Annotated in this window: 52 protein-coding genes, 1 pseudogene and 1 other annotated feature (1 of these 54 running past the window's edge); of the genes and pseudogenes, 41 read left to right on the top strand and 12 right to left on the bottom strand. The window is 55.4% G+C overall.

What is annotated here, in order from left to right; translation table 11 throughout:
* Positions 1-202: 202 nt before the first annotated feature.
* The 3 genes from NI000_RS17250 to NI000_RS17260 all read right to left on the bottom strand — a co-directional run bounded on the left by NI000_RS17250 (position 203) and on the right by NI000_RS17260 (position 5,225).
* Complete coding sequence (locus NI000_RS17250) at positions 203-1,306, bottom strand: hypothetical protein (RefSeq protein WP_253412633.1); 1,104 nt, start codon at positions 1,304-1,306, stop codon at positions 203-205.
* Between the two features lie 30 nt (positions 1,307-1,336).
* Entirely contained in the window at positions 1,337-3,403 is a 2,067-nt protein-coding gene (locus NI000_RS17255; RefSeq protein ID WP_253412635.1) for an ABC transporter ATP-binding protein, read from the bottom strand.
* 76 nt (positions 3,404-3,479) lie between these two features.
* Positions 3,480-5,225 carry an ABC transporter ATP-binding protein gene (locus NI000_RS17260; RefSeq protein ID WP_253412637.1) on the bottom strand — a complete coding sequence of 582 codons (1,746 nt, stop codon included), beginning with the start codon at positions 5,223-5,225 and terminating at the stop codon, positions 3,480-3,482.
* Positions 5,226-5,867: 642 nt separating this feature from the next.
* Here NI000_RS17260 and tnpA point away from each other — a divergent pair.
* The 3 genes and pseudogenes from tnpA to NI000_RS17275 all read left to right on the top strand — a co-directional run bounded on the left by tnpA (position 5,868) and on the right by NI000_RS17275 (position 8,467).
* Positions 5,868-6,266 (top strand): IS200/IS605 family transposase, encoded by a 399-nt coding sequence (gene tnpA / locus NI000_RS17265; RefSeq protein WP_253412639.1) that lies wholly within the window; start codon positions 5,868-5,870, stop codon positions 6,264-6,266.
* A gap of 4 nt (positions 6,267-6,270) precedes the next feature.
* Positions 6,271-7,325 (top strand): annotated as a pseudogene (locus tag NI000_RS17270) (RNA-guided endonuclease InsQ/TnpB family protein).
* Positions 7,326-7,507: 182 nt separating this feature from the next.
* On the top strand, positions 7,508-8,467 hold the full coding sequence (locus tag NI000_RS17275; protein WP_253412641.1) for an acetylxylan esterase: 960 nt from the start codon (positions 7,508-7,510) through the stop codon (positions 8,465-8,467).
* 53 nt (positions 8,468-8,520) lie between these two features.
* Here NI000_RS17275 and NI000_RS17280 read toward each other — a convergent pair whose 3' ends face one another.
* The gene (locus NI000_RS17280) at positions 8,521-9,699 is read right to left on the bottom strand and encodes an MFS transporter (protein WP_253412642.1); all 1,179 of its coding nucleotides are present in this window, start codon (positions 9,697-9,699) and stop codon (positions 8,521-8,523) included.
* A gap of 162 nt (positions 9,700-9,861) precedes the next feature.
* Between NI000_RS17280 and NI000_RS17285 the strand changes: the two genes are divergently transcribed.
* The 3 genes from NI000_RS17285 (at position 9,862) to aspA (ending at position 13,208) form a co-directional block, all read left to right on the top strand.
* A complete protein-coding gene (locus NI000_RS17285; protein WP_253412644.1) occupies positions 9,862-10,491 on the top strand; it encodes a TetR/AcrR family transcriptional regulator in 630 nt (209 codons plus the stop codon).
* Between the two features lie 164 nt (positions 10,492-10,655).
* Entirely contained in the window at positions 10,656-11,621 is a 966-nt protein-coding gene (locus NI000_RS17290; protein ID WP_253412645.1) for a carbohydrate kinase family protein, read from the top strand.
* A 144-nt stretch (positions 11,622-11,765) separates the two neighbouring features.
* Positions 11,766-13,208 carry an aspartate ammonia-lyase gene (gene aspA / locus NI000_RS17295; RefSeq protein ID WP_253412647.1) on the top strand — a complete coding sequence of 481 codons (1,443 nt, stop codon included), beginning with the start codon at positions 11,766-11,768 and terminating at the stop codon, positions 13,206-13,208.
* 88 nt (positions 13,209-13,296) lie between these two features.
* On the opposite strand, the gene NI000_RS17300 is transcribed toward aspA, so the two are convergent.
* Positions 13,297-14,229, bottom strand: coding sequence for a DMT family transporter (locus NI000_RS17300; protein WP_253412649.1), 933 nt, complete (start codon positions 14,227-14,229; stop codon positions 13,297-13,299).
* Between the two features lie 112 nt (positions 14,230-14,341).
* Between NI000_RS17300 and NI000_RS17305 the strand changes: the two genes are divergently transcribed.
* The 4 genes from NI000_RS17305 (at position 14,342) to pfkB (ending at position 18,266) form a co-directional block, all read left to right on the top strand.
* Positions 14,342-15,235 carry an AraC family transcriptional regulator gene (locus tag NI000_RS17305; protein ID WP_253412651.1) on the top strand — a complete coding sequence of 298 codons (894 nt, stop codon included), beginning with the start codon at positions 14,342-14,344 and terminating at the stop codon, positions 15,233-15,235.
* Between the two features lie 157 nt (positions 15,236-15,392).
* On the top strand, positions 15,393-16,448 hold the full coding sequence (locus NI000_RS17310) for an SIS domain-containing protein (RefSeq protein ID WP_253412654.1): 1,056 nt from the start codon (positions 15,393-15,395) through the stop codon (positions 16,446-16,448).
* Between the two features lie 22 nt (positions 16,449-16,470).
* On the top strand, positions 16,471-17,337 hold the full coding sequence (fba, locus tag NI000_RS17315) for a class II fructose-1,6-bisphosphate aldolase (RefSeq protein ID WP_253412656.1): 867 nt from the start codon (positions 16,471-16,473) through the stop codon (positions 17,335-17,337).
* On the top strand, positions 17,334-18,266 hold the full coding sequence (pfkB, locus tag NI000_RS17320) for a 1-phosphofructokinase (protein ID WP_253412658.1): 933 nt from the start codon (positions 17,334-17,336) through the stop codon (positions 18,264-18,266). Before fba ends, pfkB begins: the two co-directional genes overlap by 4 nt.
* A gap of 119 nt (positions 18,267-18,385) precedes the next feature.
* Here pfkB and NI000_RS17325 read toward each other — a convergent pair whose 3' ends face one another.
* Complete coding sequence (locus NI000_RS17325) at positions 18,386-19,471, bottom strand: hypothetical protein (RefSeq protein WP_253412660.1); 1,086 nt, start codon at positions 19,469-19,471, stop codon at positions 18,386-18,388.
* Positions 19,472-19,715: 244 nt separating this feature from the next.
* Between NI000_RS17325 and NI000_RS17330 the strand changes: the two genes are divergently transcribed.
* The 5 genes from NI000_RS17330 to NI000_RS17350 all read left to right on the top strand — a co-directional run bounded on the left by NI000_RS17330 (position 19,716) and on the right by NI000_RS17350 (position 24,354).
* Complete coding sequence (locus NI000_RS17330; RefSeq protein WP_253412662.1) at positions 19,716-20,447, top strand: phytanoyl-CoA dioxygenase family protein; 732 nt, start codon at positions 19,716-19,718, stop codon at positions 20,445-20,447.
* Positions 20,448-20,504: 57 nt separating this feature from the next.
* Entirely contained in the window at positions 20,505-21,362 is an 858-nt protein-coding gene (locus tag NI000_RS17335) for an AraC family transcriptional regulator (RefSeq protein ID WP_253412664.1), read from the top strand.
* Positions 21,363-21,485: 123 nt separating this feature from the next.
* Positions 21,486-22,208, top strand: coding sequence for a Crp/Fnr family transcriptional regulator (locus tag NI000_RS17340; RefSeq protein ID WP_253412666.1), 723 nt, complete (start codon positions 21,486-21,488; stop codon positions 22,206-22,208).
* Between the two features lie 85 nt (positions 22,209-22,293).
* Positions 22,294-22,800 carry a L,D-transpeptidase gene (locus NI000_RS17345; RefSeq protein WP_253412667.1) on the top strand — a complete coding sequence of 169 codons (507 nt, stop codon included), beginning with the start codon at positions 22,294-22,296 and terminating at the stop codon, positions 22,798-22,800.
* Positions 22,801-23,616: 816 nt separating this feature from the next.
* Positions 23,617-24,354 carry a CorA family divalent cation transporter gene (locus NI000_RS17350; protein WP_253412669.1) on the top strand — a complete coding sequence of 246 codons (738 nt, stop codon included), beginning with the start codon at positions 23,617-23,619 and terminating at the stop codon, positions 24,352-24,354.
* A gap of 76 nt (positions 24,355-24,430) precedes the next feature.
* Here the strand turns inward: NI000_RS17350 and NI000_RS17355 are convergent, their stop codons facing one another.
* Complete coding sequence (locus tag NI000_RS17355) at positions 24,431-25,693, bottom strand: glucuronate isomerase (protein ID WP_253412671.1); 1,263 nt, start codon at positions 25,691-25,693, stop codon at positions 24,431-24,433.
* A gap of 38 nt (positions 25,694-25,731) precedes the next feature.
* Here NI000_RS17355 and NI000_RS17360 point away from each other — a divergent pair, with 38 nt between their 5' ends.
* The gene (locus NI000_RS17360; protein ID WP_253412673.1) at positions 25,732-26,049 is read left to right on the top strand and encodes a hypothetical protein; all 318 of its coding nucleotides are present in this window, start codon (positions 25,732-25,734) and stop codon (positions 26,047-26,049) included.
* On the opposite strand, the gene NI000_RS17365 is transcribed toward NI000_RS17360, so the two are convergent.
* On the bottom strand, positions 26,046-26,252 hold the full coding sequence (locus NI000_RS17365; RefSeq protein WP_253412675.1) for a DUF1657 domain-containing protein: 207 nt from the start codon (positions 26,250-26,252) through the stop codon (positions 26,046-26,048). The genes NI000_RS17360 and NI000_RS17365 overlap by 4 nt on opposite strands.
* 154 nt (positions 26,253-26,406) lie before the next feature.
* Here NI000_RS17365 and NI000_RS17370 point away from each other — a divergent pair, with 154 nt between their 5' ends.
* The 17 genes from NI000_RS17370 (at position 26,407) to leuS (ending at position 43,634) form a co-directional block, all read left to right on the top strand.
* The gene (locus tag NI000_RS17370) at positions 26,407-27,267 is read left to right on the top strand and encodes a DUF421 domain-containing protein (RefSeq protein ID WP_253412677.1); all 861 of its coding nucleotides are present in this window, start codon (positions 26,407-26,409) and stop codon (positions 27,265-27,267) included.
* A gap of 25 nt (positions 27,268-27,292) precedes the next feature.
* On the top strand, positions 27,293-27,772 hold the full coding sequence (spoVAC, locus tag NI000_RS17375; RefSeq protein WP_253412679.1) for a stage V sporulation protein AC: 480 nt from the start codon (positions 27,293-27,295) through the stop codon (positions 27,770-27,772).
* A gap of 1 nt (position 27,773) precedes the next feature.
* Positions 27,774-28,787: a stage V sporulation protein AD gene (spoVAD, locus tag NI000_RS17380; RefSeq protein ID WP_253412681.1), complete on the top strand. Its 1,014-nt coding sequence runs from the start codon at positions 27,774-27,776 to the stop codon at positions 28,785-28,787.
* Between the two features lie 12 nt (positions 28,788-28,799).
* Positions 28,800-29,165: a stage V sporulation protein AE gene (spoVAE, locus tag NI000_RS17385; RefSeq protein ID WP_253412936.1), complete on the top strand. Its 366-nt coding sequence runs from the start codon at positions 28,800-28,802 to the stop codon at positions 29,163-29,165.
* 273 nt (positions 29,166-29,438) lie between these two features.
* Entirely contained in the window at positions 29,439-30,398 is a 960-nt protein-coding gene (locus NI000_RS17390; protein WP_253412683.1) for an AAA family ATPase, read from the top strand.
* Positions 30,399-30,400: 2 nt separating this feature from the next.
* On the top strand, positions 30,401-31,645 hold the full coding sequence (locus NI000_RS17395; protein ID WP_253412685.1) for a DUF58 domain-containing protein: 1,245 nt from the start codon (positions 30,401-30,403) through the stop codon (positions 31,643-31,645).
* Positions 31,642-33,867, top strand: coding sequence for a transglutaminase TgpA family protein (locus NI000_RS17400; protein WP_253412687.1), 2,226 nt, complete (start codon positions 31,642-31,644; stop codon positions 33,865-33,867). The genes NI000_RS17395 and NI000_RS17400 overlap by 4 nt, the downstream gene beginning before the upstream one ends.
* A 109-nt stretch (positions 33,868-33,976) precedes the next feature.
* Positions 33,977-34,492, top strand: coding sequence for a YqeG family HAD IIIA-type phosphatase (locus NI000_RS17405; protein ID WP_375540982.1), 516 nt, complete (start codon positions 33,977-33,979; stop codon positions 34,490-34,492).
* Between the two features lie 7 nt (positions 34,493-34,499).
* Complete coding sequence (gene yqeH, locus NI000_RS17410) at positions 34,500-35,627, top strand: ribosome biogenesis GTPase YqeH (protein ID WP_253412688.1); 1,128 nt, start codon at positions 34,500-34,502, stop codon at positions 35,625-35,627.
* Between the two features lie 24 nt (positions 35,628-35,651).
* Positions 35,652-36,521: a shikimate dehydrogenase gene (locus tag NI000_RS17415; RefSeq protein WP_253412690.1), complete on the top strand. Its 870-nt coding sequence runs from the start codon at positions 35,652-35,654 to the stop codon at positions 36,519-36,521.
* Between the two features lie 415 nt (positions 36,522-36,936).
* A complete protein-coding gene (yhbY, locus tag NI000_RS17420; RefSeq protein ID WP_054973703.1) occupies positions 36,937-37,230 on the top strand; it encodes a ribosome assembly RNA-binding protein YhbY in 294 nt (97 codons plus the stop codon).
* 48 nt (positions 37,231-37,278) lie between these two features.
* On the top strand, positions 37,279-37,866 hold the full coding sequence (locus NI000_RS17425; RefSeq protein ID WP_253412692.1) for a nicotinate-nucleotide adenylyltransferase: 588 nt from the start codon (positions 37,279-37,281) through the stop codon (positions 37,864-37,866).
* Complete coding sequence (yqeK, locus tag NI000_RS17430; protein WP_253412694.1) at positions 37,856-38,437, top strand: bis(5'-nucleosyl)-tetraphosphatase (symmetrical) YqeK; 582 nt, start codon at positions 37,856-37,858, stop codon at positions 38,435-38,437. The genes NI000_RS17425 and yqeK overlap by 11 nt, the downstream gene beginning before the upstream one ends.
* 22 nt (positions 38,438-38,459) lie before the next feature.
* Positions 38,460-38,807, top strand: a complete 348-nt coding sequence (rsfS, locus tag NI000_RS17435; protein ID WP_054973706.1) for a ribosome silencing factor — start codon at positions 38,460-38,462, stop codon at positions 38,805-38,807.
* Entirely contained in the window at positions 38,804-39,706 is a 903-nt protein-coding gene (locus NI000_RS17440) for a CvfB family protein (RefSeq protein ID WP_253412696.1), read from the top strand. The genes rsfS and NI000_RS17440 overlap by 4 nt, the downstream gene beginning before the upstream one ends.
* A gap of 49 nt (positions 39,707-39,755) precedes the next feature.
* Positions 39,756-40,559 carry a class I SAM-dependent DNA methyltransferase gene (locus NI000_RS17445; RefSeq protein WP_253412698.1) on the top strand — a complete coding sequence of 268 codons (804 nt, stop codon included), beginning with the start codon at positions 39,756-39,758 and terminating at the stop codon, positions 40,557-40,559.
* 326 nt (positions 40,560-40,885) lie between these two features.
* Positions 40,886-41,130: a binding site (T-box leader), on the top strand.
* Between the two features lie 53 nt (positions 41,131-41,183).
* The gene (gene leuS, locus NI000_RS17450) at positions 41,184-43,634 is read left to right on the top strand and encodes a leucine--tRNA ligase (protein ID WP_253412700.1); all 2,451 of its coding nucleotides are present in this window, start codon (positions 41,184-41,186) and stop codon (positions 43,632-43,634) included.
* Positions 43,635-43,728: 94 nt separating this feature from the next.
* Here the strand turns inward: leuS and comER are convergent, their stop codons facing one another.
* Positions 43,729-44,553: a late competence protein ComER gene (comER, locus tag NI000_RS17455; RefSeq protein WP_253412702.1), complete on the bottom strand. Its 825-nt coding sequence runs from the start codon at positions 44,551-44,553 to the stop codon at positions 43,729-43,731.
* A gap of 120 nt (positions 44,554-44,673) precedes the next feature.
* Between comER and NI000_RS17460 the strand changes: the two genes are divergently transcribed.
* The 4 genes from NI000_RS17460 to NI000_RS17475 all read left to right on the top strand — a co-directional run bounded on the left by NI000_RS17460 (position 44,674) and on the right by NI000_RS17475 (position 49,947).
* Positions 44,674-45,261 carry a ComEA family DNA-binding protein gene (locus tag NI000_RS17460; protein ID WP_253412704.1) on the top strand — a complete coding sequence of 196 codons (588 nt, stop codon included), beginning with the start codon at positions 44,674-44,676 and terminating at the stop codon, positions 45,259-45,261.
* 122 nt (positions 45,262-45,383) lie between these two features.
* Positions 45,384-46,676, top strand: coding sequence for a homocysteine synthase (locus NI000_RS17465; protein WP_253412706.1), 1,293 nt, complete (start codon positions 45,384-45,386; stop codon positions 46,674-46,676).
* A 31-nt stretch (positions 46,677-46,707) separates the two neighbouring features.
* Positions 46,708-47,220 (top strand): deoxycytidylate deaminase, encoded by a 513-nt coding sequence (locus NI000_RS17470; protein ID WP_010495580.1) that lies wholly within the window; start codon positions 46,708-46,710, stop codon positions 47,218-47,220.
* 96 nt (positions 47,221-47,316) lie between these two features.
* Positions 47,317-49,947, top strand: coding sequence for a DNA internalization-related competence protein ComEC/Rec2 (locus NI000_RS17475; RefSeq protein WP_253412708.1), 2,631 nt, complete (start codon positions 47,317-47,319; stop codon positions 49,945-49,947).
* Positions 49,948-50,060: 113 nt separating this feature from the next.
* On the opposite strand, the gene NI000_RS17480 is transcribed toward NI000_RS17475, so the two are convergent.
* Together NI000_RS17480 and NI000_RS17485 are read right to left on the bottom strand one after the other, a co-directional pair.
* Positions 50,061-51,422: an MATE family efflux transporter gene (locus NI000_RS17480; RefSeq protein WP_253412710.1), complete on the bottom strand. Its 1,362-nt coding sequence runs from the start codon at positions 51,420-51,422 to the stop codon at positions 50,061-50,063.
* A 6-nt stretch (positions 51,423-51,428) separates the two neighbouring features.
* On the bottom strand, positions 51,429-52,004 hold the full coding sequence (locus tag NI000_RS17485) for a TetR/AcrR family transcriptional regulator (RefSeq protein WP_253412735.1): 576 nt from the start codon (positions 52,002-52,004) through the stop codon (positions 51,429-51,431).
* 239 nt (positions 52,005-52,243) lie between these two features.
* On the opposite strand from NI000_RS17485, the gene NI000_RS17490 reads away from it, so the two are divergent.
* From NI000_RS17490 to NI000_RS17505, 4 genes are all read left to right on the top strand, one after another.
* Entirely contained in the window at positions 52,244-53,179 is a 936-nt protein-coding gene (locus NI000_RS17490) for an EamA family transporter (RefSeq protein WP_253412737.1), read from the top strand.
* A gap of 174 nt (positions 53,180-53,353) precedes the next feature.
* Entirely contained in the window at positions 53,354-54,439 is a 1,086-nt protein-coding gene (locus NI000_RS17495) for an endospore germination permease (protein WP_253412739.1), read from the top strand.
* Positions 54,436-55,911: a spore germination protein gene (locus NI000_RS17500; protein WP_253412741.1), complete on the top strand. Its 1,476-nt coding sequence runs from the start codon at positions 54,436-54,438 to the stop codon at positions 55,909-55,911. Before NI000_RS17495 ends, NI000_RS17500 begins: the two co-directional genes overlap by 4 nt.
* Entirely contained in the window at positions 55,908-57,062 is a 1,155-nt protein-coding gene (locus NI000_RS17505; RefSeq protein ID WP_253412743.1) for a Ger(x)C family spore germination protein, read from the top strand. The genes NI000_RS17500 and NI000_RS17505 overlap by 4 nt, the downstream gene beginning before the upstream one ends.
* A 9-nt stretch (positions 57,063-57,071) precedes the next feature.
* On the opposite strand, the gene NI000_RS17510 is transcribed toward NI000_RS17505, so the two are convergent.
* On the bottom strand, positions 57,072-57,671 hold the 3' portion of the coding sequence (locus NI000_RS17510; protein ID WP_253412745.1) for an NAD(P)H-dependent flavin oxidoreductase. 483 nt of this gene lie beyond the right edge of the window; 600 of the gene's 1,083 nt are visible here — the last part of the coding sequence; its start codon lies off the right edge, out of view; its stop codon occupies positions 57,072-57,074.

Here is a 57,671-nt window from a genome sequence, read left to right on the forward strand (position 1 = left end):
AGTGGCTTTCGCTTGCCCATAACCTGCTGAAGAAAGCAGCAATAGACGCCAAAAAGAAAGAAGCTAGGCCCAAACAAGCTGCCTAGCTCCTTTTCATTCAACTATTCACCCTTTTTACCATCTGAGACTGTCCCGCAGATTCTAAAATAGTTACTTTTGGGACAGCCTCTTGGCTTTTTCCGTTATAAAAATAGTCTATAGATCAGTCGCCTCCGCCGCCGCATCCGGAAGAGCAGCTCGACGAAGAGGAGCAGCTTGAGGAGGACGAGCAGCTAGAGGACGAACAGCTCGAAGACGAGCAGCTTCCGGACGAGCCGCCATCGTTGCCGCTGTCGTCGGACCAGCCGCCGGTGCCGCAGCCGCTGGAGGCGCAGGAGGATGAAGCTCCCGATTGCTGTCCCGCGTCGCGTTTGGCTTCCTCTTCGGTCAGCAGCTCCTGCATCTGTTCGTCGAAGCCGGTAAATTCCGTTACCGAGTAGAACAGCATGGCGCCGGCCAAGTACGGCATCAAGGAAGGGCCGTGCGATTCGGAAGGCCGCTCCGCGTAGGTCGGATTAACCGCAGCCTGCCGCAGCTGATCTTTCGCTTGCTCGATTAACCACAGGACCGTTTGCCCGATTTCAGGGAATTGGGCCGCCGCTTTCCGGTTGAACCAAAGCTGCTCAAGTTCTTCCTCGCTCTCCGAGCTCAGCCGGTCGATCCGCTGCCGATCGAGCGGATAGCGGAAAAAGCTTCCCCAGATTTGCCCCGTAAACGGCGTGGACGTAAACAAGTGGGCGTATACCCAATCGAACCAGGCGCGCCCGCCCGGGTCCGGCGTACCGCTCGTATGCGGTGCATGGTGAATCGTCGCGCCGAGCAGCGTTTCCCCGAAGCGCTGGTACTCCCGGGTAAACATCAGCATCTCGTGCCAAATGTCGTCGACCGCTTCGCTGAACATCGGCACTTCTTTCAGTACGGCGGTCATCAAAAAGTATCGTTTCAGCTCCAGCAGCTTCCATTCGTATTCGGCCTCGCTCATGGAAGGATACTTGCCGAGCACCCGCTTTCGCAGCCGGTCACCGTACTCCGTTTGCAGCGCTTGCTCCAGCCGGTCTGCAGCCGGCTTCAGCGGGACGCCGGGCTGAAGTCCGAGTCCGGCCGGCAGCGGCTCGCTCCGGTAATCCGGCTTCGCCGGGGTTCGCGCAGGAAGCTTCGTCCTGCGGACCGGCCCCGGACGCCGCCGGTTCGTTTTTCCCGATTTGGAAGAAGAGGCAACGATCAGTACAACGATGACAACAAGGATCAAGATAAAGATGACGGACATATCGTACCTCCCTGGCGCGTGATGACCATATTATACCATAGCCGGCCCCTGAACTTCTCCTTCGGAGGTCCTGGTTTCGGAAGCTTCCTCCGCCGACAGCTCCCCCGATTGCAGTCGGTACATTTGGTAATACCTGCCACCCAGCCGCATCAGCTCGTCGTGCGTCCCGCTTTCCTTAATTTCGCCCCGGTCGAGGACAAGGATCTGATCCGCGGCTTTGATGGTCGACAGCCGGTGCGCGATGATGAAGGTGGTCCGGCCTTTTTTCAGCACCTCCAGTGCCGCTTGGATGACGGCTTCCGTTTCCGTATCGATGCTGGCGGTAGCTTCGTCCAGGATAAGAATCGCCGGGTCGAACGCCAGCGCCCGGGCGAACGAAACAAGCTGCCGCTGACCGGCCGAAAGCGTGCTGCCTTTCTCGATGACGGGCTCGTCGATGCCTCCGGGCAGGGCGGCGAACATTTCGTACGCTCCGACATCGCGAAGCGCCCGCTCCACCTGTTCCCGTGTAATGGAAGGATCGTCCAGACTGACGTTCGAGGCGATCGTACCGGTGAACAGGAACGGGTCCTGCAGCACGATCCCCATATGCTGGCGGAGCAGCTGCTGCGGAATATCCCGGATATCCCGGCCGTCGATCAGAATCCGTCCTTCCCGGACCTCGTAGAACCGGAACAGCAGGTTCAGGATCGAGCTTTTGCCGGAGCCGGTATGGCCTACGAGCGCGACAGTCTCGCCCGAGCGGGCGTGGAACGTAATGTGTTTGAGCACGTCCTCGCCGGGCTTGTAGGCGAACGAGACGTTTTCGAAGGCGACGTTTCCTTTGTAGCGCTCCAGCTTGCCTTCGGCCACCTCGGTGCCTTTCTCGTCCAGCAGCTCGAACACGCGCTCCGCCGATACGAGGGCCGTTTCCAGATTGCTGAGCTGGTTCACGATGCCGACGATCGGCTGGAACATCCGGTTCATGTAATCCACGAAGGCGTACAGCACCCCGACCGTGACGAGCGTACCGAGCCAGCCGCCCCCGAACATCCAGATGACGGTAAGAAAAATAACGTTCCGGACGACGCCCACCAGGTTGTGCGAGGTAATCGCATTTAAGCTGAGCAGCTTGTTTTGGTTCGTAAAATGCTGCTCGTTGAGCTGCTCGAACTCTTCCAGCGTCTCCTTCTGCCGGCGGAACGCCCGGATGATCGGCATGCCTTGAATCGATTCGTTGATCATCCCATTGATGTCGCTAAGTCTGGACCGGATCGCATGGTTGTATTTGGAAGCGAAACGGCGGTACACGACGATCCACACGTAGAGGATCGGTACCAGGGGCAGCGCGATCAGAGCAAGTCTCACGTCGAGAAAGAACAGTGCGCCGAGAATGGCCGCCATATAGACGATACCGGAGAAAAAGTTCGCCAGCACGTTGACGTACAACTCGCGGATCGATTCCGTATCGTTCGTAATGCGCGAGACGACTTTGCCTGCGGGCAGGTTATCGAAATATTGGACGGGCAGCCGTCCGACCTGAGCAAACACGTCTTTGCGGATCGTCTGAATGATCCGGTTGGCGGACGTCTGCAGCAGGTATTTCTCCCCGTAAGCGAACAGGGCACTCAGCGCGATCAGGCCGAAATAACAGGCCGCCAGCACGACGAGCCGTCCGAATTCCGGTTCGTAAAAGGCATAGAGCTGCGGCGTCGTCAGCTCCCGCACCGGATAGACGGCCTGCCCGCCATCGCTGACTACCGTCAGTTCGTTCCCTTGCACACTGCGTTGGCCGTCGAAGCGGAGCGGGCCGTCGACGAAATAGTAGCTGCGTCCGACCTGCAGCACGCGGACCTCGCGTCCCTTCGTTTCGCCTTCTTCCCAGCGGTCTTGCCGTTTGTACGTTTTGCCGTCATAGACGACGGTGTCTTTGCCTCCTGCGGCGGCTTCATACCATGGATATTCCACGCCGAGAATATGGCGGTCGATCATTTGTCTGGCGACAAGCGGCCCGGCCAGCTCCGCGCAGACGGCTGCGGTCAGCAGGACGAGCGCAATGAGGATCGGCCGCTTGAACAACGCCGCGTAGCGGTATAACCGGATACCGGTTTGTTTCATGAGAAATCACCTTCGTTTCCGCCGTGCGGACAGTTTGTGATGCCGTCCACCAAGCATATTTTGAACGGGGAAGGGGTTACGCCCCGATGTTCGCTTCGAGCTGCTGCCGGTCGTACTGCTCCTTGTACCAGCCTCCGGCCAGAAGCAGCTGCTCGTGGGTGCCTTCTTCCGCGATCCGGCCTTCGTCCAGCACGACGATCCAATCGGCATGCTGGACGGCGGACAGCCGGTGGGTGACGATCAGCGTCGTCTTGCCGGCGCGTTCCCGGCGAATACCCGCGATGATTTCCGCCTCCGTCTTGGCGTCGACAGCCGACAGCGCATCGTCGAGCATGAGAATTTCGGGATCGACGATCAAGGCGCGGGCGATGGACACGCGCTGCTTCTGACCGCCGGATAAGGCGACGCCCTTCTCGCCGACCAGCGTCTCCAGACCTTCGGGCAGGAAGTGCACGTCCTTGGCGAACGAGGCCAGCTCCAGCGCCTGCTGTACTTCCGATTCGTCCGCATGGCTGCGGCCGAACGTAATATTTTCGCGGATCGACCGCGAGAACAGAATCGGCTGTTGCGGCACATAGCCGATCCAGCCCTGGAGCGTGTCGGGATCGATCTGGTCCGCAGGCACGCCCGACAGCCGGACCGCTCCCTGGCCGGAAGGGTATTCGCGTAGAAGCTGCTTGAGCAGCGTCGTTTTGCCGCTTCCCGTCCGGCCTACGATCCCGAGCGTCTGACCGCGATCCAGCCGGAACGAGATATCGACGAGATTATCGATAGGCGAAGTAGGATAGCGGAACGTCACGCGGTCGAACACGATGCTTTCCGGCACGTCGACCGGCACGGGATTCGCCGGGCCTTCCACATCCGGCTCGTAGGCGAGCGTTTCGTTGACCCGGTCCAGCGAAGCGTTGCCCCGCTGCATGAGGTTGATGAGCTCGCCGATCGCGAACATCGGCCAAATCAGCATGCCGAGGAATACGTTGAACGAAACCAGCTCGCCGAGCGTAATTTCGTTATGGAACACCAGATAAGCGCCGTAGCATAACCCGATCAAATAGCTGATGCCGACCAAAATTTTCACCGTCGGATCGAACAGCGCGTCGACGCGGGCGACGGCGATGTTTTTGCGGAACACGTCGTCCGAAGTGCGGTGGAATCGTTCCTCGCTGGCCTTCTCCTGGACGAACGCGCGGATGACCCGAACGCCGCCGATCGTCTCCAGCACCTGGTCGTTCAACTGGCCGAACGCGTCCTGCGCGCTCGTGAAGCGCTCGTGAATCCGCTTGCCGAACCTGCCCATCAGTAGCGCCATAATCGGCAGGGGCAGCAGGGAAGCGAGCGTCAGCTTCCAGCTGATAAACGCCGCCATCATTGTCAAGATCGTCAGCATGTACAGGCTGGAGTCGATCAGCGTCAAAATCCCGAAGCCTGCGGTCGCCGAGACGGCGTGCAGATCGTTCGTCGCCCGGGCCATCAAATCGCCCGTCCGGTTTCGTTCGTAGAACGTCGGCGTCATTTTGGCGAAGTGGCGCATCAGACGCGAGCGGAGCAGACGCTCCAGCACGAAGGCGCCACCGAACAGCTGATACATCCAGACGTAAGTAATCGCGTAACACAACAGAGCCGCGGCGGCCCAAAAGCCAAGCACCTGATAAAACTGCGCGTCGGTCAGCGTCCCTTGGTGAATGCCGTCGATCGAATAGCCGATCAGTTTCGGGGGAATGACCTCCAGAATTCCGGCGATCAGCAGCAGCAGGATCGCGGAACTGTATCGTTTCCAGTGCATGGCGAAAAACCAGCGCAGCTTTTTCAATACGATAAACATGCGAGCGTACTCCTTTCCGGTTCTCTAAAAAATGGTTATGCGGCAGCGCTTGGAAAACGACGCCAAAAAAGGCATACCGCTCGTAAGCGATATGCCTTAACGCATCCGTATCCAAGGATGCTTATCTGTTCGCAACAAACACCATACGCGGGTTCTAACTGCTGCGGACCGATAAAAAAGGCGCACGATTACGAGGGTGCGTAACCATGCGCCGCGTGTACGGAAGAAATTCGCGAAACGGCGAACGAGCCGTCACGATTCCAGCGCGGAGTGGCTGCACCGAACAATCCGGTTGTACTGAAGATGTGCGCGAAATTTTCGGTCTCTGGCGAGCAACATATGGCAGCCATCCTTTCTTTGGAAATAATCTACAAATGTCACTGTACCATTGGGCGGCTCGTACTGTCAACGGGAGAAAACGATTATAATCGATCATGCCGGGGGATCAAAAAAAGACAGGATAGAGTCCAAGTTGAGACTTGAGATTCCGGCTGTCCTGAATTACAGACCTTAGGTGAGAAAGCCCTTGCCTTTAGGCATGGGATGAATCGGCTTAGGACAAGGGCTATCTTTAGACATCTTAATTGTCCTACATGCTTTCATGTTGTTGCAGTTTCATATTTAGACTGATACAATCGGCGTATGAGAGAAGAATATAGAAGAACGACAACAACCGTATCACTCATCAACTATCATTTTGTGTTTTGCCCGCGATACCGAAGAAAGGTACTTGTGAGTCAAGTAGAAGCGCGATTTAAAGAGCTTGTGCAAGAACTGTGCCAGGAAAACGATTGGCTTATGATTGCGATGGAAGTCATGCCCGATCATGTGCATCTAGTCTTAAACGTGCAACCAACGGATTCTCCAGCGGACATTATGGCAAAATTGAAAGGTGCGACCTCGCGATTTTTGCGTCAAGAATTTAAGCACTTGAAGCATCTGCCAAGCCTTTGGACACGTTCCTATTTTGTCAGCACGGCAGAGAATGTTTCGAGTGAAACCATCAAACGTTATGTGGAAGAACAAAAGACAAGGGGGTGAAGCCATGCAAACCGTAACCGTTCAAATTCGAATATTCCCAAACAATGTTTCCCTGCTGAAGGAGATGGGGGGCGAATACATCAAAACGGTCAATCTCCTAACCGAACAAGCGGAAGCATCGGGCACATTTCCAAAGCTCACCTCCAAGGATGTCGATGCCAAACTTCCATCCGCAGTAAAGAACCAAGCTATTCGAGATGCACGAAGCATTCATAAAAAGACGAAAAAGCAAGGAAAACGTCCGGTTCTAAAGCGCAGAGTCTACTACGTAAATAACCAGAACTATTCACTTGGGGACCATAGCGTTGCATTTCCTGTTATGTTGAACGGAAACGTACAGCGGCTCAAGATTCCGGTTCGTGTAACGGAACGCGAACAACTTTTGTTATCCAGCGGCAAGCTTGGCCTCTTAAAAGTGGTTGAGAAGTCGGGCAAGTGGTATGTACAAATTTCTGTTGAAAGAAAGACAGAACAAGCAACCGGCGATGTCGCGATGGGAATTGACTTGGGTTTAAAAATCCCTGCCGTTGTTGTCACCTCAACAGGTAAGACGAAATTTGTTGGTAACGGCATACAGAACAAGTATATACGCGCAAATACAAAGAGCGCAGAAGAACGATGGGCAAGTTAAAGAAATTGTCTGCGATCCGTAAGCAAGAAAATAAAGAACATCGCTACATCAAAGACCAAAACCACAAAATCAGCCGTAAGATCGTGAACATGGCGATCGAAGAACAAGTATCGGTCATCAAGATGGAAAAGCTGACGAACATTCGCCAAACGACAAGAACAAGTCGTAAAAACGCTAAAAACTTGCATAACTGGACGTTCTACCAATTGCAAATGTTTATCGCATACAAAGCGGCATTGGCCGGGATCAACATCATCGAAGTCAATCCTGCCTACACCTCCCAAACGTGTCCAAACTGCGAGAAACGGAACAAGGCAATGGACCGAACGTATCAATGTTCATGCGGGTATCGCGCACACCGCGACAGAGTTGGAGCCATCAATATCATGCGCCAACCTGTGATAGATGGTAACAGTCTGTCAGCCTAGATAGCTATACGCTCTGATCTAGGATGAGCTAATGAGCTAGCTCTTAACTTCGCAGTCTGCACAAAACAGAAATGGCCTGCGTGCGTTAACTAGCTAAGAATCCCACGGCTTTAGCCGTATTGGAGGCTCAAATTGAGAAGAAGAATAAATTCCACACTTTGCAAAAAAAGGATGATGAGACGATGCCGCTGTTGGATATGCCGCTGGATCAACTGAAAACGTACCACGGACGCAACCCACGTCCTGCCGACCTGGACGAATACTGGGAAGCGGCGCTGCAGGAAATGCGGGCGACCGATCCCCAGGTCGAGCTGGTGCCGTCGGAGTTCACGACGCCGTTCGCGGAATGCTTCGACTTGTACTTTACCGGCGTCCGGGGTGCGCGGATTCACGCCAAGTATGTGCGACCGACCCGAACCGACGGTCCGCATCCGGCCTTGCTCCAATTCCACGGATATACGGGAAATTCCGGCGATTGGCAGGATAAGCTGCAGTATGCGGCGCTGGGCTTTTCCGTGGCAGCCATGGACGTACGCGGTCAAGGCGGCTTGTCGGAGGATACGGGCGGGGTGAAGGGAACGACGCACCACGGCCATTTTATCCGCGGCTTGGACGGGGAGCCGGACAACTTGCTGTTCCGCCATATTTTCCTGGATACGGCGCAGTTGGCTTCCATTGTGATGAGCTTTCCGGAGGTGGATGAGAACCGGGTAGGGGCGGCAGGCTGGTCGCAGGGAGGCGCTTTGACGATGGCCTGCGCGGCGCTGGAGCCGCGGATTCGCAAGGCCGCGCCGGTCTATCCGTTCCTGAGCGACTACAAGCGGGTGTGGGAGATGGATTTGGCCAAAGACGCCTATGCCGAGCTACACACGTATTTCCGCCATTTTGATCCGCAGCATAAACGGGAAGAGGAGATTTTCACCAAGCTCGGCCACATCGATATCCAGCATTTGGCGCACCGCATTCAGGCGGAGCTGCTGATCGGCGTCGGGCTGATGGACCCGATTTGTCCGCCTTCCACCCAATTTGCCGCGATCAACAAGGTCACGTCGCCGGTGCAGCTGGAAATTTACCCGGACTTCGGACACGAAGGGCTTCCGGGAATGCAGGACAAGATCTATCAATTTATGAAAACCTTATAGCGGCAAAAAAAAGAGCGTCCGGCGCATCGTCGGACGCTCTTTGCTTTTGGCGCTCAGGAAGAAGCTACGCCGGTTTTACGGACGGCGAGACGGCCGCCTATGGCGATTCCGCCCAGATACAAGGCGGCGCTTACGCCGAAGAGCAGCGGAATGCTTTCTCCGATAAACAGGAGTGATCCGAGCATCGGGCCTGCCGCCATGCCAAGATAGCGGACAAAATTGTATACGCCGACGGCGGTCGCGCGGTCATCGGGGAACATTTCCGTAAGGAGCGTGGCCGGCATCGACATGGTAAGTCCCATCGTCAGGCCGAACAAGCAGAACACGGCAGCCAGCACGGGCAGCGACAGTCCGGCGGTGAAAGCGAACAGCAGCACCGTCGCGGCGTTGGCCGCGCAACCCCATAAATAGCCGCTCTCTCCGGGGAATCGGCTTTGGACCCATCCGCCTGCCTTGACTCCAATCATGGAGGAGAGCGCCATGAGCAGCATCAGCGTTCCCGTCTGCGACGGCTCATAGCCGTAGCGGTGATGGGCGATGATCGGAATGTAAACGAGAAAGACGAAGTAGACCAAAAACTGCACGAATCCGACGGTCAGCAGGGCAGCCGCCCGGGGATGGCGGGCCAAGCGGACAAACGAGCTCCAATCGAGGCTCTTGCGCACGGCCGTTGTTTTCGGCCGGGTTTCGGGGAGCAGGAAAGCATTGGCCGCAAGCAGGATCAGCGATACGGCGCCCAGCAGCAAAAACGCGCTTCCGTAGCCGTAGCGGCCGCCGATCACTCCACCGACCCACGGGCCGACGGCCGGAGACAGTCCGAGCATCAGCTGGTAAGTTGCCATCCCTTGGGCCCGCTCTTTTCCTTCGAACACATCGCCGATTACAGCCGCCGCAACAACCGGAACGGCCGCCGCACCGATGCCTTGAAGCAGACGGAAGGCGAGCAGCGCATCAACCGAGCCGGCGTAGGCGCAGCCGAGCGAGGCCAACGTGTAGACGGCGACGGCCGGGAGCAGGACGATTTTACGGCCCTTCCGGTCCGACAGCGGACCGAAGACAAGCTGCATGACTGCAAGCGCTACGGTAAATACGGTAACAGTCAGGTTGACCATTGCTTGCGTCGTGTGCAGCTTTTGTTGGACCTCCACCAGCAGCGGAGAGTACAAGTTTTGTGCCAAAGACGCCACAAAGGCGCTGAAGCCGATCAAATACAAGATGATGCGGGATTTCATGAGATCACTCCTTTTTTACATATGACTGACTGCCAGTCAATTAAGTACATTACGCATTATAGTTGATTGACCGATTGTCAGTCAATGGGTAAAATAAAATTATGGAGATTACCCTAAAACGAGAAGCGTGCATTTCTCTCAATTAGCAAAGGAGTGCGACTTATGGCCAGAATAACGAAGGACCCTGAAGTGCGCAGGAACGAACTGCTGGACGCGGCTGTGCAATTGTTCGGCGATAAAGGCGTCGAGCGGACGTCTGTCAGCGACATCGTCAAACAGGTGGGGGTCGCTCAAGGGACGTTTTATTACTATTTCAAAACGAAGGACGACGTTATCTTCGCCCTGATCGAGCGTACGCTGTCAGAGCAAATGGAATATGTGATTTCGGTTGCGGGGCAGCCCGGGGTAGCCGCGGACCGGAAGCTGGTGGCGGCGCTGCTCGAACGTCCGGCCGTCCTGCCGAATTACCGGGATTTTTTGCAGGTGCTGCACCATGAGAGCAACGCCATGATCCATCAACGGTTCGTGTCCCGGAAAATTTCCGAGATGGTGCCGCCGATTGCGCATATCCTTGAGCAGGGCGTAGAGGAAGGCATGTTTCATGTCGAGCATCCGGCGGAAACGGCCGAATTTATGCTGACGGCGATTTTGTTCATGTTCGATCCGGGCTTTTTTGACCGGACCGAGGAGGAGATCCGCGTGAAAGCCGACGCGATCGTCGGCATCATGGGGAAGCTGCTCGGTGCGGAGCTCCCGGCGCCGGATCAGGCAAGAAGCATGTTTGCGCATTAAGGCGCGCGGATTGTTCGTTGACGGCTTGATTTCCCTCCGACTACAATAGGGATTGAACGTTGCCTTGGACATATGCGGTGCCGTAAAGCTTTGATTCAAAGGGCTGCAAAAAGCGCAGGTAACGTGTACCGATCGGAATTTGATAAAATGGACGGAGGATGGACATGAATAGATTAGATGCCGTCGCTATCGGCGAGCTGCTGATCGATTTTACGCCTGCGGGGGTGTCCGAGCAAGGGTTGCCGCGATACGAGCAAAACCCAGGCGGCGCGCCGGCCAATGTGATGGCGGGGCTGACCAAGCTGGGCAAAAGGACGGCATTTATCGGCAAAGTCGGCGAAGATGCGTTCGGCCGTTTTTTGACGGGGGAGCTGGAGAAGCACGGGGTGGATACGGGCAGCATGGTATTTACCGGCGAAGCCGGTACGACGCTGGCCTTTGTCAGCCTTGATGCCAGCGGAGACCGTTCTTTCAGCTTTTACCGCAATCCCGGGGCGGACATGCTGCTGCAGGAGTCGGAGATCGACTGGAAGCGGATCGGGGAAGCCGCCTTGTTTCATTTCGGCTCCGTCTCGATGACCCACGAACCCTCGGCTACGGCGACACTGCGCGCGGCTGCCTATGCCCGCCGGGAAGGTAAGCTCGTCTCCTTCGATCCGAATCTGCGTCCGCTGCTGTGGCCGGATTTGGAACGTGCGAAGTCGCTCATTCTGGAAGGCATGACTTACAGCGACGTATTGAAGCTTTCCGAGGAAGAGCTGCATTTTCTGACCGGCGAACGGGACTTGGAGGCAGGTACCCGGCAGCTGCAGGAGCGGTACGGTACTCCGCTGATGTTCGTAACGCTTGGGCCGGACGGCAGCTTTTACCGTCAGGGCGAGCGGACGGGCCGGGTACCGGGCTTCGCGGTGAAAGCCGTCGATACGACCGGCGCGGGCGACGCGTTCTTCTCCGGCGCGCTGTTCCGCTTGATGGAATACGGCAAGCGCCCTGACGAGCTGACCGAAAAGGAGCTTGGCGAGGTTTGCCGCTCGGGCAATGCGGCCGGCGCGCTTACGACGACCCGCAAGGGAGCCATTCCCGCTCTGCCGTCCCGGGAGGAACTGGACCAACTGATTCGCGGAGTTTGAAGGGACAAGCATGGAAACGTTTTATTTTCCGATGTCAAGCCCTTTCAACCATTGGTAAATTGAGATACAATAACGTATGGAGATGACATTGCTTGTAAGATCATCCCATCGCAAGTTATCGCAGCCATAAAGGGGAGACAGGTCATGACCAGCGCGCAATATCGGGTGGAAAAAGACTTTTTGGGCACGAAGGAAGTACCGGTCCATGCTTATTATGGAGTTCAAACGATGAGGGCCGTAGAAAACTTTCCGATTACCGGATACCGGATTCATAAAGAGCTGATTGTCGCCATGGCGACGGTCAAAAAAGCGGCGGCTATCGCCAATATGGAGATCGGGCAGCTGAATCCGAACCTTGGGAAGGTCATCGTTCAGGCGGCTGAGGAAATCATCGCCGGGCAATGGCACGATCAGTTTATTGTAGACCCGATTCAAGGCGGGGCAGGTACGTCGATCAACATGAACACGAACGAAGTCATTGCCAACCGGGGCATTGAGCTGCTCGGGGGCGAGAAGGGCAATTACTTTACGCTTAGTCCCAATACCCATGTGAACATGGCGCAGTCGACGAACGACGCTTTCCCGACGGCGATTCATATTGCCGTTCTGACGCTGCTCGATCAGCTGCTTGAGGTGATGAACGAGCTGCATGAAGGCTTCGAGGCCAAGGCGAAGGAATTCGACAGCGTTATCAAAATGGGCCGGACGCACCTGCAGGATGGCGTGCCGATCCGCCTCGGCCAGGAGTTTGAAGCTTACCGCCGGGTGCTTGCGAGAGACATCAAGCGGATTACGCAGACGCGGCAGCATTTGTATGAGATCAATATGGGTGCGACGGCTGTCGGCACCGGCTTGAACGCCGATCCGCGCTACATTAAGCGCGTGGCAGAGCTGCTGGCTGAATTCAGTGGCTTCCCACTGGTCAGCGCGGAGCACCTCGTCGATGCGACGCAGAACACTGACGCCTATACCGAAGTGTCTGCGGCATTGAAGGTGTGTATGATCAATATGTCGAAGGTGGCGAACGACCTGCGCTTGATGGCTTCGGGACCGCGTACCGGCTTGTCCGAAATCAGTCTGCCGGCGCGTCAGCCGGGCTCCTCGATCATGCCTGGCAAAGTGAACCCGGTTATGTGCGAGGTCGTCAACCAGGTGGCGTTCCAGGTGATCGGCAACGACCATACCATTTGCTTGGCTTCCGAAGCGGGACAGCTTGAGCTGAACGTCATGGAGCCGGTGCTGGTGTTCAACCTGCTGCAATCGCTCAGTATGATGAGCCAGGTGTTCAAGGTGTTCAAAAAATACTGCCTTGACGGCATCCAAGCGAACATCGACCATTGCAAAGAGTATGTGGAGCGGAGCGTGGGCGTCATTACCGCGCTGAACCCGCATCTGGGCTATGAGCCGGTGGCGAGAATTGCTCGCGAGGCGATTGAAACCGGCCGCTCGGTCCGCGAGCTCTGCCTGTTGTACGATGTGCTGCGCGAAGACGAACTGAACTTGATTTTGGACCCGTACGAAATGACGAATCCGGGGATCGCGGGCGCATCGCTGCTCGAAACGCACCGCGACGAAGAGAAGAAATAACGGCCGGACGCTTCCGTCAGGCCGGTTAGGCGACAAGCGCCGCTGTCTCAAGAGACGGCGGCGTTTGTTTGCAATGGTGAGAGCTGGCTTATGAGCCGATGTTGATGTTGATCTGTTTCGAAGGAGCTTTTTTCAAAGCCACCAATAAAATCATCCCGATGATGCAAGACGTGCCGATCCACTGAAAATACCCAAACGGCTCTTTCAGCCAAAGAACTGTGGTTAACACAGCCGCCAGCGGCTCCAGACTGCCAACAAGGCTTGATTCTTTGGGGGAGAGACTTTGCAAGCTTTCGATATAAAACCAAAAGGCGAGCATAGTGCCGAATACGATCACGAAGACCAGGTATAAATAGGCTTCCAGCGGCATGCCGGCATAATCCGCCTGCCAAGGCGGATGGATAAAGCTTAAGGCGGCGCCTCCGATGATCATCGCCCAGCCGACAATGACAAGCGAATCGTATTGCTTCAACAGAGGAACCGCATATACCGTATAAAACGCTAACGTTACCCCCGACAACACTCCCCATACGATGGCAGGCATCGGCACCGATAATTGAGAGACCGAGCCGTTGGTTAATAACAAAAAGCAGCCAACTAAAGCAAGGGAAACGGTTACTAGATCTTGTCGGGTGAAAACCGTCTGTTTTCGCAGGATGAGATAAATAATAATCATGACCGGCGCCAAATATTGCAGCAGCGTGGCTACGGCGGCGTTGCCGTGCTGGATCGAAGCCATATACGTATATTGAACCGCAAGCGTCCCGAACAGCGCGAAAATAACCAGTTTAAAGGCCGCACTTCGGTTTTTCCAGACACCGAATATTTGCGAGCGGTCTTTTGTAAAAAATTGCACGGCCAACAGTAAATTACCGGCTACGAGCAATCGTGTCGTCACCAGCCAATCGACTTCAATGGCGTAGTATTGGAATAGCTTTTTGGCGACGGTGCCGCTGATTCCCCATAATATCGCTCCGGTTATCACAAGAAATAATCCTCTTCTTCTAGCAGATCTGTCCATAAACGAGTCTCCACCTTAAAATATAATAATAGTGTTATAATAGGGGAAAATGGGCTTTGAAGATACTAGAATCGAATAAATAAATATAAGGATTTTGAGGTTGGATGACTATATGCAAATCAAAAATTTTAAAATTGACCAAACCCTAAAGGAGCTGACCGAGCACCGGACGGTCGTGCTGCCGATGGCTTGCTACGAGACGACGATTCATCAAAATATTCACGGTTATATCCCGCTTCATTGGCATGAAGAAATTCAGCTTGTCCTGATTGTAAAAGGAGAAGCGGTCTTTCAAATCAACGAGGACCGCATCACGGTTCGGGAAGGCGAGGGGCTGTTTATCAATAGCGGCTGCTTGCACATGGCGGAAGAAAAGGATCAATCGGGCTGCGTCTACATTTGTTTGAACGTTTCTCCCCATTTCGTATTATCACAAGAGCTTTATACGACCTTTGTATATCCTTATATTCAAGCGACCAATCTTTCATACTTACATTTGCATCCTGGTGAGCCTTGGCGGAAAAATAGTTTGGATGCCATCCTGAGCATTCATCGATTGCTGGAACAAAAACCGCCGTTTTATGAAATCAGTATCACCGTGCAGTTGACGTTAATTTGGCAAAATCTCATTAGGAATGGCTTTCAGCCGGAATACGACCGGACGGAAATGCAGAAGAGTCAGCGAATCAAGCAAATGCTGCAATGGATTCATATCCATTATGCCGAGAAAGTCAAGCTGGATGACATCGCTAGAGCCGGGCAATTGAGCCGGTCCGAATGCTGCCGCTATTTCAAGCGAATCCTGAAGACGACGCCGTTAAGCTATGTAACGGAATACCGCATCCAAAAAAGTTTAGTGCTCTTGCAGCAAGCGGAATCGAATGTGACGGAAGTCGCCTATCAGGTAGGATTTAATAGTACAAGCTATTTTATCGATCAGTTCCGCAAGTCCATGAGGATTACACCGCTAGCATACAAGAAATCTAAAATGGATAACGGCTCATAAAACGGGGCAGGACACAAAGCTCCCGTACAGTCCGGACGACGGCTCTTGTCTCCGGCTTTTTTTCGTTCCCTGACAAGCTCGTGATGTTGAATAAAATGATTGAAAAAATCAAAATTATGATTTATATTATCATTAATAAGACGAAAGGGGTAATATTGTGAAGCCATTCGGTCAATATACGTATCCTGAAATTTCGGCACAGGCGGAGGCGCTGAATGCGGCGCTTGCACAGCTTCAGCAGCAGGGAGACTGGGTTCAAAAACATCTCCTCGATTCGGAAACGGACGAGACAGTGTTCATCGGCAGCGGCTCATCCTATTATCAAGCATTGGCGATGGCGTCCGTCTACCGGGCGTGGCTGGGCAAAAGCGCAACGGCGTATCCTTCCTCGGAGGTGTTCCTGTTCCACGAGCAGACGCTTCCTCCGAACCGCAATTATTTGGTTATCGGCGTATCGAGATCGGGCGAATCGACGGAGGTGCTGCTGGCGCTGGAAGCCGTGAAGCCGCTCCCTAACGTGAAAGTCGCGGGTATTACCTGCTACGAAGAGAGCAGCATGGCGAAGCTGGCGGATTGCCTGGTATCCCCGCTCGGGAAAGAAACGAGCACCGTAATGACGAAATCGTTCAGCAGCATGACGTTTTTGATGCATGCGGCGATTGCCAAGGCGGCGGGCAAGCAGGATCAGTTCGAGCAGCTTGCTTCGGTCGCGCAAACGGACGATCAAGTCGTCAAAGCCGCCGACGCTTGCATTAAGCCTTTGGTCGACAAGAACGATTTTCACAAGGTCATTTACCTTGGCATGGGCACGTACTACGGCATCGCGCTGGAAGCGAGCTTGAAAATCAAAGAAATGTCCTACATCTGGACGGAAGCATACGGTACGCTGGAGTTCCGCCACGGTCCCAAGTCGATTGTGGAGCCGGGCACGCTTGTCTGCCTGCTGCTGTCCGAGAAAGCGCGCGATTACGAGCTGAAGGTCGCTAAGGAAATGCAGGAGTACGGCGCATTCGTGCTGCTCATCACGGCGCAGGCCGGGGAAGACACCGCGTTTGCGGATGCGGTATTCGAAGTCGGCGGCGCGGAGATGAGCGACGATGCCCGCACGGTGCTTTATTTGCCGGCGCTGCAATATTTGGGCTTCTATACGGCCATGAAACGCAACGTGGACCCGGATATGCCCCGCAACCTGACGCAAGTGGTCAAAATTTAGCCGGAAGCGAGATGACATCGATATGCCATTAGTATCATCTACCTCATTGCTTGAAGCGGCCCGCGCGGGCGGCTACGGAATCGGCGCATTCAATGTGCATACGCTGGAGATGCTGCAAGCGGTCGTCGACGCCGCGGAAGAAACCGGATCGCCTTTAATTCTTCAATCGACGGTAGGGACGGTCAAGCATCTCGGTCCCGATTATATCGCGGCGGCGGCCACAGTTGCTGCCAACCGTTCCCGGGTGCCGATCGCGCTTCATCTGGACCATTGTACGGACTTTGCGACGATCGTGCAGTGTATCCGGGCCGGATACACGTCGGTGATGATCGACGCTTCGATGCTGCCTTTCGAAGAAAACGTGCGTTTGACGAAGCAAGTCGTCGAAGTGGCGCGCGCCGCCGGCGTCAACGTCGAAGCCGAGCTGGGCAAAGTGGGCGGCGTGGAGGACGATATCGTCGTGGCCGAACATGAAGCGCTGATGGCCGACCCACAGGAGTGCGCCGATTTCGTTGAGCGGACCGGCGTCCACACGCTGGCGCCTGCGATCGGTACGGCTCACGGTATTTACAAGGGCGAGCCGAAGATCGATTTCGACCGCATCCGGCGCATTGCCGAGATCGTCTCGGTGCCGCTCGTGCTGCACGGCGGCTCCGGCATTCCGGAAGAGCAGGTGAAGCGCTGCGTGTCGCTCGGCATGGCCAAAATGAACATCGCCACCGAGATCCGCATCGTCTTCTCCGACGCGATCAAGGCCGTGTTTGCGGACAACCCGCAGGAGAACGACCCGCGCAAATATATGATTCCGGCCAAGAAGGCCGTGAAAGAAGCGGCAATTGAAAAAATGCGGATGGTCGGCTGCATCGGCAAAGCCGGGGACCTCCGATGATCGTTACCGTCACCTTGAATGCGGCCATCGATAAGACATATCATTTGCCTGCGCTGGCCGCAGGTCAAGTCTCCCGGGTGGACCGCGTGTACGCGGAGCCGGGAGGCAAAGGCATCAATGTCGCCCGCGTCATCGCGCTCCAAGGCGTTTCCGTGCTGGCGACCGGATTTGCCGGCGGCAGCAACGGGGATTTTATCGAACGCGGATTGACGCGGCAGGGGATTGCGCACGACTTCGTGAAGATCGAGGGCGAATCCCGCATCTGTCTGAACATCATGGATCAAGACGGCGTGTCCACGGAGCTGCTGGAGCCGGGACCGGTGATCGCCGGGCAAGAGATGGAGGCGATGCGGCAAAAGCTTGCGCTGCTTGCCGCGCGGGCGAAGGTCGTCGCTTTCAGCGGCTCGCTTCCGGCGGGTGTGCCAAAGTCCTTTTATGCGGAATTGATCGGGATCGCTCAAAGGCAGGGCGCCCTCGTATTTTTGGATACGAGCGGGGAAGCGTTGATGCAGGGCGCCGAAGCGAAGCCTTACTTCATCAAGCCGAACGAGGACGAAGTCGCCCAGTGGCTCGGTCATTCGATCAAGGACGAAAACGCGCTGATGCAAGGCTTGCTGCGGCTGAACGAGGCCGGCATTCCTTGCATTAGTGTATCGATGGGAGCGCAAGGCTCATTGGCCGCATTTCATGGCGTCTGTTACCGGGTGTACGCCCCGAAGGTCGATGCACGGAATGCGGTCGGCAGCGGGGACGCTTACGTGGCCGGCATGGCCATCGGCACAGCTCAAGGGCTTCCCGTCGAGGAGTGCCTCAGGCTGGCCACTGCTTCCGGGACGGCGAACGCGTTGACGGCCCGGGCGGGCTACGTCGAGCCGGAGGACGTCAAGCGACTGCTGGGCGAAGTCGTTGTGGAACGGTTCAATGGGTAGCGTGGCAGCAACTATAAAAAGGGCAGCACCGACACTGTCGGCATGCCCGCAGTTCTATTATTCGCGGGAGTCACTTTGTGTCTCCCTTTTTTGCATGGACTCGCTAGGATGATAGCCCGTTACTTCGAAGCGGAAGAAAGCTGGTCCAGCCAGTAAATCCCCGTCGGCTGCCGCTCTTTATCCTCCACATCGACCAGACTGACGCTCGGGCTGAGGCTTAAGCTTTGCAGCGAATCGCCGCTGGCCCGGCCTTCGATTTCGGTGATGTGGAACTTCACGAACTTGGGGCTCCCTTCAAGCAGTGACAAATCATTGATGTCGTCGCCAAACCAGGTAACCGTATACTCCTCACCGTCCGCCGTAGTTCCGATTGCATAAACCTGGGAAATTTTTAGCTTATACAGCTCGGCCAGCTTTTTCGGATCCGTGACGGTGGATTTCTTAAAGGTAGCGGCAAACGGCCATATGCTTTGCTCCGACAAGATTCCCACCCGCTCCGTAGCGCCCTTCCGGTACTGCTCCAACGTTTCCTTGGAGTAAATGTTCGTATATTCGCCCTTTACTTTTTTGATGTTCTTTTCATCTGCATGCGATGGGAAAGTAACTTTGAAATCGGCCGGAACCGATTTGAAATTCGGATTCGTCTCATTGACCTGCTTCCACTCTATGCGGGCGAGCTGATCCTTGGTATCGGATAAATCGTTGATCGTGCCTCCGGGCTGGCCGAATCTTTGCAGCGAATGCAGGGTCAGGCTCGGCTTATCGCTGCCCTCCCGGGAGCTCCATCCTGTGTACAAGGTGTACGATTTGTCTGGATTCAACTGGTCTCCGCCCAGAATCGATACGATGACTTCGTCTCCCGCATCTTCTCCTCCGGTATTCAGATCGACCTTGACTCCGGGCAGATTGGTCATAATGACCTTGGGCTTCAAAGCATCGGAGGCATCCGTTTGAAAGGTCAGAGCAGGAATGTTGCGTAAAATGCCCTGTCTTTGAAACGCTTGGAGCTGTTCTTTGGTCCACTCGGCGCGAACCTTGGTCGTCATGAAGTCCTTCCCGACTTTATAAGCTTCCAGTTTTGCTTTGGCCGGCGAATCCGCGTTTGCCGCTTTGGAATTCGTAAATTCGCTCTCGTAAGCGAAGGCCCCGGTGCATAAAAAAAGCTGCATAGCTAAAGCCGCCGAGACTACGGTTCGTTTCTTCATCTTCTTTGAATCCTCCTCGAATTTTGCTTTTCGCACATGGAAAAAAGACCATGAACTGCCAACCTACTTCTTCTAAGACGCAGCATAGCTTCAAAAAGTTTCAAGCTTTATGTTCATTTTTGTAAAATTTCCATGATGCCATCGGAAGATAAGCGTACTTCTCCGTAACAAACGATGAGCCAATTTTGCTCCTGGGGGCCTATAGTCAGGATATACCCGAAACGCTGACAGGAGGCGGTTACTCATGAGTTTGTTAACCCAAGAAGAGGTTTCGTTTTATGCCGAGAACGGCTATCTGCTTCACCATAAGCAGCTGTTTTCCAAAGAGAAGCTGGAGGAGCTGACATCCATATTCGAGGAGCAGTTGGCGCAAAAGGGGAGCAAGCTGTCCGACGAGCTGGATACGCCGCATTTTCGCGAGGAGCGGCTGCTGAAGTTTTTGCTTGCGGACGAGGTGCTGGACTTGGTGGAGCTGCTGATCGGTCCGAATATCGGGCTGTGGTCCAGCCATTTTATATGCAAGGATGCGTATACCGGCCGGGCGACGCCGTGGCATGAAGATTCGGCGTATTGGAACGGGCGGCTCAGCGGCTATGACAAAATCGTGACCGTCTGGCTGGCCATCGACCGCAGCAACCGCGACAATGGCTGCATGCGGGTCATTCCCGGCACGCACCGGAACGGATTTTCCGAGTATGAGCCGGTAGACGGCGGACGGAACTTGTTTTCGACGCAAATTAAACAGATCGACGACCGGAATGCAGTGTACTTCGAGCTGGAACGGGGCGAATGCTCGCTGCACGATTCGCGGATTATTCACGGCGCCGCCCCGAATACGAGCCCGCATCGTCGCTGCGGCTACACGATGCGTTATTTTTCCACGGAATTGAAGGTGCTGCCCGAGAAAAATCCGAATTTCAAAATATGGCTGGCTCGCGGCCAAGACATCGCAGGAAACCCGTTCGTTCCTGTATAATGGGACTGCAAGGCACGTAAGTCAAAGAAAGTTTAAATGAAGAGCGGGAGGACCAACATGGGACCCAAACAACCGGAGCGGTTGCGGAGCGTGCACTATGTGGCGCCGAACGCTCCTTTTCATGTTTACCGCCAATCGGTTACCGGACGCGTCGACCTGCATTGGCACGAATTTTACGAGCTGTGCTTCGTCCAGTCGGGCCGCGGAACCAACATCGTGAACGGAGAGCCGCATGGGCTGGAACCCGGCAGTATGTTTCTGCTGACGCCCGCAGACTTTCATGAAATCGAGCTTGGTCCCGGAGAAACGATGGAAATTCTGAACCTCGTTTTTCTGGAGGAAGTGCTGACGGACGAACTGCGCGAGCTGCTGTTTCCCGGTATCCTGAAGCTGCAGGCAAGGTTCGACGCTGCGGAGGCAAGCGGCATGCAGGCGGAATTTGATCGTGTCCTTGAAGAATTTAACGATCCGCGGCCGGGCGGAGGCTTGATGATTAAAGCGACGCTGGCGCGCACGCTGGTCGGGCTTGCACGGCAGTGCCGGCAGGATCGCGGGCCGTCGGATTCGGGTATTCGGGAGGCTCTGCGGTCGGGGCACCCCGGCATGCAAAAAGCGCTCATGTACGTTCACCATCATTTCCGGGAAGCGCTGACGCTGGAGGAAGCCGCCCGGCAGGCGAAGCTGACGCCCAATTATTTCAGCCATACGTTCCGCAAGCTGAGCGGCATTTCGTTTCAGAGCTACCTGCAGGAATTGCGTCTGACGTTTGCCAAGTCGCTGCTGGCTGCAAGCGACCTGCCGGTAACGGAAGTGTGCCACGCTTCCGGCTTTAACACGCTGACGCATTTCGAACGGTCCTTCAAGAAAAGGTTCGGCTGCCCGCCCTCCGGCTTGCGCAAAGGCAGCCTGCATTGACGCTCGTTACGATGTTCCGCAAATAAAACAAATGCCTAAATGAATTCTAACATTTATCTAATAATGATCTGGTACCATCATTATCATAAGGAATCGGGAGATTTCTGGATAAGGATGGTGTATATGGAAATCGCTAACCGAACGACGCCGGAAACCGCTCATCATATTCCGCAGTTTTTGTCGGGTGAAAACATGGAACGGCTTACGCAAATCATGTACCCGAAACAAGCGGCGGAGGGCGATTATTTGTTTTGGGAAGGGGATACGGCGGACAGGCTGTACTATGTTCACAAGGGTACAGTGAAGCTGAGCAAATCGACGGAGGACGGCAAGGCGTTCATTCTGCAAGTGGCGCAGCCTGGCGATCTGTTCGGCGAGTTCGGAAGCTGCGGACCGCAGTCTTACGGATATGACGGCATCGTGATGGAAGATGCGTCGCTTGGCGTCATTCTGATCAAAGACTTGGAAGTCCTCATCTGGAGAAACGGCGATATGGCGCTGCAGCTATTCAAATGGATGGGTCAGATGCAGCAATTCATGCAGTCCAAATTCCGGGATTTACTGCTGTTCGGCAAGAACGGCGCGCTCGCTTCGACCTTGATCCGCCTGACCAATTCTTATGGCGAAAAGGATGAACGGGGGATTCGCATCACGATCAAATTGACGCATACTGATCTGGCGAACATGATCGGTTCGACCCGGGAGGGAGTAAACCGGATGCTTAGCGAATATAAGGCGGCGGGAGCCATCGAATGGGAGAACGGAAGATTAGTTATAACAAATTTGCCTTTCTTTCAGGCGATGGTTGGCTGCGCCGATTGTCCGCTTAGCGTATGCCGGATCTGACGCCGAGAACGGGCGAATGGCGGCTTGCGCGTTGGAGCACACTAAAACGGCGTGTGACTTCATCACGAAAGAGTAAGGATGATGGATGTTGAGAATATCCCTTTTTCTCCTGATGCTTTTGTTCGGCGCTTGGCCGGCCGGAAGCGCACTCGGAGCGGCTCCAGGACCTTCCGCGGGGACGTCGCCCCCGGCCGGTTTGGAGGAAGAAGGCGTATATTTGTTGATCGATAAATCGGAGAACCGGCTGACCGTTATCGTGAACGGGAGGGCGGCATACGGCTTTGCCGTTGCGACAGGACGGACGAAGGACCTGACGCCGACAGGGACGTTCCATATCGTGACGAAAATCGTGAAGCCGTGGTACGTACGGAAGCAAATTCCCGGAGGGGACCCGCGAAATCCGCTGGGGACGCGTTGGATGGGAATCAATGTTCCGGGCTCGGGAGGGTACCGCTACGGAATTCACGGAACGAACCGGCCGTACTCGATCGGCAGCAGCGCTTCGTCGGGCTGCGTCCGCATGCACAACCGAGACGTCGAATGGCTGTACCGTCACATCCCGCTCGGCACGGCGGTCATCATACGGGATTGAACGGGCTTACCCAACTTTTTTAAAAGAATTGAATAAAAACGTCGCGGACGGCACATGCTATAATCAACGGTGAAAAGAGAGGTGTGGTTCCGTTGAACAGTTCAACGAGAAATACCGGGGAAGTTGCTTCCGAATCGAGATAGAAGCGGAGGGATGTGCCAAAGACACGTTAGAGTAGTAGTACACGTACTGCGATCGTGAATGAGGTAAGACCCGAGCTTTAGGCGAGGTTCAAGGCAAAATACCAAAAATCGTTCACCGTTGGAAAGGACTCCGCAAGGGGTCCTTTTTCCTGTTTCCCATCCGATGAAAACGCGGATTTTTGCGGCGTTCCATAGCTGCCGTTACCTTTGGCGCGGCTCTTGCATTTACTAAAGCAGAAACAAAAAAAACACCTGACGGCTAACCGCCAACGGCCGCTGCAGGCATACTGCCCTCCTGACATACCAAAAAAAGCTTCCCTCCCCTTAGGGTTCAGGAAGCTTTTTTGTCATACCGTGTCCCCGTGAATCCGGCGGAAGGACAGTATAACATGGCTGTTCGCCTCCTTTGTCCAGCGGACCATAAGTCCGTTTCTCGGTTCGTACTATCTTTATCCGGCTCGTCTCCGTCTGAATTAGCGCCGGTTTCATGCCGCAGTGGAAGAGGTTAAGGAGGAAACAAGAACGTTTGCCAGAATGGAGGAAGCTTTATGGACCAGCGCACCGTTCGGTTTCCCAACGCCAGATGGTCATGGACATTGATGACGGCCTGTGAGGACACCGGGATGCCCCGGGTTCGCTCCGGGGGACTGCGAAGCTGCTGCAGGGCTTTATCGTGTATTCGCTGCATCCCAAGAACGGGCAGCAAAAAATGTTTTACCGGGTGGACGAATCGAAGCTGCTGACCTTTCAAGAAGGGCTGTACCCGTTTGACGACGAAAAGGAGAAGCATATGCTTTCCTGCATGGATCGATGCCGGACGGCGCTGCAAGGGTTCTGCATGCTGATCGGAGAAGTAGCGCTGACGTTTTTATCGCAGATGGAAGAGCTGGAATGGAGGCTGGAGGAGCTGGAAGGCCGGATGAAGCGCAGCAACGATTCGAAAGTGCTGGATGAAATTATGGATCTTCAGTATGAAGTGCTGGACTGGCACCGCATTGTTCAGCCGCTCGAAGAGTTTCACGCAGCCGCCAAAGGATGGGCGGAAGACAGCCCCTGCCACGAGTACGACAACAACGAGCTGCTGCTCCAAAGGCTGCATTCCCGGCTGAAGCGCTATCGCACCGAGCTGGATATCCTGCTGAATATCGACAACAACATCGCGACGTACCGGGGCAACGAAATTATGAAGACGCTCACCGTATTTTCCGTCATCTGCACCCCGGCTACCGTATTCGGCTCCATCTGGGGCATGAACTTCAAGCGCATGCCCGAGCTTGAGCTGCCGTTCGGCTATGCGCTGGCCATCTCCGCCATTGTCCTGCTGACCTTGTCCGTTTATTTTTGGATGCATTGGAAAGGCTGGACCGGCGATCTGTTGAAAGGAAAAAACAAAGATTCCAACATTGTCTGACGTACGCAAAAAACGGCCCCTGCGCCGCGCAGAAGGCCGTCTATTGTTATGGTTGAATATGATCGAAGAACCGGAATCAGGCCGCAGGGTCCGGCTTGCCAAGAAACTTCCAGAATACGCCGCCGAGCAGATCCTCGATATCGCGGCGGATCTCCTCTTCCTCCAGCCGCCAGCCGGCGTCGAACAGGTCGCCGTATTTATCGCAGAGCACTTTGCCGATAATTGCGCGCGAGTGATCCCATTTGTACAAGAGCTGATCCAGAATACGGCAATCCGAGTGCTGCGGAATGATGCTGCCGCCAAGCAGCTCAAGCCGCATCCGCGTAATTTCCTCGATCAAGCTCGGGTTGTTCAGAAACCACCAGCAGCCGAACACGAGCAGGTTGCGGTTTTTCCGCGCGGTGACGGCCAGCTCGTGCTGGTTTTCCCGGGATAGCATCGTGACCAAAAATTTCACGTCCTGATACTTGCTGACGATTCGCTCGACCGCGCCGATGTCGCTTTTGCCAAGGCTGTCGCCCGCATCTTTCAGAGACGGATTGACTTTGCGCTTCACGCCGATCATCATCGCAAACGGTATTCCCGCTTCCCGCGCAACGGGCACGATACATTCGTCGATGATGCGGACGCGCACGGAATCTTCCGGATACGCAAAATCGTTCGGTAGTGAAACGGCCATATACAGCGGGTTCATCCGGGCAATCCAATCCTTCAGGAAGCGGCGGATTTCGGCGAGCGTACCGCCGGACAAGTCGGCGCTGACCTCATAGCCCTGCTCCTTGAGCTTGCTCCAGGAGCTGTCCCACAGATTAAGCAGCGGATCGATCCGCAGGGCAGCCAGGAAGCGGGGATCCTGGCTTGCGCCGGACTCCCATTTTCCGCGTTCGTAAGCATCGAACGGATCGTTGGTCATCACGACCGTCTTTACGTTCGCCAGCTTCAAAATGCGGTCGATGTAGTCGCTGGCGCTGACGCTGCGGAAATACGCGCGGTATTCCTCCAGGTCGCGCTTCGCCAGATCGAAGCCGAGCCGGTTCAATACCGTGACGACGCCGCGGCACGCTTCACTGTAGGGCGAATGGTCGATAAACAGCGTCTGCCAGATCAAGTCGGCCTGCTCCTGTTTGGATAGCTGCCAGAAAGCGTCGTAAGACAAATCCGGGCGGAAGCGGAACGTTTCGGCGATCAGATAATGGTACGTCAGCAGCTCGTCTACTCCCCACAGCAGCAGGTCGCCGAACGATTCGGCAAACAGATGGGTATGAATATCGGTGACCGGGGTGGTGCGCACCGTTTCGGTCACAAAGGCGGTCAACTGCTCCTTGGTTGCAATCGTCATGATATCGGTAGTCCTCCCGAAAATCGATTAATGTTCACGTGAACAATGAAGTTTATTATAGCACTTATTTTCACTTTAGGATAGAGATGGGCTTTTGCCCGAGCCATTTATTTTCACCGGGCATACACATAAAGGGACGATTGCAAACCATCTGGATAGGGGCGAATGCCGATGGGATTTTTCACTTCTTTACTGCTCATTCTGATCTTGTTTATTTTGCTGCTGATCGTTTTGATGGTGCTGGCCTGATGCAAACCGCTGCACGTGAACACCGGCGCGGAAATAAAAGCGCAGTAAAAAACAGCCCGGGAGCCGTTTGGGAGAAAACGGACCGGGCTGTTTTCGTCATGCCTTAAAACCCTTTATATTGGGGCTCCTCATTCTCGAGCTGCTGCACACGCGAGCTGACTTGGTCAACGATTTGCTGCGTTTGCTGCGCGCAATTTTGGAACAGCGTCTTGGCTTCCTGATTTTGCGTGCTCAACGCGAACGTTTCCAAGCTGGCTTGCGCACTTTTCAGCGAAGCCAGCGTCGTTTTCACTTGGCTTGCCACGGTCATCGTTATCACCTCCACAAACGATAATGTGTGCGATTAAGAAGAAGCTGATGAATGTCAATAACTACCTGCCATAACTCTTCCGTTTCAGCAAATAATTTAAGTGATCTCGTTACACCAAGAAAGCTAAGCTCGCGCGGAAAAGGAGAGGAATTCGTTGCAGGATTGGGTGCATATTTTTTTTCGGGCGCTTTTGACGATCGCGATCTTGTTTTTGATGACCCGAATTTTGGGGAAAAAACAAATATCTCAATTGACCTTCTTCGAATACATAACGGGAATTACCCTTGGCGAGGTTGCGGGGTTCATGTCCACCGACGTCGAAGCGAACTACATGCACGGTTTTATCGCCTTGCTGCTCTGGTTCGCGATTCCGCTGCTGCTGGAGATGCTGACGCTGAAAAGCAAGCGTCTGCGGGAATGGTTCGAGGGAAAAGGAACGGTATTCATCAAGGAAGGCAAAATTCTCGAGGACAATTTGAAAAAAGAACGCTATACCGCCGACGAGCTGCTGGAGCAGCTGCGGACCAAAAGCGTGTTTAACGTGGCCGATGTGGAATTTGCCATACTGGAATCAAGCGGGGATATCAGCGTGCTGCTGAAAAAAGAAAATCAACCGCTCACGGCGAAGCATCTCGGAATCAAAACGGCGCCCGAACGCGAGTCGCAAGCGGTCATCATCGACGGCAACATTATGGACGAGCCGCTTGCCACAGCCGGACTGAGCCGGGAATGGCTCTTCACGGAGCTGGAAAAAATAGGCGTGACGCTGGAGAACGTGTTCATCGGTCAAGTAGACGCGTACGGAGGGCTGCATGTCGATTTGTTCGACGACATGCTTCAAGTGCCTGACGATGTGTCAAAGCCGCTGTTGTTTGCGACGCTCAAGAAGTGCGAAGCGGATTTGTTGCTGTTCGCTCTCGCGGTTAAGAACGAGGGCGCGAAGCGCATGTACGAGAGGTGCGCGCAGCAAATGAACCAGATCTTGGAGCAGGCCGAGCCTCTGTTGAAGCGATAAAAACCATGCAGGAGGAACAGCGAGCATGAGCACAAAGTCCAAAATGAAAAAGCTGACCTGGACCCAGCAGGAATATCAGGAATTCGTCAAAAAGCGAGAGCCGGCGCGCCCGGTGCTTCAAAACTGCTTTCGTGCTTTTATTGCCGGAGGGTTCATCTGTCTGATCGGACAATTCGTGACCCAATTCTTTATTTACTGGTTCGGCTTTACCGATAAAACGGCGGGGAATCCGACGGTAGCGGTCATGATCTTCCTGTCTGTCGTTCTAACCTGCTTCGGCGTATATGACAGAATCGCCCAATGGGCGGGAGCTGGCTCGGCCGTCCCCGTAACCGGATTTGCCAACTCGATGTGCTCCGCGGCGCTGGAGCATAAAAGCGAAGGCTACGTGCTGGGCGTCGGAGGCAACATGTTCAAGCTGGCAGGTCCGGTTATCGTCTACGGGACGGTGTCCGCATTTGTTATCGGGCTCATCCACTGGTTGTTCGGATTGGGGGTCAAATGAGATGCTGAAGGGAGCCCAGAGCTGGGAATTCAAGAAGCGGCCGGTCATCCGGGGGACGGCTACGATCGTCGGACCGGACGAGGCCAGCGGACCGCTCGGCAACGAATTCGATATCGTGCATGCGGACACCATGATCGGGCAAGACAGCTGGGAGAAGGCCGAGAAAAAAATGCTGGAGGAAGCGGCGAAGCTGGCGATCGAAAATGCGTGCTTGACCAAAGAGCATATCCAGTTCTATGTCGGGGGCGACCTGCTGAACCAGATTATCAGCAACAGCTTTGCGGTCCGTACGATGCAAATCCCGTATCTGGGCGTCTTCGGCGCTTGCTCGACTTCGATGGAGGGACTTGCCGTTGCGTCGCTGATCGTGGATTCCGGCTTCGGCCATCATGTGCTGGCCGGCACCTGCAGCCATAACTCCACGGCGGAGAAGCAGTTCCGCTATCCGACGGAATACGGCTCGCAGAAGCCGCCGACCGCGCAGTATACGGTAACAGGCGCGGCTTGCGCCGTTGTGGGGAACCACGGCCCGGGGCCGGTCGTGACCGGGGCGACGATCGGCCGCGTCATCGACATGGGCATCAAGGACCCGTTCAATATGGGGGCTGCGATGGCCCCGGCGGCGGTCGATACGCTGCAGGCGCATTTTCGCGATTTTCAGCGGGAGCCGGGCTACTACGATCTGATCGTTACCGGCGATTTGGCGAAGGTCGGCTACGAAATCGCGTGCGAGCTGCTGGAGAAGCATAAGGTGCCCATTCACCAAACGACCTACAAAGACTGCGGCCTGATGGTTTTCGACCGGGAGAAACAGAACGTGCAGGCCGGCGGCAGCGGGTGCGCTTGCTCCGCCGTTGTTACTTACGGGCATATTTTGAAGCGCATGAAAAAGGGAGAACTGAAGCGGGTGCTCGTGGTGGCGACGGGGGCGCTGCTGTCTCCGCTTTCTTTCCAGCAAGGAGAAAGCATTCCCAGCATCGCCCATGCGGTAGCGATCGAAAGCGAGGTGCGTTAGACTATGGATTGGATGCAGTTTGTTTGGGCGTTTATCGTCGGCGGAGCCATCTGCGTCATCGGACAGCTGCTGATTGACGTCATGCGGCTGTCACCCGCGCATACGATGAGTACGCTGGTCGTCGCAGGAGCGATTGTCGACGGTATTCCGATCGGCAATAAGAGCCTGTACGACCGGTTTATCGAGTTTGCCGGGGCCGGGGCGACCGTACCGATCACAAGCTTCGGTAATTCGCTCGTCCACGGCGCGTTAGCCGAGCTTAAACTGCACGGCGTCATCGGCATTATTACCGGCATCTTCGAGGTGACGAGCGCGGGCATCTCGGCGGCCATTATCTTTTCGTTTCTTGCGGCGCTCGTATTCAGACCGCAAGGCTGAGCGGACCTATGTCAAGGCCCGTCCCCGCGTGCCCCGGCGAATCTCCGGGGTTTTTTGCATTTCGCCGAACAATTTCATCGGTTTTACACGTATACGCCGTTTTTTGAATCCTGTACAATAAGGAAATAACGTTTTCCTTGCTGATCGTTTTGGTTTTGTTACATTTTGTTGCAATTTGGAGATATTTTCGCCATATGGAACCATTTTTGACAACTTTATTTCCCGTTCTTACGTATATACTTTGTACGATAACTTTTCGAGGAGGCCCGGACGATGGAAACGATGATACGAGAAGATATTCAAGCCTTGAAGCGCATACAAGCGAATTTGGCATCCTGCATCCTCGGCAAAACGGACGAGATTGTACTGCTGATGACCGCCATGCTGGCAGGAGGCCATGTGCTGCTTGAGGATGTGCCCGGCACCGGCAAGACGGTGCTGATCAAAGCGCTTGCCAAATCGATCCGCGGCCAGTTTCGCCGTATTCAATGCAATCCCGACCTTCTTCCTACCGATATTACGGGGGTCTCGATCTATCATCCGAAGGACGAGGTATTTATTTTCCGTCCCGGACCGATTATGACGCATATTTTGCTGGCGGACGAAATTAACCGGGCGACGACCAAGACGCAGTCGGCGCTGCTCGAAGCGATGGAAGAGCGCCATGTGACGGTAGACGGGGAAACGTACGACCTGCCGAAGCCATTCCTGCTGCTGGCAACGCAAAATCCGATTGATTTCGAAGGCACGTACATTTTGCCGGAAGCCCAGCTGGACCGGTTTATGATGAAGTTCAGTCTCGGTTACCCGGATGCGGATACGGAAACGAAGATGATTTTGGCGCAAAGCGTCGTCCATCCGCTCGAAGAGCTGGAGCCGGTCGTGGACAGCGAGCAAATCTTGGCGATCCAGAAGCAGGTCAAGCAGGTGCATCTCGACGAAGCGGTTGCCGCTTATTTGGTCGCCGTCACCCGCCAGACCCGCGAACATGGCTCGATCTATCTCGGCGCCAGCCCGCGGGCGACGCTTGCGCTCGTGCAGGCCTCCAAAGCGCTGGCATTAATTCAGGAACGGGACTATGTCATCCCGGACGATATTAAATTTTTGGTGCCGTACGTGCTCGGCCACCGGATTTTGCTGACGGCCGAAGCCCGGATGGAGGGGGCTACGGTGCAATCCGTCCTGCAATCGGTCGTGCAGCAGGTGAAAGTGCCGGTACGTTGGGAGAAGTGAGCATGATGAAACCTTCCTTCGCTCACAGGCTTCCATCCCGGTCACGGTTTAGCCGCAAATTTTGGGCGGTGGCGACGGCTTTTGCAGGAAGTCTCGGCTTCCTGCTGTTTCAGGGTGGCAAGCTCGCTTTAATGTTGTTCGTGATGATGACGATTTTGAGCGTGTATTTGCTGCTGGGGCAGTGGAGCGGCATTAAGCGGACCCAAGGGGTACGTACGTTGTCCAGCGGCGATTACGGCTCTCTGATGCCGGCGGGCAGCTCGCTCGGCGTAACGATTCAACTGCAAATTCCGGGCATATGGCCGATCCCCTATTTGTTTATCAAGGATCGCTTGTACCACAAAAGCGGGCGCGAGCTGACGTTCGAAGCGACGGTCGTTCCCGACTGGCGGCGGCGCGCGGAATGGGAATACCGGACCCCGGCGATGCGCCGGGGGCGCTATACGTTCGGACAGACGGAATGCGTGACGGAAGACGTCTTCGGCTTGTTCGAGCACAAGGGCGGTTTGGAGCTGCCCCAAAGCATCGCCGTGCTGCCGCAGACCGTGCCGATCCGGGAATGGCAGCAGTACAACCAAATGATGAAAGGAACGAGCCACCACTCGTCTACGACCCGGGCCGTCCGGGAGACGACGCAGATCAACGGGGTTCGCGAATATATTTACGGAGACCGGCTCTCCCGCATTCACTGGAATGCGACCGCCAAGACCGGCACTTGGAAATCAAAGGAGTTCGAGCGCGAGTCGCTGCCGAAAACGTACTTGATTCTCGACCGGGCGGGGCAAGCCTACGGGGACCCCGAGCAGTTCGAATTGGCCGTATCCGTAGCCGCATCCTTGTTTCAATACGGCTCGGAACGGGGGCTTGCGCTCGGGCTTGTCTCCACAGGCGCAGACGACGTCTATTTTGATCCCAAGACCGGGCAAGCGCTGTATCAGGCGGCGCAGCAGCATTTTATCGATGTGGAGGCCGACAGCGTCCATGACATCCGCCATGTGCTCAAAACCAAAGTGCATCAGCTGTTGCCCGGCAGCTTCGTGACGCTGATCAGCCCGATGTCCGGCGAACCGATGCTGCAGGTGCTTGCTTGGCTGAAGCAGCAGCAGTTGAATCCTTGCCATCTCTGGATCGGCGCCGTACGCGGCAAAGAAGTCTGGGTCAAGGATTTGCATGCGCGGGGCATTCCCTGCTATGCCGTAAGGCAGCTGTCGGAGCTGCCCGGGCTGTTGGGAGGTCGGAAGGGATGAAGCAGCAGCGAATGTGGCTTAAGCGTTTGCTGTGGGACGAATGGCCGCACCGCTTGTCGGTGCTGTTGTCCGGATTGATTTTGCTCCAGTTTGTGTACTGGTTCGCCAAAGAAGACGGCTTCTGGCTTCCGGAGACGGTCGTCATCGTGAAAATGACGCTTCTGGCGGTCTTTGCGCTCGAGCATTTGACGCGGCTGCATTGGATCGTTCGCGGCATTTTGCAGCTTGTCTCCGTCGTGGTCATCAACGTGCTCGTGCTGGAGCAATTTGAAGTGATCGAGCCGATGAAGGCGTCCAGCTTTGTGAGCTCGAAGCTGTTCTTGAATCTGTACGAGCTTACGCCGTATTTGTGGTTCGGCATGGGCGCCTGGGTCGTTTACGTGACGGTCATTTGGTGGGTGGAAGTCAAGTGGCGGGTATATATTCTGCTGGTGGTCAGCGTGCTTGCGCTCTGCATCCGCGATTCGTTCTCGTCCATCTATTTGTGGCCGCAAGTGGCCGTGATCGTCGGCTGCGGTCTGCTGCTGCTCATTCTCAATCATTTCGCGCATCTGCGGCGCAAAGACCCGACCGCTTGGCGGCATTTGGCGGAATATCCGGCTTCCATCGCCATGACGGTCGCCTTTTTAATCGGGGTGACGGTGCTCGCCGGATCGCTCATGCCCGAGGTCGGACCGATGTTGACCGACCCGTATACCGCTTGGCGCGCGTCCCGGGGAGAGCCGATGGCCTTCACCACGGGAAAAGGCGTCACCGTGCCCCCCAGCGAGGCGATGGATTCCTCGTCGGGCTACAGCCGGAGCGATGCGAATCTGGGAGGCGGCTTCCGGTTCGATTATACGCCGGTCATGAAGGTAGAAACGGATCACCGCGCTTATTGGCGGGGCGAGACGCGTTCGCACTATACCGGCAAAGGCTGGGAGGAAAGCGACAGCGAGCGGCGCGGTCCGTGGAACGCGATCAGGCCCGAAGCTCCGCTTCCGGCGGACGCCCGGTTAGCCGGTTCCAAGGCGAAGACGGTGGAGGTGAAGCAAACCGTCACGCTGATGTCGGCGCAGCCGTATCCCGTACTGTTCGGAGCCTATTCCATCCAGAAAGTGATGGGACTGGACGGCGCCAAAAACGGCTTTGAGCCGCTGCAATGGTCGGCTGCGCAATCTGAGATCCGCTACAGCGAGCGGCAGCCGTACCCGCAAACGTATACGATCGTGTCGCAAATGCCGGTTGTCAACGAAGAAGCGCTGCGGAAGCTGCCACCTGCGCCGCTGAAGCAGGATGTGGCGGAATTCGTCCAGCTGCCGAGCAGCGTGCCGGAGCGGGTCCGCAAGCTGGCCGCGGATCTGACGAAAGATGCGGCCAATCCGTACGACAAAGCGAAGAAGCTTGAGCAATACTTGCAGACGAGCTTTCCGTATACGAACAAACCCGACCTCAGCAAGGGCCAGAGCCGCGATTTTGTCGACCGGTTCCTGTTTGAGATTAAAGAAGGCTATTGCGATTATTACTCTACCGCGATGGTGGTGCTGTCCCGCTCGATCGGACTTCCGGCGCGCTGGGTCAAAGGCTATGCGTCAGGGACGCCGGATTTTCAGCAGCCGGAGCTGCAAGGCTTCGCCCCCAACGAGCTGCTGATGGACCCGGATGGCGGCGGGGTCTACACGGTACGCAACTCCGACGCCCACTCCTGGGTCGAAGTTTATTTCGACGGCTACGGATGGATTCCGTTCGAGCCGACGGCAGGCTTCGCGATGCCGCGCGCCGTGCTGCTGGAAGAAACGTCCGCTTCACCGGTAGAACCGCAACCTGCTCCGAAGCCGGAGACGAAGCTGGCAGAGCCTGCCGTTGAAACGCATCATGCGGCCGTGTGGAGCATTGTCGCCGCCGTGATCCTCGTTGCCGCACTCCTGGCCTGGAAGCTGCAGGTTGTCGAGCTGCTGAAGGAACGCGCGCGCCGCCGCCGGGCTTCGCTGCTGAAGCAGAAGGTCATTGTGGAATGCGAACGCCTGCTGCGCATTTTCCGGCGCAACGGCTATGTGCGCGAGGAGCACGAGACGCTGCGCGAAGCGGTGCGCCGTTGGTCCCGCCAGAGCCGGTGGATGAGCGAAGAGCTCGAGGCCGTGCTTCACGTATTCGAGAAGGCGAAGTACGGAAAAGCGGAGATCACGGAGGAAGACTGGAAAAAAACAAATCAAATCGTCGAACGCTTGCGTTCGCAGATGTAAATGTTAACCGATCGGCAGACCGCGCCTTTGCGGAGGGCGGTTTGCTTTTTTTGTTCGCCATTTTGCAACAAAATGGACAGTTATGGTATAGTTTGACGTATACAGCCTAATGTCTTTCGAGGTGAATTCTTTGCTGAAAAAGCTGATTCCGCGTCAACAAGTCAAAACGATATTTGACATAGATCTTCAAGCGTTATGGGAGCAGGGATACCGCGGCATCATAACGGACTTGGACAATACGCTGGTAGGAGCCAAAGCGCCTCTTGCCACGCCGGAGTTGCTGGATTGGCTGAAAGTCGTGGGGCAAATCGGCTTTCAGGTCGTCATTGTGTCGAACAACCAGCGCAACCGGGTAACCAAGTTCGCCGAGCCGTTGTCCCTGCCTTTCATTTATCGCGCCCGTAAGCCGACAAGCGCCGCGTTCCGGCGGGCCATGAGCATCATGAATCTGCGGGCGCAGCAGACGGTGGTCATCGGGGATCAGATGCTGACCGACGTGCTGGGAGGCAACCGGATGGGGCTTTATACCATCCTCGTCCATCCGATCTCTCTTGCGGACGAGGGCTTTTTTACGAAGGTAAATCGAAGGATCGAGAAGGCCGCATTAACTATAATGAAAAGGTAGGGAACGTATGACGGCCCACAATCAACACTCCGAAAATAACCACTGTGCGGGCTGCGGCGTAGCGCTCCAAACGGAGCAGCCGGACCAGCTCGGCTATGTCCCGGCTCAAGCGCTTGCGCGCACGCCGATCATTTGCCAGCGGTGTTTCCGCATCAAAAATTACAACGAAGCTTCGGGCATTACGCTCAATCAGGACGATTTTTTGCGGCTGCTCACCCATGTGGGGGGAACGGACTCGCTGGTCGTGAACATTGTCGATATTTTCGATTTCGAGGGCAGCATGATTTCCGGTCTGGCGCGGTTTGTCGGAACGAATCCGGTCATTCTGGTCGTGAACAAAATCGATCTGCTCCCCAAGGTGACGAACTACAACCGGATCGTGAACTGGGTGCAGAGACAGGCGAAGGAAGCGGGACTTCGGGTCGTGGAAGTCGTCCTGTGCTCGGCGAAAAAAAATATGGGCTTCGAGCGGGTCATCGAAGCGTTGGAGCTGCACCGCAAAGGGCGCGACATCTATGTCGTCGGGGCGACGAACGTCGGCAAATCGACGCTCATCAACCGGCTTATTCGCGATTACAGCGATTTGGACGCCGAGCTGACGGTTTCGCAATATCCGGGCACGACGCTTGACCTTGTGCGCATTCCGCTGGACGATGGCGCCTCGATCATCGATACGCCGGGCATCGTGTACAAGCATCGTCTGACGGAGCTCGTCAGCAAGAAAGATTTGATGAAGGTGATGCCGGACAGGCCGATCAAGCCGTTGGTGTTCCAGTTGAACGACCAGCAGACGATCTTCTTCGGCAGCTTGGCGCGCTTCGATTTCGTGCAGGGCGAACGGCAGTCGTTCACGTTCTACGTTTCCAACGCGCTCCAGGCCCACCGGACGAAGCTGGAGCGGGCGGACGAGCTGTACGAGGAGCACCGGGGCGTGCTTCTGGCGCCGCCAAGTCTGGAAGATCTGGAAGAATTGCCCAAGCTGACCAAACATCCGATCCGCATTCCGAAGAACGCGAATCTGGACGTTTCGGTCTCGGGACTCGGCTGGATCAAAGTAAACGGCACCGCCGGGGCGGATCTGGCCATCCACGTTCCCAAAGGCGTGAAGGTCGCGGTTCGGGAATCGGTCATTTAGCGGGAGCGGGAGGAACGGGACTCAATGAGCAAGCATAAACTGGACAGCCACACGATTTTGTACGGGGTGTTCGGCGATCCGATCCGGCATTCCAAATCGCCGATCATGCTGAACCGGGCATTCGAAGCGGCGGGAATCAACGCGGCGTACGGAGCGTTTCATATCCTGCCCGGCACGTTGAAGGACGCGGTGGCCGGCATCCGGGCGCTGCAATTCCGCGGGGTCAACGTGACGATTCCGCACAAGGTCGAGGTCATGTCCTATTTGGACGAAATCGACGAAGGAGCCCGCGCCATCGGAGCGGTGAACACCATCGTCAACGAAGGCGGCCGGCTGATCGGCTACAATACCGACGGCATCGGCTACATGCGTTCGCTCCGCGAAGAGACGGGCATCTCGCTGAAGGGGCGCAAGGTGCTGATGATCGGCGCAGGGGGAGCGGCGCGCGGCGTCGGCTACGCGCTGGCCCGCGAAGGCGCGGAGCATATCTACATCGCCAATCGCACGAAGGAGAAGGCGCTGGACCTCGCTTCGTCGATGAGCGAATTCGGCAGCGTATCCGGGCACGGCCTGGACGAGATTCCGAAGCTGGCCGGAGAGGCCGCTCTGATCGTCAACAACACACTGCTCGGCATGCATCCGAACGTGGACGAGGTACCAATGGACATTTCGCTGATTCGTCCGGAGACGGTCGTCAGCGATCTGGTGTACAACCCGCTGATCACCCGTTTCTTGCGCGAAGCCCGCGATCAGCGCGGCGCCATCATTCACAGCGGCCTCGGCATGTTCATTTACCAAGGCGCCTACGCCTTCGAATATTGGACCGGCCAGCCCGCTCCGATCGCCGCCATGCGCGAAGTGGTGGAACAATCTTTTTCGGAATCGGAGCATTGATTTCGAACATATTAAGTATGGGTTAGGCACGGATTTGGCAAGGATTTGTTTTGTGGGTTTTGGGTTTGGAGATGTTGCCGTACAGGTGGCTTCATGACAAGGTCATGAGCCCCTGACGGCCCGGTTTGCGCCTTGCGCCGACCAAGAGCTTCATGACAGCGTCATGAGGCGGCCCCTTCCCCACAGTCGAACAAAAAACGCACGACGCAACACAGCGCACCCGGGCATAACGTAGGAAGAGAACGCCGCATGCGAGCGTGTCCCGAAGGGACGAAAGCGTTCCTACGCCAACGTCCCTTCAACGCCGGCCCCGCAGCAGGCACGCCCCTTTCGGGTGTCCAGAGGGCGCAGCCCTTTGGGGTCCTCCCTACCAGGGAGGATTTAGGAGGGTGCTACTTAAGGAGGAACAACCACCATGTTAACAGGCAAACAAAAACGGTATTTGCGCTCGTTGGCGCATCATATGAACCCGATCTTTCAGGTCGGCAAAGGCGGCGTAAACGATCATTTGATCCGGCACATCAGCGAGGCGCTGGAAGTCCGTGAGCTGATTAAAGTGACGGTGCTTAACAACTGTATGGAGGACCGGAGCGAAGTAGCCGAGCAGTTGGCGCAAGGCGCCGGCGCGGAGCTGGTTCAAGTGATCGGCAAAATCATCGTGCTCTACAAGGAATCCCGCGAGCATAAAACGATCGAGCTTCCGGTTTAAGCTAGGGCCGTAAAAGTGGCATTTCAGCTAAAAAGAGGGGGATGCCTGATGAAGGTCGGTCTGATGGGCGGTACCTTCGATCCCGTTCATATCGGGCACTTGATTGCCGCCCAAAGCGTCTGCGAGAGGCTCGAACTCGACGAAGTATGGTTTATGCCGACGAACGTGCCTCCGCATAAAGAACAGGCGCCCGGGGCTTCCCCGCGGCAGCGGCTGGAGATGGTCGAGCTGGCCGTCGAAGGGCACCCGCACTTCCGGGCTTCGGATATGGAGCTGCGCAAAGGCGGCGTATCGTACAGCATCGAGACGGTAACGATGCTTCGGGCGCAGCATCCCGGTTATCGGTTTACTTATATTATCGGGGCGGATATGGTCCGATATTTGCCGAAGTGGTACAAGATCGACGAGTTGGCCCGGCTGGTCACTTTCGCCGGATTGCAACGGCCTGGCTACGAAACGGGCTATGAGGGGCTTCCCGACGCCATTCGGCAGTCGGTGGAGCTTGTGCCGATGCCGCAAATCGAGCTGTCGTCCACAGTAATCCGGCAGCGGCGGGCTTCGGGACGATCGGTGCGTTACATGGTCCCGGACCGGGTAAATCATTATATCGAGGTGAACCGTTTGTATGAAGCGTGAGGAAATGATCGAGTCGGTTCGCTCCCAGATGCCGGAGAAGCGCTGGAACCATACGCTTGGCGTCATGGAAACGGCGGTGCGGCTGGCGGAGCGCTATGGGGCGGACCCGGAAAAGGCAGAGCTGGCCGCCATCCTTCACGATGTCTGCAAATATTGGCGCGTGGACGAGCAAGCGCGCATCATTCGCGAGAACGGACTGCCTCAGGATTTGCTTGATTACGACAAAGAGCTGTGGCATGCCCATGCAGGCGCTTGGATCGCCCGGGAGCAGTACGGCGTAAGCGACGAGGAAGTATTGGATGCGATACGTTATCACACCTCGGGGCGCGCGCGGATGACGCTGCTGGACAAGGTTGTTTGCCTGGCGGATTACATGGAGCCGGGCCGGGATTTTCCGGGCGTGCATAATATTCGCCAAAACGCCGAACATAGTTTAGAGAAGGCACTTATAACCGGATTTGACGGAACGATCCGTTTTTTATTGGATAAAGGCAAACGAATTTATCCGCTAACCTTTGAAGCTCGAAACGGACTGATCCGGGAGCTGGAGGAGCGGGGAGAATCGGTATGATTCACTTACAGGAGGAAACGATATGACCATTCAACCGGATGAGCTTATGCAGCTCGTGGTCGATGCGGCCGAAGACAAGAAAGCGATGGACGTAACGGCATTGAACCTGCGCGGGATTTCTTTGATTGCAGATTACTTCGTCATTTGCCACGGCAATTCCGAAACGCAGGTGCAAGCGATCGCGACCGAAATTAAAAAACGTTCGGAAGAGCGCGGCGCACGAATTCGCGGCCTCGAAGGCATGGACACGGCCCGCTGGGTGCTTGTCGACTTGGGCGACGTCGTCGTTCACGTGTTTCACCGCGACGACCGCGAATATTACAACATCGAGCGGCTATGGTCCGACGCGAAAGTGGTCGAACGGGTATGAGGCTGGAAGCCGGAACGATCCGACGTTTGGACGTGGCGAGGGAAGTATCGCCGCACGGCTATTTTTTGACGGACGGCACGCAGGACGTGCTGCTCCATTACAGCGAAGCCGCCGGGGAAGTGAAGCCGGGGGAGCAGGTTGAGGTATTTCTGTTTCACGACACCGAGGACAGGCTGGCGGCTACGATGCGCAAGCCGCTCGTGACGCTCGGAGAAGTCGCGCTTCTCGAAGTGGTTGACATCCATCCGCGCTTTGGCTGCTTTCTCGAAATGGGGCTCGGACGTCATCTGCTGCTTCCTTTTAAAGAACTGCCTGAGCTTAAGGAACTGCGTCCCGAAGTCGGAGACCGCGTGTTCGTCGTACTTGCCCACGACCGGCAAGGGCGGCTCGTCGCCAAAGTGGCCGGAGAAGACCGGCTCAAGCAGTTGTGCTTCGACGCTCCTTCAAGCTGGCGCAACACCTGGGTCGACGCCCGCGTCTATAAGCCGCTGCAAATGGGCTCGTTCGTCGTCTGCGACGGCGGCGTGGTCGGCTTCGGCGTCATCGGCTTCATTCATGCGTCCGAAAGAGCCCGGCTGCTGCGTCTCGGAGAACAGGTGAAAGTACGCGTCACGTTCGTGCGCGAGGACGGCAACGTCAACTGCTCGATGCGCGAGCGTAAGGAAGTCGGGCGCGACACCGATTCGGAGAAGCTGCTGATCTTTCTGAAGGAACGCCCGAATCAGGCGATGCCGTATTCGGACGAAACCCCGGCCGATTTGATCAGCCAGCGGTTCGGCATGAGCAAATCCGCTTTCAAGCGCGCCATCGGCAAGCTGATGAAGGAAGGCCTGGTTTATCAGGAAGGCAGCTGGACCTACTTGAAAAAAGAAGCGGCATCGCAGCCGGCATCCGAATGAAGTCCGTTCGGAGCCGGCCTTTGTCTGTTCGGTGAAGGAGGAGCAAGCCGTGGCTTACGAACAATTTTCCTATCTATACGACCGGCTGATGGAGGATATGCCCTATGATGATTGGCTCCGCTTTGCGCGGGAATGCTGGGACAAGTTCGGGACGCCCCGAAACGTGGTTGATTTGGGCTGCGGCACCGGAAGCATAGCGGTCCCTCTGGCGCAGCTCGGCTACGAAGTCGTCGGCATCGATCTGTCGGAGGACATGCTGTCCTTGGCCAGTCAAAAAACGGAAAGCGCCCAGCGGCACAAGTCTTTCCCTGCGGGCGGAAGCGTGATGTGGCTCCAACAGGACATGCGCGAATGGGAACTTGGCCGTCAGGTGGACGCGGTCATCTCGTTTTGCGATTGCTTGAACTATTTGCTGGAGGAAGAAGACATCGAGCGGACCTTCAAGCAAGTATATGACGGGCTCGCTCCTGGCGGGGTGTTCGTGTTCGATATGCATACGCAGAGCCAGCTTCAGAGCTATGCGGAATCGCAGCCTTTTTTCTTAAATGACGACGACGTCGCCTACATCTGGACTTGCGATTTCGATCCGGGCCGCTGTGAAATCGAGCATGAGCTGACCTTGTTCGTGCGGGAAGGGGACACATGGGCGGAAGGGTCTGACGACGCCATTACGGAACGGTATCACCGGATCGAGGAGCTGCATGTGCAGCGGGCGTATCCGCTCGATTGGGTGCAGGAGCGGCTGCGGGCGGCCGGATTTAGCGAGACGGCATGCTATGCCGACTTTTCGTTCGAAGCGCCGACGGACGATACGCAGCGGGCGTTTTTTGTGGCCGTGAAGCAGCGGGATTGAGCTTGAAGTCGGGGCAAACGGACGCGGTACATTTCATTAACGCGTTAAATGGATAATCAGTTGCAGCAGGCACAGGATCATCCCCCATAGCGGGAGCGACAGCATGACCCCGTTGACGAATCCTTTCATGCGGCTCATCCTCCGTAAGCTTCGAATAGAAAACATTTATTAGAAAGTATGGCCAAGTTGCGGAGAATGTAACCGGGACGGGCCCGTTTGCGATTGGCAAGGCGGCGTTTTATCCGGCAGCTTCGGGAAAATCGGGGGTCCGGCTTGACACGGAGGAATCGTTTTTCATATAATGAATCCTAATTGGAGCATATATGCAAAAGGCCGTGACAAGAACTAGTAACTGCAGCGCTTTCTTTCAGAGAGCCGGTGGCGGGTGGGAACCGGTAGAAGCAGGCAGCGAACTCATCTTCGAGCCGTTTGGCCAAAAGACCGCAACAAGCGCAAGCTTCGCCGGTCACAGCCATAAACGTACCCCGCGTTAAGGGGAGAGTGGGCCCAGGCAAAGCATGCTTGAGTCAACTAGGGTGGTACCACGGGAAATAAGCCTCTCGTCCCTAGCGTTGCGCTAGCGATGAGGGCTTTTTTGTTTGAATCGAAGGAGGTCTACACAGTATGGCACAGGAAACTAGAGAACAACAAGGGTACAATCCCTTGGCGATTGAACCGAAATGGCAGCAATATTGGGAGAAAAACAAAACGTTCAAGGTGCTGGACGACGAGAGCAAGCCGAAGTTTTACGCGCTTGACATGTTCCCGTATCCTTCCGGAGCAGGACTTCACGTCGGGCACCCGGAAGGCTACACGGCGACGGACATCGTATCCCGTTATAAAAGGCTGCGCGGCTATAACGTTCTGCATCCGATGGGATGGGACGCCTTCGGCTTGCCGGCGGAGCAGCATGCGCTCGATACGGGGCAGCATCCGCGCGACATCACGTTCCGCAATATCGATAATTTCCGCAGACAGATCAAGTCGCTCGGCTTCTCTTACGATTGGGACCGCGAATTCAGCACGACCGATCCCGAATATTATAAATGGACGCAATGGATTTTCATTCAGCTGTATAAAAAAGGTCTCGCCTACGTGGACGAAGTGCCGGTCAACTGGTGTCCGGCGCTCGGAACGGTACTGGCCAACGAAGAAGTCATCGACGGCTTGAGCGAGCGCGGCGGTCATCCGGTTATCCGCAAGCCGATGCGTCAATGGGTGCTCAAGATCACCGAGTACGCGGAGCGCCTGCTGGAGGATCTTGAAGAGCTCGATTGGTCCGAAAGCATCAAGGATATGCAGCGCAATTGGATCGGCAAGTCTACGGGCGCCGAAGTGACGTTTGCCATCGACGGACACGGGAACGATAGCCTGAAGGTATTCACGACCCGTCCGGATACGCTGTTCGGGGCCACCTATTGCGTATTGGCGCCTGAGCATGAGCTTGTGGCCCGCATTACAACGCCGGAGCAAGCTCAAGCGGTGAAAGATTATCAGGAACGCGCGGCCCGCAAAAGCGACTTGGAGCGCACCGATCTTGCGAAGGAAAAAACGGGCGTCTTTACCGGCGCTTATGCAGTTAATCCGGTCAACGGCAGCAAGGTGCCGGTCTGGATTGCCGACTATGTGCTGGCCGGATACGGAACAGGTGCGATCATGGCGGTACCGGGGCACGACCCGCGCGACTGGGAATTCGCGAAGCAGTTCGACCTTCCGATTGTGGAAGTGGTGCAGGGCGGCGATGTAAACAAGGAAGCGTACGCCGGCGACGGCCCGCACGTCAACTCCGAGTTCCTGAACGGCTTGAATAACGAGCAGGCCATCGCGCGAATGATCGAGCACCTCGAAGCCAACGGCCAAGGCCAAGGCAAAGTAACCTATCGTCTCCGCGACTGGCTGTTCAGCCGTCAACGGTACTGGGGCGAGCCGATTCCGATCCTCCATCTGGAGGACGGCACGATGAAAACCGTACCGGAAGATCAGCTGCCGCTGCTTCTGCCGGAAGTGGACGAAATCAAGCCTTCCGGCACCGGCGAATCGCCGCTTGCCAATGTGACGGATTGGGTGAACACGGTAGATCCGGAGACCGGCCTCAAAGCGCGCCGCGAGACGAATACGATGCCGCAATGGGCGGGAAGCTGCTGGTACTACCTGCGCTTTATCGATCCGAAGAACAAGGACGAGATCTGCTCTAAGGAGCTGCAGCGCAAATGGCTGCCGGTCGACCTGTACATCGGAGGCGCGGAGCATGCCGTACTTCACCTGCTGTATGCCCGTTTCTGGCACAAAGTGTTGTACGACCTCGGCGTTGTGGAAACGAAAGAGCCTTTCTACAAGCTGGTTAACCAAGGCATGATTCTCGGCGAGAACATGGAGAAAATGAGCAAATCGCGCGGCAACGTCATCAACCCGGACGAAATCGTCGGCGAGTACGGTGCCGACACGCTGCGCATGTACGAGATGTTCATGGGGCCGCTGGAAGCGACGAAGCCTTGGAACGTAAACGGCGTAGAAGGCACATTCCGCTTCCTGAGCCGCGTTTGGCGCTTGTTCGTCGGCGAAGACGGAGGGCTGAACGCGAAAATTACAGAAGACAGCGATGCGGGCAGCGAAGCGTTCAAGCGGACCTGGCACCGCACGATTAAGAAAGTAACCGAAGACTATGAGGCGCTGCGCTTCAATACGGCGATCAGCCAGCTGATGATCTTCGTCAACGAAGCGTACAAGACGGACCGTTTGCCGAAAGCTGCGATGGAAAACTTCGTGCAAATGCTGTCTCCGATCGCACCGCACTTGGCGGAAGAGCTGTGGGAGAAGCTCGGTCATTCCGGTACCGTGGCTTATGAAGCATGGCCTGTATACGACGAAGCATGGACGGTCGACAACGAAGTGGAAATCGTCATCCAAGTGAACGGCAAAATCGCCGATCGCGCTACGATCGCAGCGGATGCCGATGAAGCGACGATGCAGGAGCTGGCGCTTGGCTTGGACAAAGTCAAGGAAGCGATGGCGGGTAAAACCGTCCGCAAGGTGATTGCCGTCAAAGGCAAGCTTGTCAATATTGTCGTAGGGTAAGAAGCGGCGCCGGAAAACAAAAAACCGCACTCCGGAATCGGAGCACGGCGGTTCATAACGGAAAAGGACGTGAAAGCATCGCGTTCGGTTCGGCCTACGGGCTGAAAAAACGGGCTTTCACCTTTTCCACATCTTCATCGTATTTAGCATGAGTTGTGCGGATCAGGTCGTCAAAGACCCCGTACAACTCTTTTTGCATTATGCGGAGACCTTCCGCGGTAATACCGCCGGGAACGGACACCCGCTGCTGCAGGGAGGCGGGCGTGAAGCCTCCGGTGGTCAGCAGCCTGCCGGTGCCGAGCGTCATCTCGGCCGCAAGCTGCGTAGCCTCTGTCTCGGAGATGCCGGTGGCGGCAACCGCGGCGTCGACGAATTTTTGCACGAAAAAGGCGAGAAACGCCGGACCGCAGCTTGTAATGTCCGAAGAGACGCGCGTATGCTCCTCGCGGATGCGAATGGGGGCGCTAATGTGGGAGAGCAGCAGCTCCAGCCGGGCTTGATCCTCGTCGGTCATCCGGTCTCCGTAAATGCACAGCGTCGCACCGCTGAGCACATAGTTGGTAATGCTTGGAATGACCTTGGCGATTTTGCAAGGGAGCAGTTCTTCCAAATGACGAATCTGCACCGGGCTTGTAATGGAAACGACGATTGTTTCGGGAGCGACAACATCCCGAATGTCGTCGATGACAGCTTTGAATTCCATAGGCTTGACGCACAGAAAAAGAAGCTGGGATCCGGCTGCGGCTTCCCTATTGGAGCGGGTTGTTTGCAGGCCCGGGTAGCTTTCCGCTAACTGCTCCGCTTTGCGGGCGGTGCGATTGGTCACAACAAGCTGCTCCGGGCTGACTGCGCCGGATTGAATGAACGCTTCGATGAGAATACTGCCCATGCTGCCTGTTCCGATAAATCCTATTTGCATGACCATCCCCCCTGATTGGATTGCAGCCTTTTTCATGTATATGAGACAGATCGTAAAACCATGCATTCGATTTTTCGATATAGATTCGATCAAGATTCGATGAAGAAACGAGGTGGAGCAATGCCCCATTTTTCGGAAAAAGCTTTGGTTCGTCTTGCCGGCCTGGTGCTTGCCGCTGGCATTATCATTGTACTGCTGCTATGGCGTCCTTGGACATCGGACGGGGTACCGGCGGGCTTTAAGGCGGCGGACGAGGAAATGAGAAAATTGCTTCAGGAGCAGAACGAGGCAAGACAGGTGAATGGGCTTTCGGGCGATGCGAAGGCAGCGAGAGGTGAAAAGAACCCTGCGGCGGAGCCGAAAGGGAACCCGGTCACGGAGAAGGCTTCCGCAGAGCCATCGCCCAAGCCTGCCGCAGCGGACAGTCCGCCGGAAGAAGCTTCCGCCGCCGGGGCGGCTTCCGATCCGGGAAAGGCCGCTGCCGGGAAGCCGGCGGAGAGCGCTCCGGGCAAAATCAATTTGAACACGGCTACCGCCAAACAGCTCGACGAGCTCCCGGGAATCGGGGCTAGCCGGGCGCAAGCGATCGTCGAGCTTCGCAAGAAGCTCGGCGGTTCGTTCAAATCGGTGGACCAACTGCTGGAAGTGAAGGGAATCGGCGAAAAAATGCTGCAAAAAATAAAGCCTCTCGTCACTTTGGACCCTTGATTCGACCAGGCCGTGCAATTATGTCAGGAATGTTTTGCGGAGAAAGCTTTCGTTTTGCTGCGGAATGTGCGAAAATAGGTACGATTATCCATCATTTCTGTTGATCATAAGGAGGATGCAGTATGTCAGAAGAGCGCAAGCTTTCTTTGGAAACGTTGGCCGTTCACGCAGGACAGGAGATTGACCCGACTACGATGTCCCGAGCAGTTCCTTTATACCAGACAACGTCCTATGGATTTCGCGATACGGATCACGCCGCCGATTTATTCGCTCTCAAAGAGTTCGGCAACATCTATACGCGCATTATGAATCCGACGACCGATGTGTTCGAAAAACGCGTTGCTGCGCTCGAAGGCGGAGCTGCGGCTCTGGCGACGGCATCCGGCCAAGCGGCCATCACGTACTCGATCCTTAACATTGCCGGAGCGGGCGACGAGATCGTCTCATCGTCCACCTTGTACGGCGGTACTTACAATCTGTTTGCAAATACACTGGCGAAACTCGGCATTAAAGTGCATTTCGTCGACGCGAGCGATCCGGGAAATTTCCGGAAGGCCATTACGCCGAAGACGAAAGCCGTGTTCGCGGAGGCGATCGGCAATCCTAAGGGCGACGTGCTTGACATTGCCGCCGTAGCGGTTATTGCGCATGAGAACGGCATTCCGTTGATTATCGACAATACGTTCCCGAGTCCGTATCTTTGCCGTCCGATCGAACACGGAGCGGACATTGTCGTTCACTCCGCGACCAAATTTATCGGCGGACACGGCACCTCGATCGGGGGCATTATCGTCGACGGCGGTCGTTTTGATTGGAAAGCCAGCGGCAAATTCGCCGGTCTGACCGATCCGGACCCGAGCTACCACGGAGTCGTATATACCGACGCCGTCGGGCCGATCGCTTATATTATCAAGGCGCGTGTACAGCTTCTGCGCGACATGGGCGCTTCGATCTCGCCGTTCAACGCGTTCCTCCTGCTGCAAGGTCTCGAAACGCTCCACCTTCGCATGGAGCGCCACAGCTCGAATGCGCAGAAGGTTGCCGAATTCCTGGAAAAGCACGAAGCTGTGGATTGGGTAAGCTACTCGGGTCTTCCGAGCCATTCGTCGTATGAGCTGGCGAAAAAGTATTTGCCTAAAGGCCAGGGCGCGATCATGACGTTCGGCATCAAAGGCGGTGTGGAAGCAGGGCGCAAAGTGATCAATGCGGTAAAGCTGTTCTCCCATTTGGCGAACGTCGGCGATTCGAAGTCGCTCATCATTCATCCGGCCAGCACCACGCATCAGCAGCTTAGCGAGCAGGAGCAGGCGGGGGCGGGCGTAACGCCGGGGATGATTCGCCTGTCCATCGGGACGGAAGCGATCGACGACATTATTTACGATTTGGATCAAGCGATCCAAGCAAGCCAGAAATAAAGCCGGAAAAAATAAAGGAGCTTGAATCAGCATGATGGCACGTAAAGATTGGGATACGTATTTTATGGATATCGCCTACATGGCTTCCACCCGCTCCCAATGCAGCCGAAGGCACGTTGGAGCCGTCCTGGTGCAGGGGAAGAAGCTGCTCGGCACGGCGTACAACGGCGCTCCGATGGGCGTGCCGGATTGCTCGGAAGCGGGCTGCATGCTCGTGGAAGAGTACGAATTGGTCGCATCGGACGGCAAGGAGCAGGTGGTCAAGAAGCAGCGTTGCATCCGGACGATCCATGCGGAGCAAAACCTGCTGTTGTTCACGGACCGTGAGGACCGCGAAGGGTCTGTCGTTTATGTGACCGACCAGCCGTGCTGGACGTGCGCGAATATGCTCGCGAACAGCGGTGTGACGGAGATCGTGTTCCACCGGCCGTATCCGAAAGACAACGACAAGGTGCGCGCGCTGATGGAGCAGCGCGGAATGACGTTCCGGCAGCTTGAAAACTACGAGCCTCCGGCCGGAACGGTCAGCGAAGTGAAAAATTAGAACGAGCCAAAGCTTAGGAGGAAGAACCTCTTTTGGGGCGTGCGTTAAGCATGCACTCGGAAGAGGTTCTTTTTTTGTTGCTGGAAGGAGGAGCGGATGTCTCAAAGACCGATCGTAGCGTTCGCGGTATGTTGGGGTATAGGCTATGCTGTTGCGGTGATCGTGCGGCTGCCGTGGATGAATCTGTGGCTGGCGATGACTGCAGGAATATTGTATTGTGCTGCGATGATCATGAGGCCAAAGGGGACCGTTTGGCTCCGCACTCTGTTGATCGTCGCGGCAGCGGCGGGCGTATACGGCGACCACGATGCCCGAAACCGGAGCTTGGTCGAATTACAGGCCGAGGAAATAAGCAGCGTGCATTTTCAAGGGCGGATCGTGACGCCGGTTTCGGTAGACGGGGACCGCGTTTCCTTTCAAGCGCAAGCCGAATCTGTAGCGATTCCCGAACACGCGGTACCGCAGAATGGCGGCAAAGGCGAGCGGATGCAGTTTTCGATCCGCTTGCTTGCCCAGGAGGAGCAGGAGACGGCTAGACGTTGGGAGCGGGGCGACCGGATCGAGCTGGACGGGACGCTGCGCCGCCCGGCGGAAGCTCGTAACTTTGGCGGCTTCGACTACCGGAACTATTTGCGGCTGCAGCATATTCATTGGCAGATGACGGCAAAAGGGACAGCAGGACTCACCGTGACGCCACCAGAATCCGGGGAATGGGGCGGGTGGCTAGCCATGCGCAGCATCGACCGCTTTCGGGACCGGTTGGCGGGGCAGGTAGACCACTTGTTTCCTCCGGATCAAAGCGGCTTTATGAAAGGCATGCTGATCGGCCTGACGGATGAGATCGAACCACAGCAATTCGAGCGGTTTTCCCGGCTGGGCCTGACCCATATTATCGCGATCTCCGGCCTGAATGTCGCTATTTTTCTGGCATGCTTGATCTGGCTGCTGCGCCGCTTCGGACTGACGCGGGAAACGGTTCTGCTTACCGCTCTTGTGCTCATGCCGCTGTATATCGCTGTCACCGGGGCTTCGCCTTCGATCGTCCGCGCCGGCCTGATGGCGATGATCGGCTTGTATGCCGCTTACCGGAACCGGCTCAAGGACGGGCTCCACATCGCGCTGATCGCGGGAGTCGGCATGCTCGTCTGGAATCCGTATTATTTGCTGGACGTCAGCTTCCAGCTGTCGTTTCTGGTGACGTTGGGCCTCATTCTCGGCGTCCCGCAAATGAACAAGCTGCTGCCGGTAAAGCATGCGAAGCTGAGAGATGCGCTTTCGATAACCGTAGTCGCGCAGCTGATCTCGTTCCCGCTGTCGATTTATTATTTCAACCAATTTTCCCTGCTGTCGTTCGCTGCCAATTTTGCGCTGGTTCCGGCGTTTAGCGCATGGGTGATGCCGGGCGGGACGACGGCCATGCTGCTTGGATTCCTCTGGGGAACCGGAGCAGGCTGGCTCGGGTGGCTGATTGCCAAGACAAATGAGCTTCTGTTTTACTTGATAGAACAAGCGAGCAAGCTGGATGCGTTTCAAACCATTTGGCCGAGCCCTTCGCCGGTATGGATCTTGGCTTATTACGGGCTGCTGTGCGCGGCGCTTGTGCTGCTGCAGCCGTTTGCGGCCAAGAACGAGTCGGCTGCGCCCGAACCGATGCTTTATGGAGCAAAAACCAACAAGCTTCCGTTCTTAAACCGGCGAACGATGAACCGATACGTCCTGCTGCCCGTCAGCTTGCTCGGCTTTGCGGGACTGCTCTGGTACGGCTACGATCCCGAACGCGGAAAAGCGGAGGGACGCGTACAGTTTTTGGATGTGGGGCAGGGAGACAGCATCTTGATCCAGACGCTCCCGGGAAGCCATACGATTTTGGTTGACGGGGGCGGGACAGTCTCCTTCCGCAAACCGGGAGATGCGTGGAAGGAGCGGAGAGACCCGTATGAAGTGGGCCGGAAGCTGCTCGTACCGCTGCTCAAAAAACGCGGCGTGCAGCAAATCGACGAGCTCATTCTGACGCATCAGGATGCCGATCATTTCGGCGGCTTGCAAGCGGTGCTTGAGCACATTCCGGTGCGGCGGTTTTTGTTCAACGGGACCTTGAAGCCGCTGCCGGCCGTGGAAAAGCTGTTTCAAACCGCACTGGAGAAGGGAACGGAGCTGGTCGAGGTGGAGGCGGGAGATACGCTGCAAGTCGACGCCGGCACGGCGCTTCATTTCTTGTATCCGCTGCCGGAGGGGGAGCGGGAGGGCGTGCGTGTGGAGCAGGATCAGAACCCGAGCTCCGTCGTGTTTTTAATGGAGATGGCGGGTACCCGCTGGCTGTTCACAGGCGATATCGGCCAAGCCGAGGAGCGAAAGCTGCTCGACCGTTGGTCTACAGTATCGCGGGGACTCGCTCAAGGGGAGGCGCTGGCTCCTGCTGTTCGTGAACCTGCGTCGTCAGTTGGGGCGGCCGCACAGGTATCGGTAATATACAAGCCCGTCGATGTGTTGAAGGTTGCTCATCACGGCAGCAAATCGTCTACGACCGATGAGTGGCTGAATGCTTGGCAGCCGAAGCACGCGGTCATCTCCGCCGGGGCGAACAACATTTACGGGCATCCGAACCGGCAGGTGCTGGAGCGGCTGACGTCGCACGGTATAAGCGCGCAGCGGACGGACAGGGACGGGGAGGTGCAGATGACCGTGCGGGGCGGAAAGATTTATACGCGAACGAAGCTCCGGCCCTAAAGGCGTTATGGCGCGCCTGCAGGACCCCATAACACAGCGAAAGCCGCCCGGTCCATGCGATGATGGGCCGAGCGGCTGTTGCTGCGGAAACGTTGGTAAAGGCGCGGTCTGCGCTAAGAGGCGGCATTCACCGAAGCGACCGTACGCGAGCGTCTGCGGATATAAGCATACACGGTCAGGACGACGATCAGTTCCGAAAGCGGGATAGCGAGCCAAATGCCGGTCGTTCCCATGACATGGGGCAGGGTGAACAGCAGGGCGACCATGATCAGCATCTCGCGCGCTACGGTAATCCAAGTCGCCATTTTGACTTGATCGGTCGATTGAAAGTACGTCATCATGACAAAGTTGACGCCCATGAACAAATAGGCGATGAAAAACAAACGTATGCCGGAAGCGGCCAACTCCTGAACCTCCCGGGTAAACGAACCGAACATGGAGACAATGCCGTCGGCCGTAACCAAACCGATCAGAAATACGCCCAGCCCGATGCCGATCGACGTTTTTACGGCGATGCGGATCGTTTCCCGCTCCCGGGCATGCTGCTTTGCGCCCCGATAGTAGCTGATCAGCGGCTGAATGCCCGATCCCATGCCAATGAATAACATCAGCACCACGCTGTGCACGTAATTTAGAATGGAGAAGGCCGATACGCCTAACGTGCCTGCCCACCGGACCATAGCCATATTGTAGCCTGCCGTGAAGACGGCGATGCCCAATTCCGCGACGAAGCTCGGAAAGCCGATTGTGAACGTGCTTTTGGCCAGCTTCCAAGACAAATGCAGCTTGACGAAGCGGAGGGTGCTGTCCTTGCGCAGGAAATGCGTGAACAGTACGCACGCCCCGATGGCGGACGCGCCGATTAGCGCCCATGCGGACCCGGCTACGCCGAACTCGAGAACAAACAATAGCACGTAATTTAGTCCGATGTTGCATACGGCTGTCACGAGCAGCGAAATCATCGCCAGATTTGGATTGCCGTCGTTGCGTACAAAGATGCTGAACGCATTTTGCACAGTGACGATAAAGCCGAAGCTCAGCAGCACGGTCATAAATTCCATCGCATAAGGCATCGTCTCGTCATTGGCTCCGAGAAACAACGCCAGCTTTTCCCGGAACAAATACGCAATTCCCGCCAGCGCGAGCGTCAAGCTGAAGATGAGCGTAAGCGAATGAGTGAAAATCGAGCGCGCCTGCTCGGTATCTTTGGCGCCCAGCGATCTGGAATATAGAGCCGCACCGCCGATGCCGACCCACAGCGATATGGCAAAATAAATGGAAAATACCGGAAAGGCGACATTGACCCCTGCCAGCGCGACCTCGCCGAGCCGCTGCCCGACGAAAATGCCGTCAATCACGACGTTAATGGACATCATAAACATGCCGACAATCGACGGAACCAAATAACGGACGAATACTTTGCCTACGGAATCGGATTCCAGGGCTGTCAGCTTGTTGTTTTCAAGTTGCATCATACACCTCTAACGATCTTCTTTAAGTATTCCTTTCCATAATAAGGAAAAGGTTGTTTCGGCCGCTTGGATAAAATAATCCGGGCTGCCGAAAATCAGTTTGGCGGTCAAGCCTTCGTAAATCGTATGCACGGCGAGCGCGCCTTCCTTCGGATTGACCTGAGTGGTTGAATCGAGCTGAAAAGCAAGCTCCAGCAGATGAAGCAAATGATGCGAATACAATTCGTACATGGTGATGCACAGTTCCTGCAGCGGCTCGGGAGGCATGAACGCCATCAGAAACATCAGCTTCACATTCCGATTGGTCGCGTAGCGGTCTTTCATCTCCTCGACGAAGGTGCGCAGCAGCGCCTGGAGCGGCTCCCCCTTATGCTCGTGAAAAAACGTGGTCAAGTAGGCGATTTCCTGCTTCGTTGCGTCCTCGTGGATTTCGACGACCAAATCTTTCTTGTTCTCAAAATGAGCGTACATCGACTGCTTTTTAATCCCTACCTCTTGGGCAATATCCGCCAGCTTCGTGCCTTCGTAACCGTATTGCAGTAGATGTCCTATCGCGGCTTTCTTGATCTCTTCTCTTCGGCTCATCGTACCCACCTTGGCTTTATGAAATCATTTACCTTACCGCGGTCAGGTAAACATATCAGTAATATTATCAAAATTTCAGCTATTTTCAAACAGAAAACTTACTCCGGTCAGTTCATTATAAAAAACAAGTCTTGAAACTCAGCCCAGAGTTTGCTATATTTTTTGTTTGTGGGGCTTCCGCTTTTAACGGCCGGAGCCACCGCGGGTGGGTGAGGGTTAACTAGAACCGAGGATCGGTTATGATATTTTCGCAGCGATTTAAAGCTAGCCTGTTGGTATTGACCGGCGCTGCATCGTACGGGATACTGTCCACTTGCGTCAAGCTGGCGTATAAGGACGGTTTTTCGCCCGCCGAAGTGACGGGTAGCCAAGTGTTGTTCGGCTTTGTAGCTTTGTGGCTTCTGAGCATCCGTTGCTGGGGCTACATGAAAAAGATGCCGAGGATCGTCTTTCTGAAGCTGCTCGGTAGCGGGGTGTTTACGGGGCTTACCGGCGTGTTTTACTACTACGCGCTGCAAACGTTGAGCGCGTCTTTCGCGGTGCTGCTGCTGTTCCAATTCACCTGGATGGGGCTGCTCGCGGATTGGCTGCTGCAAAGAAAAGCGCCCAACCGGTTTCAGCTCATCGGCGTTGTCATCGTGCTCGCCGGCACGCTGTTCGCCTCCGGCTTTCTCGAAGGCAGCGTGCCTGTGCTCAGTTGGACCGGTATCGGGCTCGGGCTGCTTGCGGCCGCAAGCTACACGCTGACCGTCTATTTCAGCGGCAGGGTCGCGACCGAGGTGCCTGCGATTTTGCGCAGCTCGTGGATGCTGACGGGAGCGGTTATCGTCGTATCGCTTATTTATCCGCCGACGTTTTTGTGGAGCGGTGCGCTGACGAACGGCCTATGGGGATGGGCGGTCATTCTCAGCCTGTTCGGCATGATCCTTCCGCCGTACTTGTATACCAAGGGTGCTCCGCACCTCAGTACCGGCGTAGCCTCCATCATCGGGGCGATCGAGCTGCCCGTCGTCATTGTGTGCTCCAGCCTGCTGCTTCATGAGCAGACCGGCTTGCTCCAGTGGCTCGGCATCGGGCTTATTTTTGCCGGCATCGTCGTATCCGAATGGAAAAGCAAGAATGCGCGCCGAATCGAAGGGGACCTTTCAGAGCCTCGAACGAACCTGCAGCAATAAATATGGTAAGAAGAAGGGCCGCCTTGGTCTTTACAGAAGCCTGTAAAGACCGGGGCCGGCCTTTTTTTCGTACCCGAAAGCGCGGCGGGTAAGGCTAAAGACCGGCGCGAACGAATAATTTCATCTCTTTAGTACAATATATGGATACCCAAATTTGTAAAAAGGAAGCTGTTTGTGAAGAACAATTCGATATCCGTTCTCCAACTTTCTGTTATTTTCATTACATCTTCCGGCTTGTTAAATCATGTTACGGTGATCCCCGTCCTATTAAATGTTACCGGAAAAGATTCATGGATTTCCGTTTGTCTTGCTTCGTTATTCTGCATATTGTGGCTGCCGGTATTACGCTATACGATTCGATCGGCCGGCGGTCGTCCGTTTGTGCAATGGCTGCACGAGCATTGGGGAGCAGGGGCTTGGATTATTTTGATTCCCTTGCTTGTAACGATATTCGGAATGGGAGCGACGACATTAAAGGAGACGACCACGTGGACAAAAATTACATACTTGCCCGGGACGCCTTTAACGGTAATTGTACTGACCTTGATATTGATCAGTCTCGCTGCGGCCAGATCGGGACTAAAGGCATTGGCGGTTACCGCAGGGATTCTATTGCCTTTTATCGTTCTATTCGGCTATTTTGTCATGCTGGGTAATATCCCGCATAAGGACTACACCCTGCTGCGTCCGTTTCTGGAAAATGGGATTCGCCCGGCTTTGCAGGGCGTAATCTATGCGGCTAGCGGATTAAGCGAGTTATTTCTGGTCGTTATGCTGCAGCATCGAATCAAGGGGAACATCGGGTATTCCTCGCTCCTTATCCTGATCGTCATATTGGCGGGATTAACGATCGGACCGCTCACAGGCGCCATTGCCGAATTTGGCACTCCCGAAGCGGCCAAGCAGCGTTATCCCGCATACGAACAATGGAGGGTCGTCCAGATTGGAAGATTTATCGAGCATATGGATTTTTTGTCGATTTACCAATGGCTTGCAGGAGCGTTCGTGCGCATCTCCTTTTCCTTATGGCTGATCGGTGAAACCCTCTCCTTTTGGTTTAACGGCCGCAAGAGAGGCGTGTTGTTCGCGGCAAGCGCCGGGATGCTTTTGTTTGCTATTTCCCCGCTCTCGGATTCAAGTTTTTTTCATTTGCTGACCGTCTATTATTTGCCGGCAAGCGTATCGGTTTTGATTGGGGCTTCGATTATTGCCCGCATGTATGCCTTGCTCTTCAACGTCCAAGGAGGTGCGCAGCCATGACCGACGGTGATTTGCCGCAAGAACACAGATCACGGCACTCCGAGAAGGAATGGAGTGAAGCGTCTTTTCGCGAGTGGTTTGCGAATTGTCCGGATGTCAAGATCGACAGCTATTCCATTGATGCCAATCGGACCGTAACGTTCGTTTATTGTGAGCATTTGTGCGACCTTCAACAAATCAACGAAACCGTTTTGACGGCCTTGTACAAACTTGCTTCCGGCGATGATGTACGGACCGTTCCATTGCAGTTGAAGCCGTTTCTATCCCCACTTACGGCAACTCGTGCAGCGCAAGCCGTTTTTGGAGGAGAACTCCTCGTGATATTGGGGCAGACTCACGAGGTCTTTACGTTGAACCTGATGAACGTTCCGAAACGTAATCCGGAAGAATCGGTGCTCGACGTATCCATCCGTGGGCCGCGGGACGGGTTTGTGGAAGATTACAGCGTAAATTTGGCGCTGATCCGAAAACGGCTTCGGACGGAAACGCTCGCGCTGGAAGAGTTCACGCTCGGTAAACGGAGTTCGACAAAGGTAGGTCTGCTGTATGTGCGAGACGTGATCAACCCAGCTTATGTCAATGACGTTCGCAGCAGATTGAGCCAAATCGATTTGGACACGCTTGTCAGTCCCGCGCAATTGGAGGAATGGATTGGGGAACCCAGGTTTTCGCTTTTTCCATTGTTTTTTTACACCGGAAGGCCTGATTTTGTCGTCGATTCTTTATCAAGAGGCCGCTTTGCATTGATCGTGGAAGGGGGGCCTCTGGCTATCGTGGCGCCAGCCAATTTGTTTCTGATCATCAAAAGCCCGGAGGATGCCTACTTCCCGTTTTGGATTAGCTCGATGAGCCGAATATTGCGTATTTCCGGTTTGTGTATTTCTATCTTATTACCTGGTTTTTGGATTTCGCTAGCCCAGTATAATCAGGATCAGCTGCCCTTTCCATTGCTTTCAAGCATAACGCAAACGCGCATCGGTCTTCCGCTGCCGATTTCCATGGAGTTGTTCCTGATGCTTTTTTTGCTGGATTTGTTCCGGGAAGCAGGTTCGAGATTGCCCAAAGCGATCGGCCAGACACTCACCGTGGTCGGTGGTATTGTGATCGGTGATGCGGCCGTCCGAGCGGCGCTTATTTCACCATCCCTGCTTATTATCGCTTCCTTGTCCTCCGTAGCAAATTACACATTATCGAATCAAGCCTTAGTGGGAGGGGTGACGATTGCCCGTTTTATCGTTTTTCTCGCTTCTTCGTTCCTTGGCATGTACGGATTTGTCATCTCCATCATCGCGCTCGTTCTGCATTTGGCATCGCAGCAGTCCTTCGGCCTTCCTTATTTGGCACCGGTGTCGCCTCTTTCCGTCCGGGAAGTAATCACCGGCGTGCTCGCTTCCGCATGGCGTCGTTTGAGGAAGCGTCCGCAAATTCTTCACACGCAAGACTCGACGAGAACGGGGCGGAAGAAATCATGAACGGTCATCGAATGCTTCGGGGGATATGCATGGTGATTTTATTGGGGCTGCTGACGGGATGCTGGGATGCGAAAGAAATCCAGGACATCAATTACATCACGGCGCTAGGTATTGATTATGCGCAGGACGAGTACGTTGTTTACGCGCAAATGATGGACTTTACGAGCGTTGCCAAGCAAGAAGGCGGGAAGCCGAGTCAAAAAGCCAGCGTCTGGGTCAGCAAATCGACAGGGCTTTCCGTAAATGACGCCCTGCAAAAAATGTACCGAACCGCTCAGCAGCTAATGTATTACAGTCACATTAACGCGATTATTTACAGCGAGGCGGTATTGAAGCGGGGACCGGAGGTCATATTCGATTTGACGAATCGTTACCGGGAAATCCGATATACGAAATGGGCTTACAGTAGCCGCGAATCGATGGAGAAAATATTGAGCGTGACTCCCTTCTTTAATGAATCGCCGCTTTCTTCAATCCTGCACGAACCTAAAGAAACCTATAAGCAAAGCTCATATATTGTGCCTGTTCAATTTCAGAGGTTTATTTCGTATTATTACGAGCGGGGAAAAAGCTCTTATTTGCCGTCCTTAGCCATGAACAGCTCTATTTGGAAAGAAAATTTCAAAAGCCACACGCTGCTGGAAATAGAAGGCTGTTTTTTTATGGACCATAGTGGAGTATTGAAAGGGTTCCTGTCCCAAGAGGATTTGACGGGACTGCGGTGGGTCAATCCGAAAACGGTCCGCACCCCCGTCATTCTTACACACGATGCCAAAATTGTAGCGAGCATCGTAGTACATAAACCGAAAGTCGTCATCGAGCCGGGTACGTCAGGAAACAAACCGGTTTTTAATCTCCATATCAGGCTTAAAGGAAGCTTAAACGAATTGGCGCAAAACGTCAGTGAAGCAAAGCTTAAGGAATTGGCAGAGCGGCAAATCGTTAAAGACATTAGAAATACTTACGAAGCAGGCATCAAGAGTCAGATTGATGTCTATGATCTTGGCTATTCGCTGTATTTGAACAATCCGGCGAAATGGAAAATGTACTTCGGCAAAGATTCCAAATTTCCGCTTCAGCGCGCTTCGCTGCAAACGATCGATGTTCAAATCAACATCGAAAACACCGGTAAATATCATTTGAGAGTCTGAATGAAGCGATCAGCTTCGTGTAAAGCAACCAAGCTTCTCCAAGGTGCCCGTTGCTTCGCTCATCAATTCGCTGATCAGCTTGCTTGCGGATTGAGTCCTATTCAAGCGCAGCGCTTGCCCGGCCCAGAGCGACATATACTGCGGGTTATTTTCGTTCGCCGCGGCCTTGCGGATGTCTTGCGTTAATTTATTTTGGATAGGGTACTCGGGAATGGGCTCCGAATATTGCTTCATATCCGAAATAAATTCATTTTTGATCCCCCGAGCCGCTTTTCCCGAAAAAGCGACGGTCACCGTCGTATCCTCTTCGCTGCTTTGAAGGATGGTACGCTTGTGCTGCTCGTGGGCGCCGCTTTCGTCGCAGGTCAGAAAAGCGGTGCCCATCTGCACGCCGGAAGCGCCCAGCGCCAGGCTGGCGACGATACCGCGGCCATCCATAATGCCTCCCGAGGCGATGACGGGGGTGCGGACCTGGGCGACGATTTGAGGAACCAGCGCCATCGTTCCCACCAGACCGTCTTCGTAACGGCCCAGGAACGTGCCGCGGTGTCCGCCGGCTTCGCTGCCTTGGGCGACGATAAGGTCGATCCCCGCCGACTCAAGCGCCAG

The organism is Paenibacillus tyrphae (genome assembly GCF_024158745.1).
In the GTDB taxonomy this organism is placed as follows: Bacteria; Bacillota; Bacilli; order Paenibacillales; family NBRC-103111; genus Paenibacillus_G; species Paenibacillus_G tyrfis_A.

Coding starts and splice junctions, on each gene's coding strand:
- NI000_RS17280 (WP_253412642.1), bottom strand. CDS start 9,699: ATGAAATCCCGCATCATCTTGTATTTGATCGGCTTCAGCGCCTTTGTG.
- NI000_RS17465 (WP_253412706.1), top strand. CDS start 45,384: ATGTCAGAAGAGCGCAAGCTTTCTTTGGAAACGTTGGCCGTTCACGCA.
- NI000_RS17400 (WP_253412687.1), top strand. CDS start 31,642: ATGAAGCAGCAGCGAATGTGGCTTAAGCGTTTGCTGTGGGACGAATGG.
- NI000_RS17475 (WP_253412708.1), top strand. CDS start 47,317: ATGTCTCAAAGACCGATCGTAGCGTTCGCGGTATGTTGGGGTATAGGC.
- NI000_RS17395 (WP_253412685.1), top strand. CDS start 30,401: ATGATGAAACCTTCCTTCGCTCACAGGCTTCCATCCCGGTCACGGTTT.
- NI000_RS17300 (WP_253412649.1), bottom strand. CDS start 14,229: ATGGACAGATCTGCTAGAAGAAGAGGATTATTTCTTGTGATAACCGGA.
- yhbY (WP_054973703.1), top strand. CDS start 36,937: ATGTTAACAGGCAAACAAAAACGGTATTTGCGCTCGTTGGCGCATCAT.
- pfkB (WP_253412658.1), top strand. CDS start 17,334: ATGATCGTTACCGTCACCTTGAATGCGGCCATCGATAAGACATATCAT.
- NI000_RS17330 (WP_253412662.1), top strand. CDS start 19,716: ATGAGTTTGTTAACCCAAGAAGAGGTTTCGTTTTATGCCGAGAACGGC.
- NI000_RS17285 (WP_253412644.1), top strand. CDS start 9,862: ATGGCCAGAATAACGAAGGACCCTGAAGTGCGCAGGAACGAACTGCTG.
- NI000_RS17355 (WP_253412671.1), bottom strand. CDS start 25,693: ATGACGATTGCAACCAAGGAGCAGTTGACCGCCTTTGTGACCGAAACG.
- yqeK (WP_253412694.1), top strand. CDS start 37,856: ATGAAGCGTGAGGAAATGATCGAGTCGGTTCGCTCCCAGATGCCGGAG.
- NI000_RS17335 (WP_253412664.1), top strand. CDS start 20,505: ATGGGACCCAAACAACCGGAGCGGTTGCGGAGCGTGCACTATGTGGCG.
- comER (WP_253412702.1), bottom strand. CDS start 44,553: ATGCAAATAGGATTTATCGGAACAGGCAGCATGGGCAGTATTCTCATC.
- NI000_RS17325 (WP_253412660.1), bottom strand. CDS start 19,471: ATGAAGAAACGAACCGTAGTCTCGGCGGCTTTAGCTATGCAGCTTTTT.
- spoVAD (WP_253412681.1), top strand. CDS start 27,774: ATGCTGAAGGGAGCCCAGAGCTGGGAATTCAAGAAGCGGCCGGTCATC.
- NI000_RS17405 (WP_375540982.1), top strand. CDS start 33,977: ATGTCTTTCGAGGTGAATTCTTTGCTGAAAAAGCTGATTCCGCGTCAA.
- NI000_RS17490 (WP_253412737.1), top strand. CDS start 52,244: ATGATATTTTCGCAGCGATTTAAAGCTAGCCTGTTGGTATTGACCGGC.
- NI000_RS17255 (WP_253412635.1), bottom strand. CDS start 3,403: ATGAAACAAACCGGTATCCGGTTATACCGCTACGCGGCGTTGTTCAAG.
- yqeH (WP_253412688.1), top strand. CDS start 34,500: ATGACGGCCCACAATCAACACTCCGAAAATAACCACTGTGCGGGCTGC.
- aspA (WP_253412647.1), top strand. CDS start 11,766: ATGACCAGCGCGCAATATCGGGTGGAAAAAGACTTTTTGGGCACGAAG.
- spoVAC (WP_253412679.1), top strand. CDS start 27,293: ATGAGCACAAAGTCCAAAATGAAAAAGCTGACCTGGACCCAGCAGGAA.
- rsfS (WP_054973706.1), top strand. CDS start 38,460: ATGACCATTCAACCGGATGAGCTTATGCAGCTCGTGGTCGATGCGGCC.
- NI000_RS17485 (WP_253412735.1), bottom strand. CDS start 52,004: ATGAGCCGAAGAGAAGAGATCAAGAAAGCCGCGATAGGACATCTACTG.
- NI000_RS17440 (WP_253412696.1), top strand. CDS start 38,804: ATGAGGCTGGAAGCCGGAACGATCCGACGTTTGGACGTGGCGAGGGAA.
- tnpA (WP_253412639.1), top strand. CDS start 5,868: ATGAGAGAAGAATATAGAAGAACGACAACAACCGTATCACTCATCAAC.
- fba (WP_253412656.1), top strand. CDS start 16,471: ATGCCATTAGTATCATCTACCTCATTGCTTGAAGCGGCCCGCGCGGGC.
- NI000_RS17415 (WP_253412690.1), top strand. CDS start 35,652: ATGAGCAAGCATAAACTGGACAGCCACACGATTTTGTACGGGGTGTTC.
- NI000_RS17290 (WP_253412645.1), top strand. CDS start 10,656: ATGAATAGATTAGATGCCGTCGCTATCGGCGAGCTGCTGATCGATTTT.
- spoVAE (WP_253412936.1), top strand. CDS start 28,800: ATGCAGTTTGTTTGGGCGTTTATCGTCGGCGGAGCCATCTGCGTCATC.
- NI000_RS17345 (WP_253412667.1), top strand. CDS start 22,294: ATGTTGAGAATATCCCTTTTTCTCCTGATGCTTTTGTTCGGCGCTTGG.
- leuS (WP_253412700.1), top strand. CDS start 41,184: ATGGCACAGGAAACTAGAGAACAACAAGGGTACAATCCCTTGGCGATT.
- NI000_RS17275 (WP_253412641.1), top strand. CDS start 7,508: ATGCCGCTGTTGGATATGCCGCTGGATCAACTGAAAACGTACCACGGA.
- NI000_RS17340 (WP_253412666.1), top strand. CDS start 21,486: ATGGAAATCGCTAACCGAACGACGCCGGAAACCGCTCATCATATTCCG.
- NI000_RS17390 (WP_253412683.1), top strand. CDS start 29,439: ATGGAAACGATGATACGAGAAGATATTCAAGCCTTGAAGCGCATACAA.
- NI000_RS17505 (WP_253412743.1), top strand. CDS start 55,908: ATGAACGGTCATCGAATGCTTCGGGGGATATGCATGGTGATTTTATTG.
- NI000_RS17470 (WP_010495580.1), top strand. CDS start 46,708: ATGATGGCACGTAAAGATTGGGATACGTATTTTATGGATATCGCCTAC.
- NI000_RS17365 (WP_253412675.1), bottom strand. CDS start 26,252: ATGACCGTGGCAAGCCAAGTGAAAACGACGCTGGCTTCGCTGAAAAGT.
- NI000_RS17305 (WP_253412651.1), top strand. CDS start 14,342: ATGCAAATCAAAAATTTTAAAATTGACCAAACCCTAAAGGAGCTGACC.
- NI000_RS17250 (WP_253412633.1), bottom strand. CDS start 1,306: ATGTCCGTCATCTTTATCTTGATCCTTGTTGTCATCGTTGTACTGATC.
- NI000_RS17260 (WP_253412637.1), bottom strand. CDS start 5,225: ATGTTTATCGTATTGAAAAAGCTGCGCTGGTTTTTCGCCATGCACTGG.
- NI000_RS17460 (WP_253412704.1), top strand. CDS start 44,674: ATGCCCCATTTTTCGGAAAAAGCTTTGGTTCGTCTTGCCGGCCTGGTG.
- NI000_RS17480 (WP_253412710.1), bottom strand. CDS start 51,422: ATGATGCAACTTGAAAACAACAAGCTGACAGCCCTGGAATCCGATTCC.
- NI000_RS17500 (WP_253412741.1), top strand. CDS start 54,436: ATGACCGACGGTGATTTGCCGCAAGAACACAGATCACGGCACTCCGAG.
- NI000_RS17425 (WP_253412692.1), top strand. CDS start 37,279: ATGAAGGTCGGTCTGATGGGCGGTACCTTCGATCCCGTTCATATCGGG.